Source organism: Williamsia sterculiae (assembly GCF_900156495.1).
GTDB classification, from domain to species: domain Bacteria; phylum Actinomycetota; class Actinomycetes; order Mycobacteriales; family Mycobacteriaceae; genus Williamsia_B; species Williamsia_B sterculiae.
The window spans coordinates 343,901-400,776 of record NZ_FTNT01000001.1 but is presented as its reverse complement, the minus strand read 5'-3'; the positions used below and the strand labels follow the sequence as shown (position 1 = coordinate 400,776).

Below are 56,876 nucleotides of genomic sequence, written 5' to 3'. Positions count from 1 at the left end.
CGACGTCCGGCCGCGACCGCACCATAGTGCGACGCAGGGTCGATCTGCACGAACAGTCCGTGCGCCGCGGCGACGGGGATACCGCTCGCACCCGGCTCGACGGCGATCCCGTCCGGTCCCGGTTCGACGATCCAGGCGTGCGCCTCGGTGAACACCTTGCGCCGCTGTACCCCGAGCGCGGTCGCCCGCAGGTACAGATCCACACCGAGCGGGACCGGAGCCGCGAAATCGACCTGCAGATGCCCGGTCACGCAAAACCGACCGCACATCGTGGGGACATGCCCCATCACCTCGTCGAACGCCGAGGCCAGCACCCCGCCGTGAATCGTTCCCGGCCCACCCTCGAAACGCGGTCGGACCCGCATCCGCGCGGTCACCGCGACCCCGTCGCCCGCGAACAGTTCCAGGTGCAACCCGTGCGGTGCGTCGGGCCCACAGCCGTAACAGTCTCGGCCGTGACCGGGTAGCCGCTGCCCGGGTGCGGGGGCGGCTGCCGCGCGGTCAGCGGGATCGAGGTCGGCGGGCACCGGGAAGAAGGCGGTCACGCCCCGATAACCTACTCACCGGAGCCGCAAGGCAGAGAGGGGGCCGACGATGGCCGACGGTCCCGCGTCCGACCTGCTGCGCAGCACGATCGCCCGGGTGGCACCCGGCACCGGCCTGCGTGACGGTCTGCAGCGCATCCTGCGCGGACGCACCGGTGCGCTGATCGTGCTGGGATACGACAGCGACGTCGAGCGGATCTGCGACGGCGGTTTCCACCTCGACGTCGACTTCGCGCCCACCCGGCTGCGCGAATTGTCGAAGATGGACGGCGCGGTGGTGTTGTCCACGGACGGCGGTCGGATCGTCCGGGCCAACGTCCAGCTCGTCCCGGACCACGCCATCCCCACCGAGGAGTCCGGAACGCGGCACCGCGCCGCCGAACGCACGGCCATCCAGACCGGGCATCCGGTCATCTCGGTGAGCGCGTCGATGTCGATCGTCAGCGCCTACGTCGACGGGGTGCGCTACGTGGTGGACGACTCCGACGCGATCATGTCCCGCGCCAACCTCGCCGTGGCCACCCTCGAGCGGTACCGCACCCGACTCGACGAGGTCAACGTCGCCTTGTCGCGGGCCGAGATCGAGGACTACGTTATCGTGCGCGACGCGATGGTCGCCGCTCAGCGACTGGAGATGGTGCGCCGGGTGTCCGCGGAGATCGCCCAGTACGTCCTCGAGTTGGGTGTCAACGGCAGACAGGTCGCCCTGCAGCTGGAGGAGCTGATCGGTGACAACGACTCCCAGCGCGAGCTCATCGTGCGCGACTACTTCGCCAGTCCGGAGCCCGCGACCACCGACGAGGTGCGTACCGCGCTCGAGGCGATCGAGGCGTTGTCGGACAACGATCTGCTCGACACCACCGCACTCGCGGGTGCCTTCGGTTACCCCAGCACCGTGGAGGCCCAGGACCTGACCGTCAGTCCGCGCGGCTACCGTCTGCTCGCACGGATCTCGAGGCTGCAGTTCGCCCACATCGACCGACTGGTGCGAGGTTTCGGCACGCTGCAGGCGTTGTTGGCGACGAGTGCCGCCGACCTGCAAGCCGTGGAGGGCATCGGCAGCATCTGGGCTCGGCACATCCGCGAGGGCCTGTCCCGATTGGCGGAGAGCAGCATCGAACGCTTCGACTGACGGTCGTCCCCGACGAGGCGTCGCCGTTGCCCCAAGAGTGGCGTTGGCCGTCAGTGCAGACCAGGACTGTGCAATTGCGCATGCCTCGGTCGACACGCAGGCGTCGCAGGACTGGCACGTTCACGCTTCACGGCACCTGATCGCCCTCCACTTCCTGATGTAGGAGATCGGTGGGACTCGTTGTGCGTTCTCGGCGAATGCCGTTGTCGGACAGGGCGTGTACGCTGGTGGTAGCAACGAGATGATGTGGGCTTGTGCCGACGCGGGGTCCTGTAACCATCGACCGGAAGTGCCTGTCTCGTGTTCACCTACACCGATGCTCCCGCCGATGATGAGTTGTTGATGTCATCACCGTCGGCGGATCTGGTGGCCGCGGGCCGGGACGCCCAACGGTTGGAGCGCCAGGCCAATGCGCGGACGGTGCTGGCCGCCTACCGGGTCGGGGTGGCCCGGTTCGACGACATCCTGTACCACCCGCAAGGTTTGAACCCGAGGGTGGGTGATCACGCCCAGAAGGCCGCGGTCGGGGAAATCTCCTTGCAGTTCGGGGTGTCGAAGACGATGGCCGGGACCTGGTTCGCCCTCGGTGGGATGCTCGACCACCTCCCGCTGATCCGGTTGGCGTATCTGCGGGGTGAGTTCTCTTACCGGCGGGCGCAGCTGATCGCCACCACGTTGACCGGGGTGAGCACCTCCGACCTCGAGGACGCCCAACAGCAGGCGATCGCGTTGGCGTCCTGGCCGGTGACCGACCCCACGTTGCGTGACCAGCTCGACGAACTGTTGATCACCTTGGACCCCGGCAAGGCCGCCACCGATCGGGACGAGTTCACCTGCAACCAGGATGTGCGGATCAGCAAGGACCGGCACGGGCACTCCAGCATCGACGGGTGTGTGCCCGCCGCCCAGGGTGAACATTTGCGTACCCGTATCCGGTCGTTGATCACCACCCGCCTATGTGCCCGCGATCCCCGCACCACCGGCCAGCAGCGGGTCGCCGCCCTGGCCGACCTGCAGGGCATGACCACCCTGACCTGCCACTGCGGGCGCTACGACTGCGACCGCGGCACCAGCACACCACCGGAACCCACGCACCCGGTCGTCATCACCATCACCAGCGGCCCTGGCGCCACCCCACGACTTCGTGGGTACGCGGCAATCGACCCCGCACTCGCCGACGAACTCACCGAACAGGCCCAGGCACCCCGGTCGGGGCACCAGCCCCGGACGGCGACCGCAGCGACGGCACTGGTACGGGCACCACCCGCGAGATCGTCCCCGTGAACCCGCCCCGCACCCCGGACACCACCACCACCGATCCACCGCCGTCGGCGTACCGCTACCAACCCACCGCGGCCCTGCGCGCGCAGATCCTGGCCACCGACCGCTACTGCCGGTTCCCTTTCTGCGGGACCCCCGCCGACGACTGCGAACTCGACCACATCACCCCGTTCAACCACACCGACCCCACCCAGGGCGGACTCACCGTCGCCGACGACCTGATGCCGATCTGCACCCCCGACCACCACCGAAAACACCACGGCCACTGGATACCGACCATGGACCACCGCCGACACGTCACCTGGACCAACCGCGACACCGGACAACAGATCGTCACCCGACCATGACCACCCGCCGACAACTACCGGGATGCGCCGCAACGCGTCGCCGGCTACGACAAACTACGCGCCGGGGTTGGTCGCTGCCTGCACCACGTTGAAGGTGATCGGCGCGCTCTCCTTCTCACCGATCTTGCCGACCGCCTGGTACGACCCGGGACCCACCGGTTTGCGGGGGTTGGTGCAACCGGGGTTGCTGGTGTTCGCCGACCAGGTGATGGTGTCCTTGAACTGTTGCGCCGGTTTGAGTACCTGGTTGTTCACCTCGCTGATCGGCGCACAGTCGGTGGCCGACCAGATGTAGTACGACTTGTCGAGGGTGCGGACGACCACGTTCTGCATGTCCTTGCCCACGTCGCGGGTGCACTCCGCCAGCCCGGCATTGGTGACCACCAGGGTGAACACCGGCTGGTCACCGACCGCGTAGGTGGGCTTGTCGGTGTACAGCACCACGGAGATGTTCTGATCCGGGCAGAGGCCGCTGGCCGGCACGGGAGCCGGGGTCACCGCGGCGCCGTTACCGCCACCACCGCTGCCTGCCTGGCCGGTCTGACCGGGGACCGCGCTGGCCGATGCGGCGGTGGAGCCACCCGGCGAGCCGCCGTAACCGCCCTCGCCGTAACCACCCGACGACGACGGCGGCGCGCTGGCGGAGGGCAGGGGTGCGACCGAGGTCTGGTCCGACGAGGCGTTTGCGTTCTTCGGGCTGCTTCCGCCGCTGGTGGCGAGCAGGATGATGCCGACGACCACGGCGACGACGACCACCAGGACGCCGACCGCGAGCGCGCGACGTCGCCAGTAGATCTCGGGCGGCAGCGGGCCCTGCGGTTCCAACACATTTCAACGCTAATGTCCGGAACCGTTCCCGCGGCCGACCCTGGTCGGCGTGTCGGGCTTTCGGCGGTTACGTCCGGGAAGTCAACGCGTGGTCGGCGTCGGGCTGGTCACCCACCTCACCGACGACCTCGCGCAGCCAGACCCTGCCGTCGGAGAGGTCGTAGGTCAACCCGACGATGCCGAGGTCTCCGCTGCGAACCTTCTCGGCGATGATCTGGCTACGCTCCACCAGCACTCTCGCGGTCTCCTGCATGTGCCTGGCCTCGAACTCGTCGACGCGGGTGAGGCCCTCACCACGGCCGAGCAGAATGCTCGGGGTCACCCGCTCCACCACGTCTCGGATGTGACCGCCGGGGATCTCCAGGTTGTCGAGCGCGTTGATGGTCGCACTCACCGCTCCGCAGCTGTCGTGCCCGAGTACCGCGATGAGCGGCACACCGAGCACCGCGACGGCGAAGTCGATGGAGCCGAGCACGGCGGCATCGATGGTCTGACCGGCCGTGCGCACCACGAACAGGTCACCGAGCCCCTGATCGAAGATGATCTCGGCGGCGACTCGGGAGTCCGAACACCCGAAGAGCACCGCCTTGGGGTGCTGGCCACCGGCGAGCCGGGCCCGGTCGGCGATACCCTGGGACGGATGCCGTGCCTCGTCCGCGACGAATCTGTCATTGCCCTCGCGCAGATCGCGCCATGCCGCTTCCGGCGAAATGTGTGCCATGTCTGACATTCTGCCTGCCGTCGGTCTGATCGGATGGTTCGACGTCCACGAACGGGAGTTGCCGTGGCGCGAACCGGGTGTGACCGCCTGGCAGATCCTGATGAGCGAGATCATGCTGCAGCAGACCCCCGTGGTGCGCGTGCGACCCATCTGGGAGGAATGGGTGCGGCGCTGGCCGGTGCCGTCGGCGATGGCCGCGGAGTCGACCGGTGAGGTGCTGCGCGCCTGGGGGAAGCTCGGTTATCCGCGGCGTGCGATGCGCCTGCACGAGTGCTCGCGGGTGCTCGCCGAACGGTTCGACGACGTGGTGCCGTCGGATGTGGAGACGCTGCTGACCCTCCCCGGCATCGGCGAGTACACGGCGCGCGCGGTCGCGTGTTTCGCCTACGGACAGCGGGTGCCGGTGGTCGACATCAACGTGCGACGGGTGATCGCGCGGGCTGTGCACGGGCGCGCCGAGGCCGGTTCCCCCGGCCGATCCGATCTACGGGACGCCGAGGCGTTGCTACCCACCGACCCGGTCCGGGCCTGTCGGTACTCGGCCGCGTTGATGGAACTCGGAGCGTTGGTGTGTACCGCCCGGTCACCCCGCTGCGCCGACTGTCCGGTGAGCGGGACGTGCGGGTGGCAACGACGGGGTCGTCCCGCCCACGACGGTCCGGCCCGCAAGGTGCAGAAGTTCGCGGGTACCGACCGCCAGGTCCGCGGGCTGCTGATGGACGTGCTGCGCGGCAGCGATGACCCGGTCGACCGGTCCCGGCTCGACCAGGTGTGGACAACCGACACGGTGCAGCGTGACCGCGCACTGGGGTCTCTGCTGATGGACGGGTTGGTCGAGCAGACCCGCGACGGCCGCTTCTGCCTGGCCGGCGAAGCCGGCTGACGAGAACGACCGAGCCGGCCCCTAGAGCCACTCACAGGCCGGACAGGAATGCCTCCACCGCGCCTCGGTAGACGTCCGGGGTGTGGTCGTGGGCGAGGTGCCCGGCCCCGTCGATGCGCAGGTACTGCGCATGGTCGTTGAGCGACGCCATCCGCCGCATCTGTCCCGCGGGAGTCACGCCGTGTTCGGCGTGCAGCAGCAGGGTGGGTGCGGTGACAGCCTGCCACTGCGACCAGAAGTCGCGGCGGCACCACTCGTCGGCGACGGCTGCCCAGACCTCGAGGTCACCGTGCAGACGTCCGTCGTCGAACGCCTCCCAGAAGTAGCGGCCCGCGACCGCACCCATCATCGCCTCCACCTCCGCACGGTCGGCGAACCGCTCCGGCCAGCTCCCGAACCACGGCTGCCAGTCACCGGTGTCACGTCCGCGGAAGTCGGGTGCCATGTCCTCGACCACCACCGCGGACACCAGTTCGGGGTACTGCGCGGCGGCGCACCAGGCGTGCAGCCCGCCCATCGAGTGCCCGATCAGCACCGCGGGTCCGCGGTCGATCCAGGTGAGGATCTCGGCCAGGTCGGCGACGAACCGTTCGGTGCTGACGGCGGCATCGGTGCTGACGGGGGCATCTGGGGCGGCGAGGACGGTGTCGTTGCCGGCGTACCCCAGGGCGCCGTGCCACGCCGCGTCGTAGGTGAACACTCGACCGTGGCGACGCAGCCACGGGATCTGCCGCCGCCAGGTGCGGCCGCGGCCCATCAGCCCGTGCAGCAACACGATGACGCCGTCGCGCTCGCCCCCGTGGTCGAGCAGTCCCGTATCGGCGTTCACGACGAGCACCCTAACCAGCGTGAGCCCCGAATCCCGGAAGGTGCGGGTTAGGCTTGACTCATGACTGTTGTGAAGATCAACGCGATCTCCGTTCCGGAGGGTGCCGGGCCGGAACTCGAGAAGCGTTTCGCCCACCGCGCGCACTCGGTCGACGGGTCCCAGGGATTCCTGGGCTTCCAGTTGTTGCGCCCGGTCAAGGGGGACGACCGGTATTTCGTGGTGACACAGTGGGAGACCGAGGAGGACTTCCAGGCCTGGGTCTCCGGACCGGCCAAGAAGGCTCACTCGGGTGAACGGGCCAAGCCGGTGGCCAGCGGAGCCGATCTGCTGGAGTTCGAGGTCGTGCTCGACGCCAGGCCCCAGTCCTGAGACGGCGGTCCATCAGAACCCCGCCCTGACATGTCCGCCTCTCCCCCGACGGTCACGCCGATGTTCCCGCTCAGTGTGGTCCTGCTCCCCGGAGAGCTGCTGCCGCTGCAGATCTTCGAGCCGCGGTACCGGCAGATGCTGGCCGATTGTCTGGACCAACCGGAGGACGACGGTGAGGACATCGACCCCCGATCCCCGTACACCGGAAGAGGTTTCGGTGTCACGTTGATCGAACGTGGTCAGGAGACCGGCGGTGGTGAGGACCGGGCGCCGATCGGCACCTACGCCCGCATCGTCGCGCACCGATCCCGACCCGATGGGCGGGCGGTGCTGCAGTCGCTGGGCACACGACGGTTCCACGTGGCCGAATGGTTGGCCGACGACCCCTACCCACGGGCGATCCTCGAACCGCTACCCGACACGTCCGACGTGGAGCCGGGACCAAGCGAGTACTCCAGGATCGGTGACGACATCGCCGCTTTGTTCGCGATGATCGAGGCCACCGGGCAAACGGTGCCCGCCTTCGACGAAGGCCCATCGGAGCCGGACCCTGCCGATCATGACCGCGCATACCGCTGGGCGGCGCAACTCCCCCTGGGACAGGCCGACCGGTACGACCTGCTGTCGGCACGATCACCCACCGATCGACTCGATGTACTCGCCGACGCCGTGGCCGGGGTGACCGCGGTGGTGCGTTTCCGACTGCAGACGGACTGATCCTCAGCCGGCGCCCTTCGATGGCGCGAGTTCCTTGCGGACCGAGTCGTCGTTGTAGACGTCGATGTTCTCGATGGTCCAGCGACCACCCGACTTGCGCATGGAGTACTGCAGTCGGCTGGGCTCCACCTGGACGAGTTGGTTGCCCTGCCGGGTCACCGACTGGTTCATGAAGATCAACACCTGCGCGGTATCCGCGGTGTTCGTCACCACCCCCGCCTCCTGGATGGAGACGTCGGAGACCACCTGCTGCTTCTTGACCTGTGCGGCGAGATCCGACTGGGTGATGATGTCGTCGTACTGGCTACGGGCCGGACCGGCGACGATGCTCTTGGTCTGACCGATGTGGGCGTCGATGTCGTCCGGTTTGTACCCGAACATGGTCGTGGCGTAGCCCTTCGCCGCCGCCAGGGATGCGTTGCGGGAATCCTCCACCGCACGCGCGTCGCGATAACGCAGCCCGTACACCGTGGCCACCGCCGCCACGGCGACGAGGAGGAGCGCGATCGGCACCGTCACGAGCACCGTCCGCCCGGACACCCCGGCGGCCAGGCCCCGCCTGGACTCCCGGGCCGTCAGGCCCCGCTTCGACCCCCGGGCCGTCAGGCCCCGCTTCGACACGGCAGCCATCAGGTCACCCACTGCAGGTCGGTGAGCTTCAACTGGCCGTTGATCCGGCCGATCTGGGCCTTCCATCGGAAGGTCTGCACCTGGGTCTGAGCCGAGGGCGGCTGATTGTTCTGGCCCGGCTGACCATTCTGGGGTGGGGTGGTCATCTGCCACCCCGACACCAGGATGACGCTGGCCGAGTCGTCGTCCGACGCGGTCACCGCGTCGGACAGCACCGTGCCCTTGGTGGACACGTTCTGCGACTTGATCAGGTCCACTGTCTGTTGGATGGGGTCCTGCAGTTGCTGCATCGCCTTGCCGCTGGTCTGAGTCTGATACGTCTGGATCGCGCGGTCGACGTTGCCGGGATCGAGCGAGGTCAGGGTCACGATCATCTGCCTCGCGAAGGCGGCGTACTGAGCGCGCTGCGCCGCCCGGTCGTCCGCACGACGGGTCCCGACGACGAACATCACCGCGACGACGATCAGCCCGACCAGTACGGCCAGCGCGACCATCGTCATCGCGATCCGACGCCACCGCCGCGGACGGCGTTCGCCGGTGACCGTCGGCCGCTGCTTGCGGCGTTCGCGATACGACACCGCGACCGGCGTGCTCGGCTCCGCGGCCTCCGACGGTGCGCTCGGCTCGGTGGGCCTCGATGTTGCCGGCGGCGCAGGCACGTCCACCGTCGTCACCGCCGACGCGACCGGGTCGGAACCCGCGGGTGGTCCGGCCGGTCGTCGCACGCGGCGGCGCGCCGTCCTCACCGACCCACCGTCGTGGTGATCAGACTCTGCCATGTGCCATCACCTCCTCCGGATGCGCGGCCGTCACTCCCGAGGCCCGCGTTGTAGGTCTTGCCGTCCGGACCGATGTACTCACCTGTGCGCGGATCGTACTCCGCGGCATACACGGCGGGACTGCCGTCGTATGACGACGGCGTCGCTCTCGTGGTGGTGCCGGTCGTGGGTGCGGGTGAGTTCTGTGTGGGAAGTCCCGGCACCCCTGGGAGTCCCTGCGGGAACGGCACGTTCTGCCCCTGCGAGACGTAGCCGCTGCGGCATTCCGCGGGGGTGGGGGCCCGTCGACCGGGCACCTCCATACACGGGAAGTTCCGCGACCCGCGAACGGCGACATTCGAGTCCTGCGGCACCCGGCACAACAGGCCCGGAGGTAGGTCGCGCGGTGTCTGCTCGGATGCGGGCCGACGCTGCGAGAAGGGAAGGAACCCGACGGTGCAGGTGCCGGGATCCTGGAACCCGAGGGAGAAGTCGACGTTGGCTCCGTTGCGATTGTCCTCGGTGTTGAGGGCGGTGATCAATGCCGCCATCAAGCGCGGGTACAGCACGATCACCTGTTGCAGGTTGGGGTGGTAGATCGCCAGGGTCCGGGCGGTGGTGCCCAGATTGTCGAACAGCAGCGGCAGGCTCTGGTTCATCGACGCGAACAGGTTCTCCGATTGGTTCGCCACCCCCGGCCCCTTGTCGAGGACGTCGACGAGTTCGGGATCGTTTGCCCGCAACTGATTGGTGAACGTGGCGACATTCGATGTCCATGAGCGGATCTGGTCGGCGGTGGTGCTCTGTGTCCGCAACAACGGCGCCGCCTGCTCGATCAGGTCAACCGTCCGGTCCGAGTTGTTGTTGGCCTCGTCGACGAACAGTGACAGCGAGTCGAGGAGTCTCTGGAGATCCGGTGCGGAACCGTTGAAAGCCTGGAACGACTCGTCGAGCACCTGCCGCAACTTGGTGTCGGACACCCGATCCAGCAGCCTATCGGCCTGGTCGAGCAAGCTGGAGATCTCGGTGGGCACCTGGCCGTCGTGGATGGTCGACCCGTCCCGGAGGTTGCCACCCTGCGCGCCTGCCGAAGTGCCGGTGCGCGGGGCGAATTCGACGTACTGTTCGCCGATGGCCGAAACGCTGCGGACCGTGGCCTGCGACGACGCCGGGATCTTCGTGTCGCTGTCGACGGACAGGGTTGCACGGACCCCCGTCGCCGTCAGCGTCACCGACTGCACCTTGCCCACGTCCACACCGCGGTAGGCGACGTTGGCATTGCGATACAGACCACCGGTGCTGGGCAGGTCGACGTAGACCGCGTAACGGCCGATTCCGAGGAACGCCGGCAGTTGCACGTAGAACAGGGCCATCGCCACCATCGAGATGACGGTCACCACCGCGAAGATGATGAGTTGGATCCGCACGAATCGGGTGATCCGCATCTAATGTCCCCCGATCGGCCCGGTGAACGGGTCGGTGTTGCGTTTGGCGGCACCGGCCGGTTGTCCCATCACGGCCTCGGGTCCGTAGAAGGTACTGCCGCCGCCGACGCTGGCGAGCACCCCGCGGTCGAGCCGACCGAAGGTGAGATCCAGGTTGATGGTGCCGTTGACGTAGTCGCCCCGCACGATCTGCGGAATGGCGTTCTCCGCGAACGGGAACGTCAGCAGGATGTTCAGCGACTGGGTGAGTGCCGGCCCCGCACCCTGCAGTTGGTCGAGCACCGGCGACAGGTTGGCCACCACCGCGCGGATGTCCTGACCGTTGGCTCGGAGGATGTCGTCGGTGGTACGGCTGAGCCTGCCCACCGCGTCCAGCGCGCCGGTCAGGTTGGGTCGTTGGTCGACCAGCAACTGCAGGATCTGCGGGCCGTCGCGGAGCGCGCGGTCGATCGTCGGCTTCTGTTCGTTGATCGTGTCGGTCAGCCGGTCGAGCCCTTCGATGGCGGAGACGATGTGGTCGCGCTGCCGGTTCAGGTCGCCGACGAGGGTGTTCAGCCGCGGGATCAGATCGTGCACCACCTGCGCACGACCGTCGAGGGTGGAGTTCAGTTCTCTGACGATGTCACCGATCTGGGCGAGCCCACCGCCGTTGAGCACCACCGACAGCGAGCTGAGCACCTGTTCGGTGGTGGGGTAGGTGCACTGGGTCACCTGTTGGGCGACGTTGATGTCGGCGACCGGCGCGGCGCTCGGGTCGTCGGGCACGTTCGGTTGATCGGGGCAGGCGGCCAGCGGGATGGTCGATCCCGGCGGGATGGTGCCCGGTTGCGCGGGATCAGGTGGGACCACCTCGAGATGCATCGACCCCAGAACGCTCGTCATCGCGACCATCACATGCGAGCCGCGAGGAATCGTGATCCCGGGGTTCAGGCGCAGCGTGACCTCGGCCTTCCAGTTACGCACCTCGATGGCGCCCACACTGCCGACGGTGGCGTCGGACAACAACACCGGGGCGTTCTCCACCAGGTTGGCGGCACTGGGGATGATGGCCTTGATCGATGTCGAGCCCTTGGCGGTGCCCTGCGCACCGGGGACCGGTAACGAGTTGAGGCCTTGGAAGCCGCAGCCGGTCAGGGAGATCGCGACGATCGCCATAACGACGACCAGGGCCGGGCGGGTGCGGGTCATCCCTGCCCCCCGAACGGCACCAGCAGCCGACCCAGCCCGGGGTTGGCTGCGAACTGCGATCTGGTCGCGGCGTCCTTGTCCACCACACCTTGCCGAGCGCGGGCGCGCACATCGGGATCCTGGTACTGGATCTGACCGGGACGGGCGTTGATCCCGGTCACCGGATTCAACAGCACCGGAGGGTAGTTCACCGCGATCGACGACAGTACGGGGGTGAGCACGTCCACGCAGTGCTCCACGTCGGCCGCGGTGTTGCCCGGTCGGTCGTCACCGGACATGGTCCCGCACAGCATGTCGATGAGGTTGCCGCCCATCCCGAGCCCGAAGATGCCCGACAGTGATCCGGTCAGCGGGTTGTAGATGTTGTAGAAGTTCGACAGCTGCGTCGGCGCGGAGTGCAGCAGACCGCGGATCTGTTCGTCCTTCTGCGCCAGGATCGAGGTGGCCTGCGACAACCGCTGTACGGACTCGGTCAGCGTGTGGGCGTTGGTGTCGATGAACGACTTGACGTCCGAGAGCGCCGAATCCAGGTTCTTCAGAGCACCGTCGAGGTTACTGCTGTTGTCGGCGAGCACTTGACTGACCGACGCGATCCGGCCGTTGAACGCGACGAGTTGGTCATGGCTCTGTGAGAGCGCGTCCGTCAGCTTCTGCAGGTTGCGGATGGTGCCGAACAGGTCGTCACGGCCGTTCGACAGCGTGGACACCACATCGGAGAGCTGGTGCAACGAATCCCGGATTGCGCCACCGTTGCCGTCCAGGTTCGCCGCCGCGGTGTCGACGGTGCGGCTCACCGAACCCGGGTCGGCGCCCTGCGGCCCGACGGCCTCGGTGAGCCGGGTCAGCTGCTTCTTGATGTCGTCCCACTCGATGGGGACCGCGGTGCGGTCCATGGGAATGTCGGCACCGGCGGCCAGGGTGGGGCCGCCGGCGTAGACCGGTGAGAGTTGGACGAACCGTCCGGAGACCAGGCTCTGGGCCACGATGATGGCCGACGCGTTCGCCGGGATACGCGTGCCCCGGTCGACCTCCATGTCCACCTTGACCCCACCGGGTCGGGCGGTCACCGCGGTCACCTTTCCGATGTCGACGCCGAGCACCCGTACCGCGTCACCGCTGTAGAGACCGGTGACAGAGCTGAAGTATCCGGAGTAGGTGCGGTGGGTGGCCTTCTGGAATCCCAGGTATCCGGCCACGGCGAGCGCCACCACCAGGAGGAGGGCGATCGCGATCTGCCACGTCCGACGTCCGACACCACCCACGATCGACATCACGGGCCCTCCGCGGTCGGGTAGGACGGTGGCGGCGCCGCGGTCGACGAGTTCGGGTCGTGTGCGGCGTCGGGACGGGTACCGAGGACCCCCGGCTGTTGGTTGAACGCGTAGGTGAAGGCGCGGTACGCCTCGGGGTACTTGCGCTGCATGATCTTCAGGAACGTCGAGGTGTAGTCCCCGAAGGTGGGGATACCGACCAGCGACGAGAAGTACGGACCACTCGACACCGCCTCACCCAGGACGTTCGCGTAGGGCCCCAGCCGGTCCAGGGTCGACTTCAGATTGTCCGAGTTGTCCTGCAGGATCGCCACCACCCGGTTCAGTTTCTGCAACACCGGGGTGAGCTGAGCGTTGTTGTCGGCGATGAAGCCGCTGATCTGTGCGGCCACGTCGCGGGTGCCGGTGATGAGCTGGGCGATGGCGTACCGGCGCAGTTGGAGTTCGCCGAGAAGCGACGATGCGTCGTCGACCAGCGTGTCGATCTGCCCACTCCGGTCGGCGAGCACCTTGGACACCGATCCCGCGCGTTGCAGCAGCTGTCGCAGTGCGGTGTCCCGGTCGGCCACCGCCTTGGACAGCCGTGCCACCCCGTCGACCGCACCGCGCACCTGCGGCGGCGTGCCCGCGAACGAGTCCGACAAAGTGTTCAGCGCCGTGTTCAATTGTCCGGTGTCGGTGTCGGCCACGGTGTCGGTGGCACCCTGCAGCGCATCGATCAGCGAATACGGTGCCACGGTGTTGTGATTCGGGATCGTCGCGCCGGGCCGCAGCCGATCGCCGGGACGGGGAACCAACGTCAGGTTGCGGCGACCGAGGACGGTGGCCGTCTTGATGACGGCCTGTGAATCGTCACCGAGTTGCACGGAATCAGCCAGGGTGAAGTCGACCTCCGCCTTGGTCCCGGTATCCGTGGCGGCCAGGTGGATGGCGCGTACTGTGCCCACCTCCACCCCGGACACGATGACCTTGTCACCCTTGGCCAGACCACCGGCATCGTCGAAGAGAGCCGAGTAGACGCCCCCGTCCGACAGGTAGGGCAGCTTGTCCATCTGCATCGCGACGAGGACCACCAGGGTCGTGACGATGACACCGATGACACCGGTGGAGGCGCGGCTGCGACGGAGATCGCGATCCTGATTCATCGGGGTCGGCACCTGCCCCCGGGGTTCTGGGTGGGCCCGCTGTCGTCGACGGGCCTCCAGATGAGATCCTGGCCGTTCGGTCCGGTGAAGAAAATGTTCACCTGGCAGAGCCAGATCTGCAGCCACGCACCGTAACTCCCGAGGTTGCTGAGTTTGCGGAAGTCCTCCGGCAACCGGGTGAGCAGGCCACGCACATACGGCTCACCCTTGAGTACCTCGTCGGAGACCTTGCCGGTGTCGGTGACGGTGCTCCGGATGTCCGGACGGGTCTGCACCAGCAACCCGGCCAGATCGGTGGTCAGCTGCGAGGTGTTCGTCAGCGCCGAGCCGACGGTGCCGCGTTGCCGGGACAAACCGGTGATGAGCTGTTGCAACCGGTCGACGGACTGATCGAGTCCCCTGCTGTCGGCCTGGAACGTACCGAGCGTGGCGTTGAGGTTGTCGATGACGTCGCCGATGAGCCGATCGCGGTCGGCGAGCGTGTCGGTGAACTGGGCCGTGTTCTGCAGCAACTGGGTCAGCGCGGGTCCCTGTCCCTGGAACACCTCGATCAGCGACGCCGACAGCTCGTTGACCTGCTGGGCGTCGAGGGTCTTGAACAGCGGCTTGAACCCGCCGAGCAGTTTGTCGAGGTCGAGGGCGGGTTCGGTCTGTGTCACCGGGATGGTCGACTTGGCCGGCAGGGTCCGGCTCGGGTCACCGGCGCCCTCCTGCAGTTCCAGATAGCGATCACCGGTGAGGTTCTCGTAGCGGATGAGCGCATGCACCGACGTCGGAAGCGGGAAGGTGCTGTCCACGTCGAAACCGATCTGGGCCTGGTTGTCGGCGGTGAGACCGACCCCGGTCACCTGACCCACGTCGACCCCGGCGATGCGGACCCGGTTGCCCTCCTTGAGTTGGGAGGCGTCGGTGAACCTGGCGGTGTACGGCGTTGTCGACCCGGACCGGTATTGGCTGAAAACCACCACCAGGCCGACGAAGATCAACACCATGATGACCGCGAAGATGCCGAGTTTGATCGCGGTGGCGCGGAACACGCGTGCTCTGCGATTGGTGAAGCGGGCTGCACCTCGGGGATCAGCCACTCGAAGGCCCCCCGAACATCAGTTGGAACAATTTCTGGGGGTTCGCCTTCGGGGTGGTGCGTGGTTGATACGGCGCCGCGGCGTCGTCTCCGACATAGAAGGGGACGTGTTCGGTCGAGCTGGGATCCGAGAGGCCGGCCTCACAGGTGGGTGGGCCGTCGACGTTGTTGCGGGGCAGGTCGTCGGGGTAGCGGTACGGCTCCTTACCGGGGAGCACACCGGCGTTGAGTTGCAGACTGCCCGACTGCAGCCCGAACACCCCGGCCGCCTTGTTGGACGCGCTGGCGGTGGCCCGCAGGAAGCAGCCGAGACCGGGCGCCTGATAACCGAGCAGGCGTGCGGTGGGGTTCAGGTCGGTCAGGGCCGCGATGATCGTGTCCTTTTTCGGCCCGATGATCCCGTTGACGGTGTTCGACAGCCCGGTGACGTTGACCAGCAGGGCGTCGAGGTCGGAGGCGTTGTCGCGCAGGGTGTTGCCGACGACCGTGAGGTTGTCCACGGCACGCAGCAGATCGGGGGCGGCGTCGGCATAGGTGTTCGCCACCGTCGCACCCGCCTCGATGTCGGCGTCCAGCGCATCGAGGTGTGGGTTCGTCTTCTGCAGCACGGCCGACAGGTCCGACAATCCCTGACCGATCTGCTCACCGCGTCCGCGCAGGGCGGAGTCGACAGCACCCAGGGTGGCGTTCAGCTGATCGGGGTGTACAGCGGCGAGAACGTCGACCAGACGCTGGTACAACGTGTTCAACTCCACCACCACGCGATCGGCACCGATGGTGGCCCCCGCTCTCAGCGACTGCGCCGACGGGGTTCCGGGCACCATCAGGTCGACGGCCTTGGCACCGAACACCGTGTTGGACCGGATGAAGGCCGTCACGTTGGCGGGTATCCGGGCGAGTTGGCCGGAGTCCATGTTCAACGCGAGCCGCACCTGGGGATGCCCGGCTCGGTTGATCGCGGTGACGGACTCGACCCGACCGACCACCACACCGCGCAACCGCACCTTGGCGTCAGGACCCATCACCAGTCCCGCACGGTCCGCGGTCAGGGTGACCGGCACGGTGGATCGGAAGGCGCCGAGGAATTGGAACGCCGCCACCGCGATGACCGCGACCATCATGGCCACCATCGCGACGGCGGCCGATTTCTTGGCCGCACCGGAGCGTTCGGAAGCCGCCACGTCAGCCCGAGAGGTTGAAGTTGCCGTCGACGCCGTAGATCGCCAACGAGAGCAGCAGGGTGATCACCACCACGACCACCAACGACGACCGGACCGCGTTGCCCACGGCGATGCCGACACCGACGGGACCGCCGGATGCGTTGTATCCGTGATAGGTGTGGATCAACATGACCGCCACCGCCATCGCGATCGCCTGGACGAACGACCAGAGGATGTCGGAGGGGATCAGGAAGGTCGAGAAGTAGTGGTCGTACACGCCCGACGACTGGCCGTAGAACAGGGTGGTGGCGAATCGGCTGGCCAGGAAGCTGGCCAGCGAGGCCAGTGCGTAGAGCGGGATGATGGCGATGAGTCCGGCGACGATGCGGGTCCCGACCAGGAACGGGATGGACGCGATGGCCATCGCCTCCAGAGCGTCGATCTCCTCGCTCACCCGCATCGCGCCGAGTTGCGCTGTCGCGCCGGCGCCGATGGTGGCGGCCAGTGCGATACCGGAGATGACCGGCACGGCGATGCGGACGTTGATGAACGCGGAGAAGAACCCGGTCAGCGCCTCCACGCCGATGTTCGACAGTGAGCTGTAGCCCTGTACGGCGATGGTGCCGCCGGTGAAGAGGGTGAGGAACCCGACGACGACCACGGTGCCGCCGATCATCGCGAGAGCACCGGTACCCATGCTGATCTCGGCGATCAGTCGGATGGTCTCGCGTTTGTAGGCCCGCACCGCTCGCGGGAGGCTGAGCAGCGAGTCCCAGTAGAAGAAGGCCTGGTCGCCGAGAGCGTCCCATTCGTGACCGGCTCGGGTGAAGAGCGTCTTGTTCGGACGCTTGCCGGCCTCCGGGGCGCTCATCCGGACGTCGCTTTCAGACCGACGGCGGTGACCACCACGTTGACCACGAAGAGGGCCATGAAGGAGTAGACGACGGTCTCGTTGACGGCGTCGCCGACACCTTTGGCGCCGCCCTTGACATTGAGACCGCGATAGCAACCGACCAGTCCGGCGAAGAGTCCGAAGAGCGCGGCCTTGACCATGGAGATGACCAATTCGCCCAGACCGGTGAGCAGGGTGAGGTTGGCGATGAACGCGCCAGGGTTCACATCCTGCAGATAGACGGAGAACACGAACCCACCGCCCAGACCGATGGTGCACACCAGACTGTTGAGCAGGATCGCGACGCCCGTCGAGGCAACGACGCGGGGAACGACGAGTCGGTGGACCGGGTCGATGCCCAGGACTTCGAGGGCGTCGATCTCCTCGCGGATGGTACGGGCGCCGAGGTCGGCACAGATCGCGGTGGCCCCGGCGCCGGCCACGATGAGCACGGTCACGATCGGACCGATCTGGGTGATGGTGCCGAGCGCGGCGCCCGCGCCCGACAGGTCTTGTGCACCGATCTCGCGCAAGAGAATGTTCAGGGTGAAGCTGACGAGCACGGTGAACGGGATGGCCACCAGCACGGTGGGCACCATCGACACCCGGGCGATGGCCCAGGACTGTTCCACGGTCTCGCGGAATTCGAAAGGTCGCCGGAACATCTCGCGTGCGGTGCTGACACCGAGTCCGACGAAGTCGCCGACCCCCTCGAAAGAGGTGGCAAGCTTTCGGTTCAACCGACGCTCCTCACCCGATGCCCATCTGCGTCCCCGTGGTCGCGAATCCTCCCCGACGGCGGGGTTGTCGCAGCTCAGGCGGTTTACCGACCTGGGACGGACACAGTCATGAGACAAGCGTCCAACTCGGAACTTATCACGTGTCCAACTCCGATCGCGGTTCCGCCGGGTGCGGTGGTCAGAACGGTGGCGGGTCGTGCGGCCGCCTGCCGCCCGAAAACTGCGGGAAGTCCGATTTCCCGCAGTGTCGGTCACTTCCTGGTCATCCATCAGCAGCGGAACGCCAATTCTGCGGGAGATCGGATCTCCCGCAGTTGTCGCGAGCGTCGACACCGGTCAGCCAGCCGATACCAACAAGGGCCCACGTCGAGGCGATTTACCGCCCGCTCGACGTGATCTACGGCCCAGCCGACGTCAACGAAGGCCCGCTCGACGTGAACAAGGGCCCAGCCGACGTGAACGAGGGCCCGGGTCGACGGATTGGGCACACTCGGCGATCCGCAGCATCGTATCTCTCACCTCAACCCCTGCGCGACCAGCCGTGCCACCTCGGCGACCAGGTCACCGTAACCGTTGGAGTTCGGATCATCTGTCCCACTACGGGTCTGCACCACGAGCAGGATACGGCGACCACCAGGACCGAGTAACAGACCACCGTCGTCGGTGGTGCCGAACTCGCCGGAACCGGTCTTGTCCGCTGTCGTCCACCCGGCAGGCAGTTGCGCGCGGAACCGCTGTGCCGACGTCGCGCTCCCGCGCATCCAGCCCACAAGGGTGTCACGGTCCTGCTGCTGTAGCCCGTCTCCCGCGAGCAGCGACCGGAAACCCGTCGCAACCGCACGCGGGGTGGTGGTGTCGCGAACGTCGCCCGGCACCGCGTCGTTCAACGCGGTCTCCCAGCGCTCCAGATCGGTGTCGGTGTCCCCCACCGACCGCGCGAGAGCATTCACCGCGGCCGGACCACCGAGTTGCCGCAGCATCAGGTTGCCCGCGGTGTTGTCACTGTGTTGCAGAGCGGCCTGGGCGATCTCCGCCATCGTCAATGTGCCGTTCACGTGAGCACTGGTGACGGGCGCGTTGCTGACGATGTCGGCTCGCGTGATGCGGACGGGCGTCTGCAACGACAGCTTCCCGGCCCGGGCGTCGCGCAGGATCGCGGCCGCGGCATACACCTTGAACATCGACAGGATCGGGAACCTGTTGCCCGAGTGGACGTCCGCGGTGACCCCCGACGCCAGGTCCACCGCGTGGACACCGATGTCCGCTCGCACCCGCGCGGCCGCGGTGACGATCTGCGCCTCCAACCGGCCGTTCGACGTACTCGTCGCAGTCGACACCGGTGGTTGCGCACCACCCGAGTCACCGCACGCGACCACCGAGCCGAGTGCCACCGAGATCACCAGAGAAGACAGCCATCGCTTCCACACCGACCCACCCTGTCACGACCGCCGCTCGCCGACCGTGATCTGCATCCCGGCTGGGTCAAAACCACGCGCCGGAACTCGCACGGGCCGACAATGGCGGGAGATCGGGCGCAGAGCGTCTGCTCCCGAGCCGACGGAGGTGCACGTGAACTACATGCCCATCACCGAATCGATGTTCCTCATCGCGGAATCCCGGGAACATCCGATGCACGTCGGTGGTCTGCAACTGTTCACCCCACCCGACGGAGCCGGACCCGACTACGTGCGCAGCATCGTCCAACGTCTCCGAGACCAGGACGAGGTCAGCACCCGCTTCCGATCGCGTCCCGCCGACCCGGTGGGCATCCTTGGCAATCTGTGGTGGACCCAGGACAAGGACATCGACTTCGAGTACCACGTCCGGCATTCCGCGCTTCCGCAACCGGGCCGCATCCGTGAGTTGCTGCAGCTGACCTCGCGGTGGCACGGCACCCTGCTCGATCGCCACCACCCCATGTGGGAGGGCCACGTGGTGGAGGGACTCGAAGACGGGCGCTTCGCGCTCTACACCAAGATGCATCACTCGTTGCTCGACGGCGTGTCCGCGCTCAAGACGCTGGAACGCAGCCTCAGCACCGACCCCGACAACGACGACCTCCGCGCCCCGTGGACCCCCAACCGATCCGGGAAGAAGCGCGCATCCGGCGGATCGTCACTCAACCCGCTGTCGCTGGCGTCCGGTGCCCTGTCGATCGGCGGCGACGCCCTGGGTCTGCTGCCGGCGTCGGCGAAAGTGGCCGTGCAGGCCTTCCGCGACCACTCGTACACGGTGCCGTTCGAGGCACCGCGGACCATTCTGAACGGACCCATCGGCGGCGCCCGTCGCTTCGTGGCCCAGAGCTGGGAACTGGAACGGATCAAGTCGGTGGGCGCGAAGGTCGGCGCGACGATGAACGACGTGGTTCTGGCCATGTGCGGTGGGGCGCTACGGGACTACCTGCTCGAACTCGACGCCCTGCCCGACCAGTCGCTCACCACCATGGTCCCGGTGTCGCTGCGCAGAGACGACGACGAGGTGGGCGGCAACCGGGTGGGCGCGATCATCGCCTCCCTGGCCACCGACATCGAAGACCCGCTCGATCGCCTGATCGCCGTCCGTCAGTCCGTCCAGTCCGCCAAACGGGTGATGAGCGATCTGTCCCCCACCCAGATTCTCGCGTTGTCCGCACTGAACATCTCGGGTCTGGCCTTCTCACCCATCCCCGGCTTCGTCAGCGTCACCCGACCACCGTTCAACGTGATCATCTCCAACGTCCCGGGTCCGCGGACCCCGCTGTACTGGAACGGGTCCCGACTCGACGGCGTCTACCCCGCATCGATCGTCCTCGACGGTCAAGCGCTCAACATCACCCTCGTCAGCAACAACGACCAAGTCGACTTCGGCATCATCGGCTGCCGACAGTCGCTACCGAGCCTGCAACGCCTGATCCATCACCTGGAGGACTCGTTGGGCGAGATGGAGAAAGCCGCGAGCTGATCCCGCGAGACCCCGGTCACAGTGCATTAGGATCGCTCGTATGACCGATCTGGACCGCGCCGCGGTACGCCGCGAGATCACCGACGCCCTGGAAACCGCCCTGGAACGCCGCCACGAGGTGCTCGACACCATCGTCGAGTCCGCCGACCGCGCCGAGGCGGTGACCGCGGTCGCCCAGTTGCTGGGCAAGTCACAGCTCGGCGCACAGGCCGTGCTGGGCATGTCGTTGGCGCAGCTGACCAAGGACGAACGACGCCAGAACGCCGTCGAGCTCGAGGACCTGAACCACCGTCTCACCTTCACCCTCAACGAGCGGCCGGCGTCCACCGCCGAAAGCCTTGTGCTGCGGGACTTCTCCGCCGACACCGATGCCGACATCTTCGCGGCGCGGACCGAGGAACTGGGCGTGGCCGGTGACGGGTCGGGCACCCCGGCCACTCCGCTCGACGCGGAGCTGCGGTCGGCCGTCGAACGCCTGCGGGCCGAGGAAGCCGCGTGGCTGGTCGCCCTCGACGGGGGCACCAAGGTGGGGCTGGTGTTCGGTGAACTGCACGACGGCGAGGTCGACGTGCGGGTGTGGGTCCACCCCGACCACCGCAAGCAGGGTTATGCCACCGCCGCACTGCGCAAGTCACGCGGCGAGCTGGCCGCGAACTTCCCCGGTGTGCCGCTGGTGGTGCGCGCCCCCGGTCTCTGACCCCTGGCCCGACCCCGCGACTCAGTGTCTGCGGGGCAGCGAGAACCGCGCCACGATCCGGCGGATCCGGCCGGAGTCATCGAATTCGAAGGTCTCGGTGACCCGGCTGGCCAACCGCAACACCCGCGGGCGCAGACATACCCGGAACTCCGCGTGCACCACGCCGTCGACGACATCGGTTCGGACGTCATCGACGGCGTGGATCACCCGGAACTGCGGGCCGCGTTCGAGTCCGCGGGCGATGTGCACACCGCCGCGTCCGGTGCGCACGCCCAACTCCACGCGCACGCAGTCGCGCGCGAGCGGCACATCGTCGGCCCGATGGGTGGCCAACGCGGCGATGTAGCACCGCGCCGCGCCGACCGGTCCGTCGTCGTTCAGCGCCGTTTGGCCAGCCGCCGCTTGGCGCGGTCGTTGAGTTTCCGGAACCCGGCGAGCTGACCGTTGGTCAACCGGGTGTCGGTCCTGGTGAACGGCGCGGACATCAACCGCGACAGCGTGAGCGGGGCGGTGGACAGGAACACCGCACGGTCGTGACTGAACGTCTCGAACCCGAACTTGCCGTGGTAGTTGCCCATACCGCTCCGGCCGATACCACCGAAGGGCAGGTCACCGGTGAGCAGGTGCAGCGCGAAGTCGTTGCCGCACACCGCACCACTGCGAGTGGAGTCCTGCAGCCGATGGAAGCGCTCGTTGTCGTCGCCGTACCAGTACAGGGCCAACGGATGACCGTGGGCGTTGATGTGCCCGATCGCCTCGGAGAGCTCCCGGTACGGGTACACGGTGAGCACCGGGCCGAAGACCTCGTCCTCCTCGATCTTCATCCCGGCCTTGACCCCGGTCAGCAGGGTCGGGGCGATCTTGCGCTCCGCGGCGTTCGGGAGCGACTCACCGGCCGGGACCACCTGTCGGGCGGTCGCGCCGAGCTGCTCCGCGTCCTCGATCAGCCCGACGATCCGCTGGTAATTCTTCTCGTTGACCGTCGAGGTGAACTGGGGGTTGTCGACGATCGTCGGGTAGTTCGTGCGCCACCGCTCGATCACCGTGTCGGTGAACTCGGTGAGCTTGTCCTCCGGTACGAACACGTAATCCGGGCACAGGCAGACCTGCCCGCCGTTGATCATGCGGGTGTCGGCCACCCGGTTCGCGGCCTCACGGACATCGGTGTCGGTGTCCACGACCACCGGGTTCTTGCCACCGAGTTCGAGGGTGACCGGCACCAGGTTCTTGGCGGCCTCACCGGCCACCGATGCCCCCACCTCCGGCGAACCGGTGAAGAACATGTGGTCGACCTTGAGCTTGGCGAAGTCCGACCCCGACCCGTGCGCGGAGGTCGCCACCGCGAATTCCTCGAGGGAGAAGTAATCGGGGGCGTACCGGGCCAGCACCTCGGTGGTACGCCGGGTGACCGACGACGGGCGCATCAACACCCGGTTACCCGCGGCGAATGCCGCACCGGCGGGCACGATGGTCAGCTGCAGCGGGAAATTCCACGGCCCCATCACCCCGACAACACCCTTCGGGTCGTGACGGATCCACTGTTTGACGCCGAGTCGGGCCAGCGCGCCGACCTTCTGGGTCCGCATCCAGGCGGCGACATGCCTCCGCTGATGCACCAGGTCGTACATGCAACCGGAGATGTCGGTCGCCACCGAGAGCTCGCGCGGACGCGTGCCGAAGTCGGCGTTGAGCGCGACGGTCAACTCGTCGGAGTGGTCGAGGATCAGCGATGCCAGTCGGTTGATCCGATCGATCCGGGTGTCGGCATCGGGGATGCCGTCGCGGAGGAAGGCGGCCTGCTGCAGTTCGAGCAGGTCCTGGAGCGAATGCGTGTCCGCCGTTCCGGCGGCCACCGCATCGGTGGAGCCCGCACCCACGTCGGCTGGTTTGGTCATGGAGCACCTTCCTCGGAATGAACCCCGTGATACGAAGTCACGGATTTGTCGCACCCACCAGTATGCGTCAGCTCACATCGATTGCACCAGAGCGCCTCGGTGGTACCCGACAGCCCTCTCAGCGGAAGGCCTCGTCGCGTTCGAGCAGCGCCCGGGCTCGTGCGAGCCGCGGTTTGTCGGCACCGTCGACCACCACGCCGGGGCGGGTGAGCTTACGGATAACCCCGGTGGCCCACTCCACCTCGTCGTCGTCGGGTCGGAGCTGCTGGTTGATGATCGGTGCCTGAGCGGTACGCAGACACAGCTTGCCGGTCATCCCCATCCCGGTCGCCGTGACGATGTCCGCGGCCAGGTCGGCGATGGAGGCGCCGATGGTGGGGCCGTCGATCGGTCCGGGCAGGCCTGCCGCCCGGCTGGCGATGACCAAGCGCGATCGCGGGTACGCCAGCGCCATCGGATCGCCGCCGATTCCGGTGTCCCGACGGAAATCGCCGATGCCGAACGCCAGCCTCGTCACCCCCTCGGTGTGCGACAGGGACGAAGCGTTCTCCATCCCCGTCGCGCTCTCGATCAACGCGATGACCGGCACCGGCAACCGTTCACGGGTCAGCTCCACATCGGCGCGGTGTGAGGACTTGGCCAGCACGACCCCCGCAGACCGGGCAGATCGGCCAGCGCGTCGATATCGGCCGACCACTCACCGGTCCCGCGGGAGCTGATCCGAACCCATGCCGGATGGTCCCGCAGCCAGGCCGTGGTGCGCGCCCGACCGGCGGTCTTGACCGAGTCCGGCAACCCGTCCTCGAGGTCGACGATGAGCGCGTCCGCGTCCGAGGCGTCGGCCGCGGCGAGTCCGTCGTCGGTCAGGGGCGCGACCAACAGCCAGGAGCGGGCCAGTCCGGGGTCCGGGCGGGAATCAACCATGCCACGCAGCGTAATTGCTCCGCCACCCCACGCACGGGGGTCAGTCGACCACCTCACGCGACAACGTCCGGGTGGCCTGCGACTGCGTGTACAACGCGTCCGGGCCCACCGACCACACTCCTGTGGCGCTCCACAGCCGGGCACCGGTGGCGACGTCGTACACCGCGATGCCGTCGTCGGTGACCGGTTTACCCCGGGTGCGCACAGCGGGGGGATCCACCGCGAGAGTCGTCGCGTCTGCGCCGATCAACGGTGCGCCACCGGTCGGAACGCTGCCCACCGGCGTACCCGCCCGGAGGTCGAACACCTGGTCGTCGGCGGCACCGCCGGGCCGCAGCAGCAGGCGCCCGCCGAGACAGGCGGTGGTGGGGGCGGAGGCACCGATGTCGCGTTGCCAGCTGAGCGCTCCCGATCCGGCGTCGGCGACCGCGACTGCTCCGGGACGGCCGCGGCTGCCCGGGCGCAGCAGTGGCACCCGATCACAATCCGGGCTGCCGAGCTGCGCGGGCGAGAGGGTGCTGCCGTCGACGAACGCTGCGGTGGAGGTCCCCGTGATCGCTCCGTCAGGACGGTGGAACGTCATCCGGTAGTCGTCACCGGTGACCGTGGAGACCGTGAAGCCGTGAGCGTTCACGCCGATCCGGCTCACCGTCCGACCCGGGTCCCGGCCCAGTTCGGTGGTGGTGTCGCCGACGGTGGCACCGTCGGACAGTCGGTACACCCGGTCGGGTCCCGACACCGATCGAGTCGCGACCAGGCCGGGTGTCTGCGCGACCGTGTAGTCCAGGGCGCGCGGGGTGGGTCCCGAGGTCCAACGCAACCGGCCGTCGGCGCCGACCGCACTGAGGATGAGTCCGGACGGGTCGCCGCGACCGACGATCACCCCATCTCGTGCGGTGCGCACGGTCGCGGGGCCCGTCCCCGGCAGCGGTACGGTGGCGATCGTCGCACCGGTGCCTGCGCTCAGCACGGTCACCGACGCGGACCCGCTCGCCGACTGCGCCAGACACATCGCCGCACCCCACAGGCTCAGCACACATCGCCGACCGTCGGGCACGGCTGCGGTCTGTGGCCACCGGGCGATACCGGTCCGCGGATCCAGGATCTGCACGCGTAACGCACGGTCGTCGCCGACGGCGGTGACCACGACCTGGGTGCGGGACGAGTCGGCGTAGGCCACGTCGGACACTCCGACGGCGGGGAAGGCAGCGCCGCCGCCCACGCGCCACAGCTCATGCGGCCGGTCCGACATCGCGGCCCCGAGCGGGCCGCCCACGGGCCACGGTGAGCGTCCGTCGCCGCGGGCGGTACCGGTGACGGAGCGATCGGCGGTGACCAGGACGATCACGGTCGCGACGACGACCGCCAGCACCGCACCCACGATCACCGTTGTGCGGACCGGGATCCCGGAGGTCCGGGCGGTGTCTGCAACGCCAAGGCTGAAGCGTTCCCGCCTACGGTCACCGATCACGTGCGGGTTCCGCGATCAGCACGGTTGTTGATGTGGACGACGACACCGACCGAGCAGGTCAGTGAGCCGCGTTGTAGGCCTCGACGACGTCGCCGGCGATGCGCCCGCGCGCGGACACCGGATGGCCGTTCTTGCGCGCCCATTCGCGGATCGCGGCGGTCTGTTCACGGTCCACCGCAGCCCGTGGCGCGAGGCCTTTGGTCTTCTTACGACCACCCACCCGACGCGCGTGGGCAACCCAGCCGTCGATGTCATCACGCAACTTGCTGGCGTTCTTCGTGGAGAGGTCGATCTCGTAGCTGACGCCATCGATCGCGAATTCCACGGTCTCGTCGGCGGGTTTGCTGTCGTCGACGTCGTCCACGAGCTTCACGGTTACTTTCTTGGCCATCACTTGCCCCACTTCATCGTCGCTGCGCCATTGCTCCCAGCAATGTGTCCAATTCTCCTACGGCATGCTCACCCATGTCCACACTCAACTCAGGAATATTCACCTTTGTGAACTGCGCGTGTGGCCCACTGTAGACGGTGGGAGAAGAACGGACCATTACCTGGTCGGCCTGTCGTCGATGTTCAGCGGTTCGGCTTCACCATCGGAAAGAGTATGGTTTCGCGAATTCCGTGGCCGGTCAACGCCATCAGCAATCGGTCGATACCCATTCCGGTGCCGGTGGTCGGCGGCATTCCCTGTTCCATCGCGGCGAGGAATTCCTCGTCGAGGACCATGGCCTCGTCGTCACCGGCGGCGGCGAGTCGAGCCTGGTCGACGAACCGTTCGCGCTGGATGACCGGATCGACCAACTCCGAGTAACCGGTGGCCAGCTCGAATCCACGCACGTAGAGATCCCACTTCTCCACCACACCCGGGACGCTGCGGTGGGCTCGCACCAGGGGTGAGGTCTCGATCGGAAAGTCGCGGACGAACATCGGTGCGTTCAACGACGGTCCGACGGTGTGTTCCCAGAGTTCTTCCACCAGTTTCCCGTGTCCGTAACCCTTACCCTCGGGTACGTCGAGATCCACTCGCGACGCGAGATCGCGGAGTTCGGGAACAGAAGTGGACGGAGTGATCTCCACACCCACCGCAGCCGACAGCGACGGGTACATCTCGAGAGATTCCCAGACTCCGCCGAGATCGTATTCCGAACCGTCCGGCATGATCGGTTGCAGCGTTCCCAGCGCATTCTGCGCCACTTCCTGCACCAATTCTCGGATCATTCGCGCGGAATCGTCGTAGGTGCCGTAAGCCTCGTAGGTCTCCAACATCGCGAATTCGGGCGAATGGGTCGAGTCCACCCCTTCGTTGCGGAAGTTGCGATTGATCTCGAACACTTTTTCCAGGCCACCGACCACCGCGCGCTTCAGGAACAACTCGGGTGCGATACGCAGGTAGAGGTCGATGTCGAGCGCGTTGGAATGGGTGACGAACGGCCGTGCCGCCGCGCCACCGTGCAGGGTCTGCAGCATCGGCGTCTCGATCTCGGTGAAGCCGCGACGATCCAGCGCGGTGCGCAACTCGCGCACCACCGCCGAACGGGTGCGGGCCATCGCTCTGGCCTCCGGCCGGACGATGAGATCGACGTGGCGTCTGCGGACCCGGGATTCCTCGCTCAGCTCCTTGTGCGCCACCGGCAGCGGGCGGATGGCCTTCGACGCCATCGACCATCCGTCGGCCATCACGCTGAGCTCGCCGGTTCGTGAGGTGATCACCTCACCGTGGACGGCGACGATGTCGCCGAGGTCGACATCCGCCTTCCAGGCGGCCAGCCAGTCGTCGCCGACCCCGGCGAGGCTGACCATCACCTGCAGCTGGGTGCCGTCACCCTCCTGCAGCGACGCGAAGCACAGGCGACCCTTGTTGCGTAGGAAGATGACCCGGCCGACGACCCCGACGAGGCTACCGGTGGCGGTGTCGGCAGGCAGGTCGGGATGGGCCGCGCGGATCTCGGACAAGGTATGCGTCCGCGTCACCTCGACCGGGTAGGCGTCCTGACCCGCCGCGAGCAGCCGGTCGCGCTTCTCCCGTCGGATCCGGATCTGCTCGGGTGCCGAGTCGTCGGTTGTCGCAGGTACCGCGGCGTCAGGTGTGTCGGTCACGGATACACAGCCTATCGGTCGACCACTGGGCAATCGGTGAGCCCGTGTGGCACACTCTCCTGCGTGATCCACGCGAGCTGTCCGGAGTGTTGTCGGGCCTGAGGCCCATCTTCTCGACGACCCCTGCTCGCGGCGCGCCGGTCTCACGACCGTCCCGCGCCACATCCATCACATCCCGAGGTATCCGATGAGCACAGCTCTCGCTTCCGACATCTCTGTCCCCACCGTTCACGGCCCCGAAGCCCCGGTGGTGGCCACCGGACTACCGTCCCGGATCTCCGTCTCGGCCGAACAACTCGTGGCCGTGGCGGCGAGCGGCACGATCGTGGTCGACATTCGTGACCAGCGACAACGGGACACGGGCGGGGTGCTGCCGGGTGCACTGGCGCTCGACGAATCCACCCTGCTCTCGCGGTTGACACCGGGCGGTGACGCGTCCTTGCGTATCGCGACGTCCGCGGCGCGATGGGTACTGGTCTCCGAGGACGGGCACACCGCCGAGTGGTTGGCCTGGCAACTACAGGCTCGCGGCGTGCACGGTGCGATCTTCGTGGCCGGCGGGCATCGGGCCATCCGTCGGGTCCGACCGGTGTTGGCACCCTCGGCTCAGAGTCGTCGCGACCTCGAGGTGCTGGCCGCGCACTGACCGGTCCGGATTGCCCGACAATCCGGCCGAGTCGTCCCCGGACCGGTCCGGGTCGCCTCCGACCGGGTCAGCGTTTCCGCGCGCGCCCGGACTGTCGCTGCCGTTCGTCGACCAGCCGCAACCCATCGAGCACCAGGTACGGCTGATGGGCGGTGATGGTCGTGCACTCGTCGATCACGAGCGGCGCGAGATAACCGGTGGCGACCACGGTGACCTCGCCGGTGTCGAAGCCGGCGACCTCCCGACGCACGCGCGACACCAGTCCGTCGACCTGACCGGCAAAACCGTACAGAATGCCGGACTGCAGTGACTCGACCGTGTTCTTGCCCACCACACCCCTCGGCGGCAGCAGCTCCACCTTGCGCAGGGTGACCGTCCGCAGCGAGAGTGCCTCCACCGCGATGTCGATACCCGGGGCGATGGCCCCGCCCAGGAACTCTCCCGTCTCGGAGACCACGTCGACCAGAGTGGTGGTACCGAAGTCGACGATGATGCACCTGGTCCCGAAGATCTCGTGCGCGGCCAGTGCGTTCGCCACCCGGTCGGTACCGACCTCCTTGGGGTTGTCCACCAGCAGCGGGACCCCCGACCGCACACCGGGTTCCAGCAACAGTTGGCGCGCACCGGCGAAGTACTGCGGGATCATCACCCGCAGTTCGCGCAGCAGCGACGGCACCGTGGACAATGCGACCACGCCGGTCACCTGCTCGATGTCGGCACCGAGTAATCCGCGGATGGTCAGCGCCAGCTCGTCGGCCGTGGTCCGCGGCTCGGTGCGGATTCGCCAGTCGCGCACCAGGGTCGCGTTGTCCCCCATTCCGGCGAACACGCCGAGATGGATGTTGGTGTTGCCGACCGCCAGCGCCAGCAGCATCAGCGACGCGACTCGGCCGGGACGGTTCGGGGGTCGACCAGGCCGTACCCGTCCGGCACCGCGGCCGGGTCGGCACCGGCGTCGACGATCCGGTTGGTCCGGTCGACGAACACCACGTGCGGGTCATAGTCGGCCACTTCGCGTTCGTCGAGGATGCCGTAGGCGATGATGATGACGAGGTCACCCGGATGGATCAGGTGCGCGGCCGCTCCGTTGACGCCGATCATCCCGCTACCCGGTGCTCCGGCGATCGCATAGGTCTCCAGGCGGGCCCCGTTGTCGATGTCGACGATGGTGACCTGCTCCCCCTCACGTAGGTCGGCGGCCGCCAGCAGGTCGCTGTCGATGGTCACCGAACCCACGTAGTGCAGGTCGGCGTGAGTCACCGTCGCGCGGTGGATCTTCGAGGTCATCATGGTGCGAAACATCAGTTCTCTCCAGGTCGGGATGGGGTTTCGGGATCGCGACCGGCGAAGCCGGTGCCGATCGCGATGCCCACGTTGTCGATGAGCCGGGTGCCACCGATGCGGGCGGCGATGAGCAGGCGACCGTCGCCGGTATCGGGTGGTGGACCGAGCTGTCGGGAACGCAGGTCCAGGTAGTCGACCTCGATCTCGGGCCGCGCGGCGAGCACCGCTCGCGCGGCGCCCAGGATGGCCTCGGCGCCGTGGGCCGCCGCGTGCGTGCCCGCGACCAGCGCCGCCGACAATGTCGTGGCCAGCTCCCGTTCGGCCGCGTCCAGATAGCGGTTGCGCGACGAGAGCGCCAGTCCGTCGGGTTCCCGTACCGTCGGCACCCCGACGATCTGCGGCGCCATGTCGAGGTCGGTGACCATCTCTCGGATCAGCACCAGCTGTTGGTAGTCCTTCTCGCCGAAGTAGGCGACGTCGGGTTCGGCGATCGTGAGCAGCTTGTTCACCACGGTCAACACACCACCGAAATGCCCTGGCCGCGAGGCGCCCTCGAGTTCGGCGGCCAACACCCCCGGTTGCACGGTGGTGCGCGGGCCTGCTGGGTACATCGTCGCCGCGGTGGGTGCGAAGACCAGTTCCACCCCCAGGTCACGCAGCAGTTCGACGTCGCTGTCCAGGGTGCGCGGGTAGGCGTCCAGATCCTCGCCGGGCCCGAACTGCAACGGGTTCACGAACACCGACACGATCACCACCGTGTTGCCGGGTGACTTCGCCGTCTCGACCAGTTCGGCGTGTCCGGCGTGCAGCGCACCCATCGTCGGGACCAGCGCGACCTGACGTCCGGTGCGGCGCAACGCCCGGCTGACGCGACGCACCTGCGACGGGTCGTGCAGCACGGTCAGTTCGCCCGGGGTGAACAGCCTTCCGCGTGCATCCGCGTGGTCCCGATCTTGCGTCGAGAGACCGTCGGTCATGGGGCGTCCTCCTCGAGCAGGGCGATCAGGTCGGCGGGTGGGTCGGGGGTGTGGTGCGCGGCGCGCAACGACATCGCCCGGTACCCACGGGTCAGATCGGGGTCCACCTCCGCCAGCGCACGCAGGTGCGCGGCGACCGCGGCGGTGTCGCCGCGGGCCACCGGCCCGGTCAGCGCCGCAGATCCGCTCTCCAGGGTGTTCTGCAACGCCGCGGTGAGCAGCGGCGCCAACATGCGTTCGGCCAGACCCCCCGGTCGATCGTCCACCGGTTCCTGGCCGGGCAGCTCCTGACCCGCGATGGCCGCCCGCAGCGCCGCCACCGCGTCGGACACCAGCGCGACCAGGTGATTGGCACCGTGCGCCAACGCCGCGTGGTACAGCGGTCGCGCTTCCTCCCTGATACGGACGGGTTCGCCACCCATCTCCAGCACCAGGGCCGAGGCGACGGCGTATCCGATCTCGTCGGCGGCAGTGACGCCGAAACATGCCGTCCGCAGGCGGGTGGTGTCCTCGCGCCCCCCGGTGAACGTCATGGCCGGGTGGATGGCCAGCGGCGTCGCACCCCGAGCGGCGAGGGGGGCCAGAACGCCCACCCCGTGGGCGCCCGCGGTGTGCGCGACGATGGTCCCCGGCCGGACGGCTCCCACCAGGTCGTCGATCACGCCGACGAGTACGGCATCGGGCACGGCGAGGATCAGCAGTTCACTGCGTGCGGCCACCCGATCGGGGGTGAGCACCTCGGAGTCGGGGAGGCGTTCGTCGGCTCGGCGCAACGACGCAGGCGACCGCGCCGCCACCGACCCCACCACGTGGTCGACCTGCTCCAGAGCGGCGCCGATGGCGGTTCCGACACGCCCCGCGGAGACGATGCCGACGGTCAACCGGGCAGGGGCGGGCCAGTTGCCTGCGGCATTCGGCAGCTCCGTGTACCCGGACCCGGTCACCGGTGACCTCCGTTCGTTCCAGTCCCGTGGCGGTCGGATCGACGGCAGCCGGATCCGGGAGGATCCGTTCAGCGGGTACCAGACGTGTCCCAGCGAGGATAGGCGGCGCGATCGGCAACGCCCACAGGGGGCCGGTCAGCCCTCGCGGCGCCGACGGTGCCGGGACTGGTCGCCGACCGAGGCGGGCTGCCAACGCTGCAGGAGTTCGGCCACCGACCGGCCCTCGGCGTGCGCCCCGTCACCGTCGGCATCCTCCTCGAGGTATTCGTCGGTGGCGGCAGTCCCGGTCGTGTTGTCGGTGGTCGTGTCCTCGGTGGTCATGGTCCCGGGTGCGGCGGTACCGGTCGAGACGACCTCCGGAGCCGGTTCGTCGCGACCCGCGCCGGTGAACGGCCAATACCGACCGGCGTTCCCTCCGGCCTCGTGTGCACCGGCGCGCCGATGGGCGGCGCCTTCCGCCGCGGCTCGGCCCGACGTCGGATCCACAACCTCGGCGTCGCCGCCGGTGTCCTCGATGTACGTGGCCTCTGCGTAGGTGGATTCGGCGTAGGTCTCGTCGGCGACGGTCTGCACCTCGATGGGCTCCGCGTCGGTGGCGAGCTTCGCGTCGAGCGCACCGCGATCCCACTGATCGGTGGGCCGCTCGTCGTGGTCGTGTCCATCCTCGGGACTCACCTCGTCGGTGACCACAGGGATGACCTCGGTGAGGTCACGTGGGTCGGCCGTGGGCATCGACCCGCTCGGCGGCGCGGTGCTGTCGGCGAAGTCCTGGTCGGCCCGGACCGAGTCGCCGGCGTCGAGATCGGAGAGGTCGAGGTCCGAGAGGTCCAGATCCACCCGGGTCGGGTCCCCGTATCCGAAGCCCCCGGACGCGGCGTACCCGGACTCGATCGACCCGTAGGCGGGGTTGCGCTCGCCCGCCAACGCGGTGCGCTGTTCGGGCAGGTCCCCGATGAGCATCTGCAAACTGGCGCGCAGGCTCTCCACCTGCGCCTTGAGTTCGCCGATGTCCTCGGAGGCCTCGGCTCGGACCTCTCGACGGATCTGGTTCTCCACGTCGAGTTCGTACTGCCGACGGGCGTTGATCTCCCGCTCGAGCTGCAGTTCGTACACCAGCTTGAGGTCGCGTGCCTTGGACTCCGCCGAGTCGGCCTGGCGGCGGAATTTGGTCACCAGGATCGCGCCGATCACGGCGGCCCAGAGCGCGGCGATCACCGCGAGACTGCCCAGCAGGTTCATCTCGGAGGTGAAGGCCATGATCACGCTCGCGGCGATGGCCAGGACCAGCAGCAACCCGAGCAGCCATTGACCTGGACCGCGGCGCGTTCGGCGAGTTCCCGTCGAGCGGGCCTTGGGGGTGCTCATAGCGGTCAACTTACCTGCGCGCTCGTGCGCCGGGGCACTCCCGTCGCCGGAGAGTCTCGGATCGGTTGTTCGACCCGGTATCGCGAGGTCAGCTGCCCAGTGCGTCGTCCGTCGGGTCGTCAGGTGTGCGACAGCAGTATTCGAGCCACAGTGCGGCAGCACCCAACACCACCGACCCGATCAACCCGACAATGGCGGCGGGCCGGTCGTGGGCGGCCGCGGCCACCCCGGTCTGGGTGAGCAGATAGATGAGGATGCCCAACCACACGCCGAGGGCTATCGCCGCCAGCAGCGCCGACGCCTTGGCCAGTGCCAACACCCGCGCAGCGGTCAACGGATGTAGCTGTCCCGGGGCGGCGCCGATCTGCCGGTCCGACACCCGCGCGCGCACCACGAAGGCGACCAGGAGCTCCAGCGCGGCGAGCACGTAGAGCACGATCCCGGCCAGCAGCGGCAGGGACGGCAGCGCGCCGTAATTGACCCGTACCAGCAGCCAGGCGATCAGGGTGACCACGGCGGCGATCCCCAGCAGGTCGCGGACCCGGGTGGGCCCCAGTCCGCTCTCCTCGTCGTCGCCACCCCGCCGGGGCGGACCCGGCCGCGGCCCCTTGGCGGTCACGTCCCCGTCCCCGACACATCCGGGGTCGGCAGTGCCAGCGTGCGGTCGGTGGGACGAACCCCGTCGACCTCCGCCCGGTCCAGACGCTCGACCAGAGCGATCACCGACGTCGCGCCAGCTGCAGTCCACAACGTCGCCTGCGGCTCGGCGTCGAGCCACGGGATCAGCACGAACGCCCGCTCGGCGGCCCGGGGGTGCGGCAGCGTCAGCACCGGGTCGTCGGAGACCACGGCCCGACCGTCATCGTCCTCGACGGCGACGACATCCACGTCCAGGGTGCGTGGACCCCACCGCACCTCACGCGTCCGGTCGGCCGCCGCCTCCAGCTCGTGACCGCGACGCAGCCAACCATCTGCATCGACGTCCGGGTCGTCGACCACCAGCACCGCGTTGAAGAAATCCTCTTGCGCGACCCCACCCCAGGGGGCGGTGGCGAAGACCGCCGAGACGGATTGGACCGCTGGTGCCAGGCCGTCACACACCGACTGCAGATGGGCGAGTCGGTCGCCGACGTTGGAACCGATGGACAGCACGGCGCGGCTCATCGGGCCCCCACCACCGGGGGGCCGGAGGCGCGGGTCCGCGACCGTCGGGCCACCACCGCGACGTCGGCGAAGGTCAGCGGGATCGGCGCCGAAGGCTTGTGCAACGTCACCTCGCAGGCGGTGACCCGGGAGTCGGTCATGATGTCGTCGGCGATCTCCGCGCTCACCGACTCGATGAGGTCGCGCGGCGCGCCGGCGACGATGTCGTGGGCGCGTCGGGCCAACTCGCCGTAGTCGACGGTGTCGGCCAGGTCGTCGCTGGCGGCCGCGGCCGAGAGATCCAGCCACACGGTCAGGTCGACGACGAACTCCTGGCCGTCGCGGCGTTCGTGATCGAAGACGCCGTGGTTGCCGCGCACCTGCAGCCCGCGCAGCTCGATCCGGTCGCTCACCGGTCACCTCCTACCGCCGGGTCGGCGTCCTGCGATCCCCTGTCGTTCCATGCCCGGGCCACCGCGACGGCGTCGTGGGTGGCGGCGACGTCGTGCACCCGAACCCCCCACGCGCCGTGTGCCACCGCGAGCGCGGAGACCGCGGCGGTGGCGAACTCGCGTCCGGCGGGTGGCCGGGGTTCACCGTCGGGGCCGGCCAGCAGCGTGCCCAGGAATCGTTTCCGGGACGCACCGATCAGCACCGGGAATCCGAGGGCCAGCAACGTGGGCAGGTCGCGCAGCAGTTGCCAGTTGTGTTCCCCGGTCTTCGCGAACCCCAGTCCCGGGTCGAGGATCAGGTCTGCGGTGTCGACCCCCGCGGCGACCGCGACATCGACCTGCGCCAACAGTTCGGTGCTCACCTCGGCGACCACGTCGCGGTACGTCGGAGCGGTGTGCGTCCCGTGGGTGAACTCGCCATCGCCGGCAGTGCCGCGGGCGAGGGGGCGCCAGTGCATGAGGATCCAGGGCACCCGATGCGCGGCGACCACCGCGGCCATCTCGGTGTCCGCGCGCCCACCGGACACGTCGTTGACGATGTCGGCACCCGCGTCGATGGCGGCCTCGGCCACCGAGGCGCGCATCGTGTCCACCGACACCGAGACCCCTTCGGCAGTCAACCCCGCGATCACCGGGCGCACCCGCGCCGCCTCGAGATCGGGGTCGACGCGCACGGCCCCCGGCCGCGTGGACTCGCCACCCACGTCGATGATGTCCGCACCGTCGCGTACCAGCGACAACCCGTGCGCGATCGCCGCGTCGACGTCGAGGTACCGGCCGCCGTCGGAGAAGGAGTCGGCAGTGACGTTCACGATCCCCATCACCACCGGTGGGCGGACCGCGGTGCGCACGGCGCTGCTACTTGGTCCGGGAGATGAGATCCAGGGCCTCCCCACGGGACACGGCGCTGGTCTTGAACAACCCGCGGACCGCCGACGTGGTGGTGGTCGCACCGGGTTTGCGGATGCCGCGCATGGCCATGCACAGGTGCTCGGCTTCGATGACCACGATGACGCCGCGCGGTTCCAGCCTGCGCACGATCGCGTCGGCGATCTGACTGGTCAGCCGTTCCTGCACCTGCGGACGTTTGGCGTACAGGTCCACCACCCGGGCCAACTTGGACAACCCGGTCACCTGGCCGGACTCACCGGGGATGTAACCCACGTGGGCGACGCCGTGGAACGACACCAGGTGATGTTCGCAGGTCGAATACATGGGGATGTCCTTGACCAGGACCAGTTCGTCGTGACCGACGTCGAAAGTCGTGGCCAGCACCTCGTCGGGATCGACGAACAGTCCGGCGAACATCTCCTCGTAGGCGCGGGCGACGCGGGCCGGGGTGTCGCGCAGTCCGTCGCGGCCCGGGTCCTCCCCCAACGCGATGAGCAGCTCCCGAACCGCCGCTTCGGCACGCGGCCGGTCGAATGCGGTCGGACCTGTTCCGTCCGTTGCGTCGGTCACGTCGGGACCGTTCCCGTCGGGTCTGGTCCTCTCCGAGCCGGCGTGCACGGTGTCGTGCCCCGGTCGCGAGCCATGATCGGTGACAGTCATGGGGTGCGCCTTTTCTCGTAGGTCACAGCTTCTTCCGGCACATCATCATCTCGGCCGCAATTCTTCCGCTGGTCGGACGACGGCCCTACTGCTGGTCGTTGTCGCGGGGCGGCCAGCCGGGCGCCGACCATCCGGGAGGGGTGCCGTAGTCGGGACGGGTGCCACCGGACTCACCGGTACCCGGCGCCGGGTAACCGGGGTTGCCGTTACGGGGTGGCTGCGGTGCCGGTTGATGTCCGGGGTCGCCGTAACCGGGCGCCCCGCTGCCCGGACCGTACCCGGGAGTTCCACCGGGTTGACCCTGGTTGCCGGGCTGCGGGTGTCGGTACCCGCCGGGCTGCGGAGGCTGATACCCCGGCTGACCGTACGAACCCGGTTGCCCCCCGGGGTAGCCGTATCCGCCGTTCTGTCCGGGAGTTCCGCCACCGTGATATCCGGGGTAGCCGTTGCCGTTCGACCCCGGCTGCCCGTACTGGCCGTTGGGACCGTATTGGCCGTTGGGGACCGGCTGACCGTTCGCGCCGGCGGGCACGGTCTCCTTCTCGAGGCTCGGCGCCTCGATCTCCGGCGGCCACGGTTCGCCCCGTTCGGCTGCCCGCTCACGCGGCGTCTTCACCGGCGGCTTGTCACTGGGGGTGCGATCACCGAAGTCGTTGAAGGTGGTGATACGCGGCCGTTTCTCCACGGCGGAGAAGATGGCCTCGAGGTCCTTGCGGACCAACGTCTCTCGCTCCAGCAACTGGGTGGCCAGCTCGTCGAGGACGTCACGGTATTCGTTGAGGATGGCCCAGGCCTCGGTGTGCGCGGCCTCGATCAGCCTGCGAACCTCCTCATCGATCTCGCCCGCGACCTCGACGCTGTAGTCGGCCTGCGCCCCCATGGAACGGCCCAGGAACGGATCGCCCTGCTCCTGGCCGTACCGCACCGCACCCAGCTTCGCGCTCATGCCGTACTCGGTGACCATGGCGCGGGCGATCTTGGTGGCCTGATCGATGTCGGAGGACGCACCGGTGGTCGGCTCGTGGAACACCAGTTCCTCCGCCGCGCGTCCACCCATGGCCATCACCAGTCGCGCGATCATCTCCGACCGGGTCATCAGGTCCTTGTCCTGCTCCGGCACCGCCAGGGCGTGTCCCCCCGTGCGACCACGGGCCAGGATCGTCACCTTGTAGATCGGGTCGAGGTCGGGCATCGCCCACGCGGCGAGCGTGTGCCCGCCCTCGTGGTATGCCACGATCTTCTTCTCCTCCTCGGAGATGATGCGGCTCTTGCGGCGGGGACCGCCGATCACGCGGTCCACGGCCTCCTCCAAGGCCTCACCGGTGATGACCGTCTTGTTCTCGCGCGCGGTCAGCAGGGCGGCCTCGTTGACCACGTTGGCCAGATCGGCGCCCGACATACCCGGGGTGCGCTTGGCCAGTCCGTCGAGCTCGGCGTCGGGTGCGATCGGCTTACCTGCCGCGTGCACCTTGAGGATGGCCTTGCGCCCCGCCATGTCGGGGTTGCTCACGGGGATCTGCCGGTCGAAACGGCCGGGACGCAGCAGGGCGGGGTCGAGGATGTCGGGTCGGTTGGTCGCCGCGATGAGGATGATGCCGGTGCGGTCGGAGAAGCCGTCCATCTCGACGAGCAACTGGTTCAGCGTCTGCTCGCGCTCGTCGTGACCGCCGCCGAGACCCGCACCGCGCTGACGGCCGACGGCGTCGATCTCGTCGACGAAGATGATGCAGGGGGCGTTGTTCTTGGCCTGCTCGAACAGGTCGCGCACGCGTGAGGCGCCCACACCCACGAACATCTCGACGAAGTCCGAACCGGAGATCGTGAAGAACGGAACCCCGGCCTCACCGGCGACAGCGCGGGCGAGCAGCGTCTTACCGGTACCCGGCGGCCCGTAGAGCAGCACACCCCGCGGGATCTTCGCTCCGAGCGCCTGATATCGCGCCGGATACTGCAGGAAGTCCTTGATCTCGTAGAGCTCCTCGACCGCTTCGTCGGCGCCGGCGACGTCGGCGAAGGTGGTCTTGGGCATGTCCTTGGTGAGCTGTTTGGCCTTGGACTTGCCGAAGCCCATGACGCCGCCCTTGCCACCGCCCTGCATGCGGTTCATCACGAAGAAGAACAGCCCGAACAGCAGGATCATCGGCAGGATGAAGATGAGCATCTGCCACAGGACGGACTCCTGGGTGATGTTGGTCTGATACGGCGCACCGGTGGACTTCACGGCGTCGAAGACCTGCTCGCTGGCCGCGGCCGGGAACTTCGATGAGATCTTGGTGGAGCCGTCGACCGTGTTCTTCAGCTCGATCCGCAGGCGTTGCTCACGGTCGTCGAACTGCACGTTCTTCACGTTCTTGGCGTTGAGCTGACTCAGCGCCACCGAGGTGTCGACGTCCTTGTATTCGCGATTGCCGTCGCGGAGCACACTCCAGCCCCAGATCGCCAGCACGATCACGGCGACGATGGCGAGGTTTCGGAAGACAGTCTTACGGTTCATTCGCGTCCCGGCGCAAGCCGGCCCACCCTTCACAATTCGATGACACCTGGCCTATCAGGCTACCTGTCAACGTCGGGACGCACTCAGCCGTTCCCGTACCGCCCTGACCTGGGCGGTCACTCTTCGGGTGTGGCGGTCAATCCTGGTACACACTGCGTCGCAGCCTGCCGATGTAGGGCAGGTCGCGATAGCGCTCGGCGTAGTCGAGGCCGTACCCGACCACGAACTCGTTGGGGATGTCGAATCCCACGTCGGCGACCTCCACCACGTTGCGGACCGCGTCGGGTTTGCGCAGCAGCGTGCACACCTCGAGGCTGCGCGGATGGCGGGTACGCAGGTTCTTCATCAGCCAGGACAGTGTCAACCCGGAGTCGATGATGTCCTCGACGATGACCACGTCGCGGTCGGCGATGTCGCGGTCGAGATCCTTGAGGATGCGTACCACCCCCGACGACGAGGTCGCCGAGCCGTAGGAGCTGACGGCCATGAACTCCATCTGACACGGGATGGGGAGCGCTCTGGCGAAGTCGGTCATGAACATCATCGCGCCCTTGAGAACGCCGATGAGCAGGAGGTCGTCCTCGGCGGCGGGATAACGGGTGGCCACCGCAGCGGCGAGTTCGGCGGTCCGATCCCTGATCTGCCGTTCGCTGATCACCACGGCCTCGATGTCGTCGCCGTACGAGTTCTTGTGCGTCGCGCCCGCCGGGGTCGTCTCCACGGTGTCCTCGCCCACTCGCCACGCCCTTTCGCCGGTGCCCCCGATGCCGTACCGGTACAGCTTGACATGTCGACCGGTCGGGCCGGAGGGCGACGGGTCGAGCGATCAGACGACCCATTCCCCGATGAATCGGACTCATTGCACCGATTTTGGTGTTTTTGGTTCGATGACGATTTAATGTCGGGACGGACACGGCTCGAATTCAACCGGGGCATGAATTCGGACCGAGTCTTCCGGTAAACCGTTTCACAGTCGGCTCATCGGGTGCCCGAATTGCAGTTTCATGAATGTCGGTCCCCATGTTCACGTCTACTTCGAGAAAGATCATGCGTACATGAAGATCCGTACAGTTCTGGTGGCGGCTGCGATGGCGACCCTGACCGCCGTGGGCCTCACCACCGGCACCGCCCAGGCGGCCCCCGCTCCGAGCCAGATCGGTTACACAGCAAAGGTTTCGGGCGGGAGCGTGATCTTCCGTACCGATGCCGGTTCGCTGCGCGACACCAACGGCGGGTTGCAGGTGGTCGACGGCAAGGGCAGCGTGCTGACCACGATTCCGCTGACCATCGCCTTGAATGGCACGCCGGTACCTGTTTCCGCATCGGTGAATGGTCGAACCGCCACCATAACGCCCGATCGCACCGTCGCCGCCACCGCGCGACAGAATGCCGCGGCCGGCAAAGTCCTGGCCGAGAAGTTCACGTCGAAGCGCGATCGCGACGACAAGGCATTGGCCCGTCTCGGCAGTTATGTGAGCACGGCGGTCTCGATCGGCGCGCTGGTGGGCACCATCATCGGTGCCGCGGCGGGTTGCGTGGTGGGCGGCGTCATCTTCCCGGCGATCGGTTGTATCCCGGGTGTCATCACCGGTGCGGGATTCGGCGGCATCGCCGGCACCATCATCGCCGGGGGACCGACCCTGATCGGTGCGGTGACGCAGTACTTCAACACCGTCAACTCACCGTTCGACCCCAAGAAGGACTACTGATCCGCTGAGGACGACACAGCGACGGCGCCCACCCGTGTGGTGGGCGCCGTCGGTGCGTCCGGGGCGAGTTCGAGGTGTGCCGTGTCAGCGGCGGTGACGCTCGATCACCAGGCGGTCGTCGACCCTGGCGACCACCCGACGCACGTCCCGGTCGCCACCGATGGCCACCGCGCCCTGGCCGTGCCAGTCGACCAGCAGGTCGTCCACGGCCCTGATCACCGGTTCGGTGGGGGTGGTACCGAGCCGGTGCAGCCAGTCGCGCAGCACTCGGGTCCGGACGGGAGCGGGCAGACTCCGCACCACCGTCACCCCCACCCGCTCACCCGTCACCGCGTGCTCACGGGCCAATTCGTCGAGGAGGTCGTTGTCGGCCCGCAACTCACGCGCGGTGCGGGCCAGCGCGGGCGCCACCCCGCCGCCCAGCACCTCCTCGAGCAGCGGCAACACCTCCGCGCGTAAGCGGACCCGGGTGAAGGCGCGGTCGCTGTTGTGGGGGTCGTGATGTGGTGCCAGCCCCAGCTCCGCACAGGCTCGAGCGGTGAGTTCGCGACGCACGCCCAGCAGCGGACGGCCCCACGGGTCCCGCCACGGCCGCATCCCCGCGATGGACCGAGCGCCCGATCCGCGCGCCAATCCGAGCAACACCGTCTCGGCCTGGTCGTCCAGGGTGTGCGCGATCAGGACGGGCAGCCCGTCGCGGGCGCCGTCCAGGGCCTCGTACCGCGCGACGCGGGCAGCGGCTTCCCGGCCCCCGCCGGTGCCGACCGACACCCGTAGCACGCGTGTCCGCAGACCGAACTGCTGCGCCTGCTGCGCCGCACGCTCAGCGACGTCACCAGACCCCGGTTGGAGGCCGTGGTCGACGATCAGCGCACCGATGGCGACGCCGGTGCGAGCGGCCGCGGCGGTCAATGCCAGCGAGTCGGCACCGCCGGACAGCGCCACCCAGGCACCGTCGGGCAGCGGGTGGACGAAGGCACGCACCGCACGCTCGAGAACCGACAGAGCGCCGTCGGGGCGACGACCGTTCAGAGCACCCGGTCGATCCACAGCCGTGGCTCATCGATCTCGGCGGGTCGCGGCAGCGTCTCCGGCGACGTCCAGACTGCGTTGAACCGCGCCATGCCGACCGTGGCGACCACCTCGTCCACGAACGCCTTGCCGCGGATGTACTGCGCGAGTTTGGCGTCCATACCGATCAGGGCGCGCATGATGCGCTGCAGCGGGTTCTGCGGCCGGTTGCGGCGCTTGTCGAAGGCCTCGCGGATCCGTCCGACGGTGGGTACCAGACCGGGTCCCACTCCGTCCATCACATGGTCGGCATGCCCTTCGAGGAGGGTGCCGAGCATCATCATCCGGGAGAACGCCTCATACTGTTCCGGCGTCTGCAGCAGCTGCATCGCACCCAGGACGCCGCTCTCCCGTTTGCGACCGCTACGCAGCGACTCGGTGATCCGCCGCAGCGCCTCGGCCCCGGACTCTCCGGTGTCGGTGGTGAGCAGCGCGACGTTGTCGAGCATGTGGTCGCGTAACCACGGGTTGGCCGAGAACTGCACCCGGTGGGTCACCTCGTGCAGGCACACCCACAGCCGGAAATCGCTGGGCACCGCGCCGATGGCCCGTTCCACGGCGATGACGTTGGGGGTGACCAACATCAGCACGCCGTCGGCGCCGCTCTGCCGGTCGGGGGTGAACGGGTCGTACTGACCGAGGATGGCACCGGACAAGAAGGCCAACAATCCGCCTGCCTGCAGACCGCTGACGCGGCCGGTGATCGACGGCGACGGTTTCTCCTCGTCGGACAGCCCACCCCCCAGCATCGACGACATCGACTGCGCTGCCGCACTGATCCATTCCTTGCGATCGAGCACCTCCGCGGCGGGCACGGGCAGGCCGTCGGCGAGTCCGGTGACCTCACGGACCGGTGCCTCGGCACGCCTGGCGGCGTCGAACAGTTCCTCGCGCGCCTGGTTCAGCGTGTAGCCGGTGGTGCGCGGTCCGGGTCGCGCGATCCGTCGTCCCACGGTCGCGGCGACCGACCAGTCGATGCGCGCACCCACCGGCACCTCGTCGGTCCCGCTGTCGCTGTCGGCGCTCATCGTCGTTCCCCCATCACGGGTGTCCCCATCATCGGCATCCACACTCCCGCAACGCGGTCGCGACCGTGTCCAGCGCCGGTCGGGCCTGGTCGGGCGAGGTGCCGTTGGACATCAGGGCGAAGGTGAGCACGCGGGCATCTCGCGTCTGTACGATGCCCGCCAGCGTACTGACACCGGTGAGGGTGCCTGTCTTCGCGCGCACCCAACCGGCCCCGGAGTCCGCACCCCCGGTGGTGAACCGGTCCGACAACGTGCCCGTCGCACCGGCCACCGGCAGCGTGTCCAGCAAGGGCCGCAGTCGTGGCGTGGTGTTCCCCGCCGCCGCGGTGAGCAGTCCGTCCAACAGTTGCGCGGTCAGTCGGTCGTCCACCGACAGCCCGTTGGTGTCCTTCAGGCTGACCCCGGCGACACTCTGTCCGTTGTCGGCCAGCGTCTTGTGTACCGCCTGCACCGCACCGTCGAGGGACGCGGTACCCCCCTGCGCCCGGGACAGCTCGATGCCCAGCGTCTCGGCGAGCACGTCGTCGGAGAGATTCATCATGTCCACCAGGCGGGTGGAGAGCGGGGCCGAGCGCACCGACGCGACCACCTGGGCTCCCGCGGGAGCGGTCGCCTCGCGCACGGTGTCGGTGGGCAGCCCCAGGTCGGCGGCGAGCGCTCGCCCCGCGGCGGTGGCCGGGGTGTCCGTCCGTGGCGAGTACAGCGCCAACGGATCGAGGCGACCCGAATCGGCCATCAGCGACTGCACCGGCGCGATGCTGCCACCCGCGATGTCGTCGGTCTCCCAGGTCTTGGCCATCGACGGTCCGGTGAACTGGCTGGTGTCCACCGACACCGACGTCGGGTCGATACCCGCGGCGCGGATCTGCTTCGCCAGATCGGCGATCCGGGGGGCGTCGGTGAACAGGGTCGGTGCGCCGAGGGGCTGGGCCGACAGGGTGGGGTCGCCCGCGCCGACCAGGATCACCTCGTTGCCGGTTCCCCGGACCACCGTGGTGGTCAGGCGGTGGTCGGCGGGCATACCGAGCATCGAGGCCGATGCGGTGAGCAACTTGGTTGTCGACGCCGGGACCATCGGCCGCGCCGGATCCGACGACCACAGCACGTTCCCGGTGACGGCGTCGGTGACCTGCCCGGTCAGTCGCCCGAGGGCCGTCGCAGCGGCGGGCTTGGCCAGTGCGGCGCGCACCCCGTCGGCGGTCGGTTCCGGCGCGGTCGCCGCGACCGGGGTGACCCGTGGGCTCGGGGTGACCTGGGGCACCGTCGACGGCACACCGGGCGGCAGGGCCACCGTGTCGGAGTCGTCCAGTTTCAGCGCGATCAGCGTGACCGCGGCCGCGATCACCAGCACCGCCACCAGCGACACCGCCGTCCACAGCACCGTCTTCGTGGTGGTCCGGCTCCTGCCCACTCGTCCTCCGGGTCGTCTCGGGGTCGGCTTTCACGCCGCTGGCCGCAGGCGCACCGTGCCACAGTATCGTTGACTCGATTCTCCCAGGCCCCGCCCGAGACCGTGGGGCATCAACGACGACGCAGGAGGACTGCACGTGGAGTTCGACGTCACCATCGAGATCCCCAAGGGCTCGCGCAACAAGTACGAGGTCGACCACGAGTCCGGCCGCGTCAAACTGGACCGTTACCTGTACACCGCCATGGGCTATCCCGCCGACTACGGCTTCCTGGAGAACACGTTGGGCGAGGACGGCGACCCCCTGGACTGCCTCGTGCTGCTGACCGAATCGGTCTTCCCGGGCGTGCTGGTGGAGGCCCGCGTGGTGGGCATGTACACCATGTCCGACGAGGCGGGCGGCGACGACAAGCTGCTCGCGGTCCCCGCCGGTGACACACGCTGGGATCACATCCAGGACATCGGCGACGTGTCCACGTTCGAGCTCGACGCGATCGCCCATTTCTTCGAGCACTACAAGGATCTCGAGCCCGGCAAGGAGGTCCAGCCGGGTGGTTGGGTCGGTCGCGCCGAGGCGGAGAAGACCGCACAGGAGTCGGTGGAGCGGCTGGCATCGCAGGGTCACTGAGCCGCTGCCCGAGCCGGGATTCGCACCAGTTTCTGCGGTGCGCATCTGCTGCAGTGGGCGCGAACTCGCGGAACTGGTGAGAACAGCCCGGGAGCGCATCGCTCCCGGGCTGTTCTGTGCTCGATCGACGAGCCTCGGACGGCTCACCGCCGCCCCGCGGATCAGACCGCGCCGGTGGGCTCCGCGACACTCGGCGCGTCGTCACCCGACGTCGGACGGGTGCGCAGTGGCAGCTCCGTCCAGGTCAGCACCCCGAGCAGCGCGATCAGCGCCACACCCGAGACCGACAGGAACACCACATCCATCGAGTCGGCGAACCCCTGCTTGATCGGGCCGGCCAACGCGTCCGGCAGTTTGCTGATCACCGAGGTGTCGTTGAGCACCGAACCCGTGCTCCCGCCCCCGGAGGTGAGCCCCTTGGCGAATCCGGCGACCTGCGGGTCGGAACTGGTCGCGGCCTGCTGCACCGACTGCCTGAACTCCGGCGTGGCCGACGCCGCGGTGAAGTTGTCGGAGATCTTGGGCCCCATCAGGCTGAACAGCACGGAGAAGAAGACCGCGACCCCCAACGTCCCGCCGATCTGGCGGAAGAAGGTGGCCGAGCTGGTCGACACACCCATGTCCTTCATCGGCAGCACGTTCTGCATGGCCAGCGTCATCGGCTGCAGCAGGTTGCCCAGGCCGAACCCGACGATGAGCGCGTAGACCATCACCACGTAGATCGGGGTGGCCGGGCTGACGTAGTGCAACGCGAAGGCACCCACCGTCATCATCACCGCGCCGATGATGGTGAAGATCTTGTAGCGTCCGTGACGCGAGATCAGCTGACCGGAGAAGATCGAACCGGTCATCAGCCCCAACACCATCGGCAGCATCTGCAGACCGGCGATGGTGGGACTGGAACCGCGGATGACCTGGAAGTACTGCGGCAGCATCGAGATACCGCCGAACATCACCATGCCGACCACCATCGAGATGACGATGCCCTGGGCGAACACACGGTTCTTGAACACCCGCAACGGGATGATGGCCGACTCGCCCATGTAGTTCTCGACGGTGACGAACAGACCGATGCCGATCACGCCGACCACGTAGCAGACGATGGCGGAGACACTGCCCCAACCCCATTCGCGACCCTGTTCGGCGACGATGAGCAGCGGAACCACCGCCACCGACAATGCGATGGCACCCCACCAATCGATGCGGCCCTTGGTGCCCTTGCGCTGCTCGTAGTTCAGCACGCGGAACACCACGGCGAGCGCGATGAGGCCGATCGGCACGTTGACCAGGAACACCCAACGCCAGCCGCTGACGAACAGGATGCTGTCCTGACCGGCGAACAGGCCACCGAGCACGGGTCCGAGCACGCTGGAGGTGCCGAACACGGCCAGGAAGTACCCCTGGTACTTCGCGCGCTCCCGTGGGGGCACGATGTCGCCGATGATGGTGAGTGCCAACGACATCAGACCGCCGGCACCGAGACCCTGGAGGGCGCGGAAAGAGGCTAGTTCGTACATCGATGTGGCGGTGCTGCACAACAGTGACCCGACCACGAAGATCGAGATGGCAAGCATGAAGAACGGCTTGCGGCCGTACATGTCGGAGAGCTTGCCGTAGAGCGGGGTGACGATGGTCGCAGTGATCAGGTACGCGGTGGTCACCCAGGCCTGCAACGAGTAGCCGTTGAGGTCGTCGGCAATGGTGCGGATCGCCGTCGAGACGATCGTCTGATCCAGTGCGGCCAGGAACATCCCGATCATCAGGCCGCCCATGATGGTGAGGATCTGCCGGTGCGTCAGCGAGGCGCCGGTGAAGGCACCCCCTTCGGCTCGGCTGGTGGTTGTCGATTTGTCGCTCATCGTGCCGTCTCTTCCAGATCTGCGGAATCGTCGAGGTCGGCCCCGTCCCGGCCTGCGGGCTGAAGGCCGTGGGGGGCGGATTCCGTGGGGTTGTTCTCCATGTGGTCGTTCAGGTCGCGTTCTGCACTCTCGGCGAAGCGGCGCAGCAGGGCGGTGAACGTCGCCACCTCGTCGTCGGTCCAGTCGACGAGGGTCTGCTCGATCCAGGCCAATCGACCCTCGCGGAGCTTGCTGACCTTGGCCCGGCCCTCGTCGGTCAGGACGAGGACGGTGGCGCGGCCGTCGCGTGGGTCGGCCTCCCGCCGGACCAGTCCGAGGTCGACCAGGTTGGCGATGTGCCTGCTGACGGTCGACGGGTCGGTGTGTAGTGCCTCGGCCAGTTCACCGGATCGTGCCGGGTGGTCCGCGAGGCGGAACAGGAACCGGAACGCCGCGGTCTCCAGCAACCCGTGCCGGGTGGGCACCTTGGTGCCGGAGAAGCGGTCGCGCATGCGGTTGTACCCGGCCATCGCGGCGAGCAGTTCTTCCGTCTTGCCCGAACGGGTGCCTGCCGGACGATCCCGGCCGGATCGGTGGGGTTCGGCATCGGACATCTGCACCGCCTCCTTCCACACGAGTCCGACACGACCGTGCGTGTCGTCGTCCATCACTTTCTGTGCGCAACTGATTGCTGTAGACAATTGCTTGCGCTCTACAAGAATGTTCCTTTCGGCACCGGTTGGCAAGTCCGGGAGCGATCGGCGCCCCGCGCGGTGGGTAACGTACGGGCGGTGAACCCTCCTTCTCCGCAGATCAACGGCCGTTCCGGAACCCGCCCGCACTTCACATCGATGCCCGACCTGGCGCTCCGCGATCTCGGTGCGGCGGTGGTGTGGTCCAACGACGACCTGTTCGCGGAGGCGCAGAACCTGATCAAGACGCGGCCCGCCGAGTTCCAGCCGGCCACATTCGGGCACAAGGGTCAGGTGTACGACGGGTGGGAGACCCGTCGGCGGCGGCAGGACGGCATCGATCAGGCCATCGTCCGACTCGGCGTACCGGGTGTGATCTACGGCGTGGTGGTCGACACGGCGTGGTTCGTCGGGAACTATCCGCCGGCGATCTCCGTGGAGGCGACCGCGGTCTCCGGGTATCCGTCGGTGGAACAACTACTGGACGCTGCCGAGTGGACCACCATCGTCGAGCGCAGCGAGGTCAACGGCGACACGCAGAACCCGTTCCGGGTGGACGCGAAGGAGCGTTTCACCCACGTCCGGTTGTCCATCCATCCCGACGGCGGGGTCGCCCGCTTCCGGGTGCACGGACGCGGGGTGCCCGATCCGGCGTTCCTCACGCACTCGGGTATCGACCTGGCGGCACTCGAGAACGGCGGGTTGATCACCGCGTGCTCCAACATGTTCTACAGCTCACCCAACAACCTGCTGATGCCCGGGCGAGCCCGCAACATGGGTGAGGGATGGGAGACCTCGCGCAGGCGGGACCGCGGCAACGACTGGGTTCAGGTGCGGACCGCGGGTGAGGGACGGGTCCGGTTGGTCGAGCTCGACACGAGTTGGTTCCTCGGCAACGCGCCCGGGGCTGCGTCGATCCGCGGCCGCGACACCGCCGACGGCGAATGGTTCGAGATCCTGCCGGGGACCTCGTTGCAGCCCGACACCCGGCACCGGTTCGTGGTGGAGTGCGAACGCCCGATCACCGAGGCGCGGATGGACGTCTTCCCCGACGGTGGGATGGCCCGGCTACGCCTGTACGGCGATCTCACCGAGGCCGCGGTCGCCGAGATCGAACAGCGGTGGGAGTCGGGCGAGGCCTGACGGGCCGCGTTGCCGGGGATGGCGTCAGGCCGCGCCGGCCGCGGCCATCCGCTGGTGGAGCAGCGGAACCACGTCGTCGGCGATCCGGGCGACGGTCGGGTCGCCGTCGATCGGGTGGACGATCACCGCGTCGGCGACTCCGGCCGTATAGAGATCCAGGACCAACGTGAGCAGTCCGTTCACCGTGCCCACGTAGCGCAGGGTGTCGGAACCATCAAGCGATTCGCCGAGCCGCAGCAGTTCTGCCCGCGCGGTCGCGGCGTCGTCGGCGACGAGAGCGTCCACCTCGATGGCGACCAGCAGCCGTCCGGGGTCGTCGGACTGCTCACGCAGCACGGCACGGGCTCGGATGCCGTCTCGCAGACCCGGCTCGCGGACGCGGACCACCTCGGTGTCCACGGCGACGTCACGGTCCCATCGCAGCGGACCGGATGCGCCGAGGCGCTCGACCGCGACCACCAGGTCGGGACGGGCGGCGAGTCCTGTGTTGTTCACGCTCCCGGTCATCTCTGCTCCCCCGTCACTTCGACTCCTCTGCCATCTCGACCTCTCCGTCGATCTGTCTACCGCGCCTCCGCGCGAGGCGATCTGTGTGCCGCGCCTCCGCGCGAGGCGTGCCGTCTACAGTTCGGCCAACGCCGTCAGTAGTCGGTCGATGTCCTCGGACCGGCTGCCCAATCCGAGGCTGACCCGCACCGCGCCGTCGGGGTGTCCCAGCCGGGACAACAGCGGGTGGGCGCAGAACCTTCCGTCACGTACCCCGATGCCGTGCCCGTCGGACAGGTGCTCGGCCACCGCGCGCGGGGTCCACCCGTCCACGGTGAACGCCGCGATCCCGACGTGATCGTGGCTGTCGGACCAGATCCGTAACGGCCGAACCCCGGGCAGACGACCCAGACCGGCGTCCAACCGTGCCAGCAGCGACTGCTCGTGGCGGCGGATCCGCTCGGGCCCCCACTCGATCAGTGCGTCACACGCGGCGGCGACGGCCAGCGCACCCAGTACGTTCGGGCTGCCCGCCTCGTGCCGCGCGGGGCCGTGGTGCCATCGGGTGTCCACATCGTCGTCGGCGATCTCGCGGGGCACGTCGGCGCTGGCACCCCCACCGGCGAGGTAGGGCTCGGCCCCGTCGAGCCAGTCGGTGCGTCCGACGAGTACCCCGGCACCGAACGGTGCGTAGAGCTTGTGGCCGGAGAAGGCCAGGTAGTCGATGCCGTGGTCGGCGATGGTCACCGCCCGGTGCGGGGCGAGTTGCGCGGCGTCGACGAACAGTCGAGCCCCGTGCCGGTGCGCGATGGTGGCCAGCGTCGGGAGCGGCAGCACCTCACCGGTGACATTCGACGCCCCGGTGATCGCCAACAGGGCGGCCGGTCGGGCCGCCAATTCCCGGTCCAACGCGGTGAGGGTCGCGGCGACGGTCTGCGCACACTCCACGATCCGCGCGCCGGTCCGCTTCCAGGGCAGGAGATTCGCGTGATGCTCCACGTCGAGGACCACGGTGTCGCCGGGCACACAGGTGGCCAGCAGGTTGATCGAGTCGGTGGTGTTGCGGGTGAAGACGACGGTGTCGTCGTCGCGCGCGCCGACGAACCGGGCAACGGATCGGCGGGCGTCCTCGTAGGCGGCGGTCGTCTCCTGTGAGAGCTGTCCGGCGCCGCGATGAACGCTGGCGTACCGCGGCAGCGCCGCGGTGATCTCGTCGACCACGGTCTGTAGGGCAGGTGCGCTGGCGGCGTAGTCGAGGTTGGCGTATCGCACCCGGCCGGATGCGCAGGCGACCCGCGCGTCGGAGCCGGCGACCGCGGCCAGCGGTGCGATGGGTGCGGTCGGGATGGTGGTGCCGAAGCATGCGGTGGACCGGGGCAGGATCGTCGTCATGGTGATTCCTCGGGTCATGGACCCGCCCCACGGGGAGAGTCCGCGCTTGCCCTGCTCCGGGTGGAGAAGGACCTGGTCGTCACCCGGAGCACCCCACCGCGGAAGGAGGGTTGCCGACCAGCAAGCCGGGGCTTTGCGCTGGTACTCATGACCTGGCGCCCAGATTGCCGGGCGGTGTCGAGTCCTGTCAAGTGCGTGTCGTGCCATGGCGTGTGGATTGTCCCGTGCGGGCCCGATGCGTGGGCAGACTTGCGATCACGGTGATTCATCGGACCACGGGTAGGTTGAATCCGTGACCTTTCTGCTCTCCGGAACGCATGGCACGGTTCGTGCCGGCGAGGTCGCCCACGCCTTCGACGACGCCCGAGACGCGACCCACGCGGTGCGGGAGTCGGGTCCGGAGGGCGGTGTGGTCGGCGCGATCTCGTTCGCTCCCGGGTCACCGGACGCGCTCTGGCAGGTTGGATCGTTGGCCCGGACGGACGAACCATTGATCGGGACCGGGCCATTGTCCCGACGCTGGGAGGTCGCCGAGTGGGTGCCGGCGGCGGCCACTCATCGGAGCCGTGTCGAGCGCGTGGTGGAACGGATCCGGTCGGGTGAGGCCGACAAGGTGGTGTTGGCACGCGCGGTCGAGCTGGTGGCCGACCGACCGGTGGAGATCGACGCGGTGGCGGCCGCGCTGGCCGGGACCAACACCGATCACAACGCCTTCGCCACCGATCTGTCCGCGGCGGGCGCCGACCAGACCGGCCGATGGTTGGTCGGCGCCAGTCCGGAGTTGCTGGTACGCAAGGTGGGTGATCGGGTGTACTGCCGACCGTTTGCGGGTTCTGCTGCTCGACAACCTGATCCGGATGGCGATGCGGCGGCGGCCGAGGGTTTGGCGCGATCGGTGAAGGACCAGCGGGAGCATCGGTTCGTCGTCGAGTACCTCGCGTCGGTGCTGACGCCGCTCTGCACTCGCCTGGACTATCCCCGCACCCCGGAGCTGCGGTGCACGGGTGAGATCTGGCATCTGGCAACGCCCTTCGTCGGGACGCTGCGAGATCCGTCGATCACCGCACTGGACCTCGCGTTGGCACTACATCCCACGCCGGCGATCTGCGGAACACCGACTCGGGCGGCCGCGGCGATCATCGCGGAGGTCGAGGAGCCCCGGGGGTTCTACGCAGGCACCGTCGGTTGGTGCGATGCACAGGGCGACGGTGAGTGGATGGTCGCCATCCGGTGCGCCGAACTGCGCGCGGATCGCCGCACCGCCCGCGCCTGGGCGGGCGGAGGCATCGTTGCCGAGTCCGATCCCGACGCCGAGGTGGACGAGACGACAGCGAAGTTCGCCACGGTCATGCGGGCGCTTGGTGGCCTGGGGGTTTCGGTCGGCGGCTGACGGTCAGAGTGGGGTGCGGATCCACTTTCGAAAAACGCACTGCGGCAGGGTCATCGGCGCGACATTCGTGAAGGGACACGTGGTCGGACCACGCGTTCGCCGGCCGACTCACCGCCGTCAAGGCCTCCACCTAGAGGCCTCACGACGCCCATGGACGGGGGCGGAGTCTGCAACTCGCTGTCGCAGTGGCGCTGCTAATCGACGACGTGTCAGGTTGGCTGCGGACGACGGGCTGAGGATCGCCCCTGAGTCGGTTCCACTGGTTCGCCGGAGTGTCGCTCGTCATCGTAGGTCGTCCGCCGGACCTCACATGCCTGGCCGGTCGCGCCCACCGAGTTAGAGATGCTGCAGCACAGGTACTCCGGCACGGATCTCATGGTCACCGGGTCGAACACGTGTACGACAGGAGGAAGGAAGAATCTGATGGGATCGCCGCGGAACCGCACGACCCACACAGACGTCCAACAGACAGAGACGACGAGGGACTGACTTCAGCAACCAAACCCGTGAGAGGTGTTGTGATGGAACAGATGCTCGTTCCCGCTGCGCGACCGGTTGGGTGACCCACCATGCACTCGGGGATTCTCACCGAGCTCGGCGACCAGCTCGTCGATGAGCTCGGATCCGGAAGTCCGGTCATCGCTGATGCGGATACCGACATTGTCGACGCGATCCGTGGTGCGGTGCGGTTGCGGGCGGTCACCGATCATGTGTTGGCGGTGCTCGCGGCGCAGGCCGAGCATGTGGGGGTGGCGAAGCGGTCCGGCATGACGGTGCGGGAATTGTTGGTGGCCAACGGAATGGCCCCGGTTGCGGCGGATCGGTGTCTGCGGGTGGGGCGGGCATTGAGCGAGTTGCCGTCACTGTATCGGTACAGCAGTAACGGGTTCCTGTCCGGTGAACACGTCGACGCGGTGGTGCGTGGGGTCGCCCACGTGAGCACGCGTACCAAGCAGCCGGTCGGCTCGGAGGCGATCACGGAAGTGCAGACCACGTTGGTCGGTCAGGCGATCTCCGGTGCCAGTCCCGCGGAGTTGATGAGGCTGGCGCGTGCAGTGGCGATCGCCGCCGCGCCCGATGACGACACCATCACGTCCGCCGCTGAGGACGCCACCCTGAACGAGATGGGTTGGCGTCAGGGTGACGACGGACGCCTGCAGGGCAGCTTCGACCTCGATGTCCTCACCGGCGAACGGTTGATCTGCGCGGTCGACACCGCATCACGACCACGACCCCTACCCGACGGCACACCCGACCCACGACCCGCGGGCAGACGTCGCGCCGACGCCTTCGGGCAACTCCTGGACTGCGCCGTCCGCGCCACCGCCGACGACGCGGCCGTGAGAGCACCCAGAACCGAAGTCGTGGTCACCGTGCCGATCGCGGAACGGAACACGGTGCGCCTGGGGTGGTTGGGGTCCATCTCCGATCGGGCGGCCCTGCTGGCCGGGTGTGATGCCGGGATCACCCAGGTCGACCTCGACCAGCACGGGGTACCCACCGCGGTATCGGCCACCAAGAGACTGTTCACCGGGGCGCTCCGCAAAGCCATCATCGTGCGTGACCAGTGCTGCGTGAAATGCGGTGCACCCGCCTCCTGGACCGACTGCCACCACATCATCCACCACGCCGACGGCGGCCCGACCATCCTCGACAACGGATGCCTACTCTGCCGCTCCTGCCACACCGCCGTGCACCACCAGGGGTGGGAGGTGTTCCTCGGCCACGACCGACACCCCTGGCTCATCCCACCCGCAACCCTCGACCCAAGGCGACAACCCCTGCCCGCCTACAACCGACGAACCATGCGACTCGACCCACAAGAAGCCGGCGCTGCCGCCTGACGTCCAACCACCCGGCGCCCGTATCCCGCGGACGCACATGTTCTTTGAGAACTTCATAGCGTGCGGGTTCAGTCTCCCGCCGGGAGCCGCCTGAGCATCTCGGCTCGGATCGGCGGGCGGGTTGCACACACCGAGCAGAACAGCGCCTCGCGGACCAGTCGGTCCGCGTCGGAGCCGACCAGCACGGAGCGACTGCCGACGGCCACACCTACCGAGGACGCGAGCCGCATGGCCAGTTCGTTGGCGTGCGCCCGGTAGCGATAGAGCTGGTCGGCGTCGTCGAGGGCGGCGTCCAACCGCTCTCGCAGGTCCGCCACCGCGCGCTGACCGGCGGCCAGCGCCTCGGCGGCGTTCTCGTCGTCTGTTGCCGCGAGCGAGCGCAATGCGGAGCGGCAGACCCCCAGCGGTAGTGCGGCATTCATCCGGATGGTGAGGTTTGCGCCGGCCGGTCGGTGGCTGCCCGGGACCGTGTCCACCACGGCTTCCGGACTGGCCTCGACGTCGTCGAACTGTAGGCTGACCGTGTTGCTCGCTTGCGCGGCAACCAGGTTCAGTGGTGTGGCGTCGATCCCGGCCACCGCCCCCGGGTCTCGTAACACCACGAAATGCGAGGCGTCCGCATCCTCGTCGTATGCCCACACCCCCAACACGCCGATCATGCCCCACCCGGTGACCAGTGCGGCCCGGCCCGACAACCGGAAACCTCCGTCCGAACCGGGATGCGCCCGCAACGTGCGTCCGTGCGACGCCAGTCCCGCATAGCTGACGCCGGCCATCTCCTCCCCTGATGTCAGCAACGGCAGCAACTCGTCCCGCAGTTCGGCATTGTCGCCGCGGAGCAGACCCAGCACCACTCCGTGATGCTGCGCCCAGACGAAACCGGTGGCCAGACAACCGGAGATCACCGCCTCGCCCACCTCGGGCATGCGCCGGATGTCACCACCCGCGGCCACCCCGAAGAGTCCGGCCGCGGCCATGGCCGCGAAGTTCTCGCGCGGGATGACTCCGGTGGCGTCCACCTCGGGCGCGGCGGGGATCAGGACTTCGTCCACCAGTCGTTCGACGCTGGTCAGGATCGCGGTCACGGACTTCACCCTACGCAACGACGATCAGGTGATCATCCGGACGAACTCTGCCGACTCCGCAACCACCCGTACACAAACCAGAGGATGGCCAGACAACCCGTGGCGATGGCCGTGTAGAGCAATATCTTCGCCCCCAACGTCGCACCGACCAGGTAGCCGAGCATGCCGACGGTGACCACCCACGCCACCCCGCCGACCACATTGGCGGTGAGGTACCGCACCACGTTCATCTTGCTCATGCCCGCGACGAACGGGATCAGCGTGCGCACGTATCCGATCCACCGCGCGGTCACCACGGCCACGAACCCACCGGTGTCGACCGCGGCCTCGACGCGGCCCCAGCGCTCCGCGCCGATCCGAGCACCCAAGCGGGAGTGGGTTATCCGCCCACCCGACCACCGGCCCACCCAGTATCCGGTCGAATCCCCGGCGATGGCCGCGATACACGCACCGGTCAACAGCCAGCCGACGTTCGTGGGACCGACGGCTGCCGCGACTCCGCCGGCCACCAACAGCGTTTCCCCCGGCAGCACCAGACCGAGCAACACCGACGCCTCGCCGAACACCACTCCCCAGACCACCAGGTACACCGCCCATGCGGGTGTGGACTCGATGATGTGGACGAGCCAGTCGACGATCCCGTTCACGCGCGGTGCACGCTCGCTACAGCGCCTGGTCGAGATCGTTGATCAGGTCGTTCACACCCTCGAGCCCCACCGACAGGCGGACCACCGAGTCGCTGAGACCGATGGCCGCACGTCCGTCCGGACCCATCGCCCGGTGGGTGGTGGTGGCCGGGTGGGTGATCAACGACTTGCTGTCACCCAGGTTGTTGGAGATGTCGATGACGTTCAGTGCGTCGAGAACCTCGAACGCACGTGCCTTTCCGCTGACCCCGTTCCGATCGTTCAACTCGAACGTGACCACCGTCCCTCCACCGGACATCTGCGACACGGCGAGTTCGTACTGCGGATGCGACGTCAGGAACGGGTACTTCACCCAGCGCACGCGGTCGTCGGCCTCGAGAAACTCGGCGATCCGCAGCGCGGACGCGACCGACGCGTTGACCCGCAGGCTCAGCGTCTCCAGACCCTTGAGCAGCGTCCAGGCGTTGAACGGGCTCAGCGCCGGGCCGGTGTGGCGCATCAGCGTCTGCACGGGACCGTCGATGTACTCCTCGTCCCCGAGGATCGCACCGCCCATCACCCGGCCCTGACCGTCGATGTGCTTGGTACCCGAGTACACGATCACGTCGGCGCCCAGTTCCAGTCCCTTCTGCAGGAGCGGGGTGGCGAACACGTTGTCCAGCACCACTTTCGCCCCGGCCCGGTGCGCGAGCTCGGAGACCGCGCGCACGTCCACCAGGGACTGCATCGGATTGGATGGCGTCTCGAAGAACACCGCGTCGGTGGGTTCGGAGAGCGCATGACGCCATTGCTCGAGATCCTCGCCGTCGACGAACACGGTCTGCACTCCCCAGCGCGGCAGGATCTCGTTGCAGACCACGAAGCAGGACCCGAACAGGCTACGGGCCGCGACCAACCGGTCACCTGCCTTCAGCAGCGCACCCAGTGCCACGAAAACCGCGGCCATCCCGCTGGCCGCGGTGAAGCAGGCATCGGCGCCTTCGAGCAATCGCAGGCGCTCGCCGAACATGGCAACCGTGGGGTTGCCGTACCGGGAGTAGACGAATCTCTCGTCCTCTCCGGTGAATGCCCGCTCGGCCGCGGCGGCCGAGGAGTACACGTACCCCGAGGTGAGGAACAGACCCTCCGACGTCTCCTCGAATCGCGAGCGCTCGAGGCCGCCACGGACGGCGAGGGTCTCCGGCGACATCCCCTCCGGCAGGATCACGACTGCCGCCAGGGCAGACCGAGGGCCTTCCACCCGGTGGTGCCGCGATGACCGTCGGCGTCGAGCCCACCCTCGAACCCCTCGAGGATGTTGTAGGAGGCCTTGCCCACGCCCGCGGCGGTGGCGGCCTCGGCGGCGCCGATGGACCGATTACCCGACCGACAGAGGAACAGGATCTGTTGATCGTCGCGGATGCCCGCGGCCCGCAGATCGTCGACGAATCCGTTGTTGCGAGCCCCGTCGGGAAAACTGACCCACTCGATGAACAGCGCGGATTTACCGATCTCGTCGACGACCGGGACACCCACGTACGACCATTCGGCCTGGGTGCGGCAATCGACGAGGACGGCGTCGGGATCGGTGGACAGCACGTCCCACGCCTGCCGAGGTGAGATGTCGCCTGCGTACGTCACGTGTTCCAGGTTTCCACATCGCCGGCCGGTGCCGCTCACCGACCGCGTCC

The 56,876-nt window shown here is 68.1% G+C and carries 60 protein-coding genes and 1 riboswitch (2 of these 61 running past the window's edge); of the genes, 14 read left to right on the top strand and 46 right to left on the bottom strand.

Annotated features, from left to right (window positions below; all coding sequences use genetic code 11):
• Positions 1–545: the 5' portion of a PaaI family thioesterase gene (locus BW971_RS01725; protein WP_234974177.1), read on the bottom strand. It extends 22 nt beyond the left edge of the window; the window shows 545 of its 567 coding nt (coding positions 1–545); the start codon lies at positions 543–545; its stop codon lies beyond the left edge, outside the window.
• A gap of 49 nt (positions 546–594) precedes the next feature.
• On the opposite strand from BW971_RS01725, the gene disA reads away from it, so the two are divergent.
• The 3 genes from disA (at position 595) to BW971_RS21815 (ending at position 3,305) form a co-directional block, all read left to right on the top strand.
• Positions 595–1,677 carry a DNA integrity scanning diadenylate cyclase DisA gene (gene disA / locus BW971_RS01720; protein WP_076475915.1) on the top strand — a complete coding sequence of 361 codons (1,083 nt, stop codon included), beginning with the start codon at positions 595–597 and terminating at the stop codon, positions 1,675–1,677.
• Positions 1,678–1,977: 300 nt separating this feature from the next.
• Positions 1,978–2,961: a 13E12 repeat family protein gene (locus tag BW971_RS01715; protein ID WP_076475914.1), complete on the top strand. Its 984-nt coding sequence runs from the start codon at positions 1,978–1,980 to the stop codon at positions 2,959–2,961.
• Entirely contained in the window at positions 2,958–3,305 is a 348-nt protein-coding gene (locus tag BW971_RS21815) for an HNH endonuclease signature motif containing protein (protein ID WP_076475913.1), read from the top strand. Before BW971_RS01715 ends, BW971_RS21815 begins: the two co-directional genes overlap by 4 nt.
• 54 nt (positions 3,306–3,359) lie before the next feature.
• Here BW971_RS21815 and BW971_RS01705 read toward each other — a convergent pair whose 3' ends face one another.
• Together BW971_RS01705 and BW971_RS01700 are read right to left on the bottom strand one after the other, a co-directional pair.
• Positions 3,360–4,133 (bottom strand): hypothetical protein, encoded by a 774-nt coding sequence (locus tag BW971_RS01705; RefSeq protein WP_076475911.1) that lies wholly within the window; start codon positions 4,131–4,133, stop codon positions 3,360–3,362.
• Positions 4,134–4,200: 67 nt separating this feature from the next.
• Positions 4,201–4,854: a carbonic anhydrase gene (locus BW971_RS01700; protein WP_076475909.1), complete on the bottom strand. Its 654-nt coding sequence runs from the start codon at positions 4,852–4,854 to the stop codon at positions 4,201–4,203.
• Between BW971_RS01700 and BW971_RS01695 the strand changes: the two genes are divergently transcribed.
• Positions 4,853–5,737 carry an HhH-GPD family protein gene (locus tag BW971_RS01695; protein ID WP_076475907.1) on the top strand — a complete coding sequence of 295 codons (885 nt, stop codon included), beginning with the start codon at positions 4,853–4,855 and terminating at the stop codon, positions 5,735–5,737. The genes BW971_RS01700 and BW971_RS01695 overlap by 2 nt on opposite strands.
• A 31-nt stretch (positions 5,738–5,768) precedes the next feature.
• On the opposite strand, the gene BW971_RS01690 is transcribed toward BW971_RS01695, so the two are convergent.
• The gene (locus BW971_RS01690; RefSeq protein WP_083709166.1) at positions 5,769–6,575 is read right to left on the bottom strand and encodes an alpha/beta fold hydrolase; all 807 of its coding nucleotides are present in this window, start codon (positions 6,573–6,575) and stop codon (positions 5,769–5,771) included.
• A 51-nt stretch (positions 6,576–6,626) separates the two neighbouring features.
• On the opposite strand from BW971_RS01690, the gene BW971_RS01685 reads away from it, so the two are divergent.
• Both BW971_RS01685 and BW971_RS01680 read left to right on the top strand, forming a co-directional pair.
• Positions 6,627–6,935, top strand: coding sequence for an antibiotic biosynthesis monooxygenase family protein (locus BW971_RS01685; RefSeq protein WP_076476347.1), 309 nt, complete (start codon positions 6,627–6,629; stop codon positions 6,933–6,935).
• 30 nt (positions 6,936–6,965) lie between these two features.
• Positions 6,966–7,652: an LON peptidase substrate-binding domain-containing protein gene (locus BW971_RS01680; protein WP_083709165.1), complete on the top strand. Its 687-nt coding sequence runs from the start codon at positions 6,966–6,968 to the stop codon at positions 7,650–7,652.
• Between the two features lie 3 nt (positions 7,653–7,655).
• Here BW971_RS01680 and BW971_RS01675 read toward each other — a convergent pair whose 3' ends face one another.
• The 11 genes from BW971_RS01675 to bla form a co-directional block, all read right to left on the bottom strand.
• Positions 7,656–8,282, bottom strand: a complete 627-nt coding sequence (locus BW971_RS01675) for a hypothetical protein (protein ID WP_143690154.1) — start codon at positions 8,280–8,282, stop codon at positions 7,656–7,658.
• On the bottom strand, positions 8,282–9,061 hold the full coding sequence (locus BW971_RS01670) for a hypothetical protein (protein WP_143690153.1): 780 nt from the start codon (positions 9,059–9,061) through the stop codon (positions 8,282–8,284). Before BW971_RS01670 ends, BW971_RS01675 begins: the two co-directional genes overlap by 1 nt.
• Positions 9,025–10,485, bottom strand: a complete 1,461-nt coding sequence (locus BW971_RS01665) for an MCE family protein (RefSeq protein WP_076475899.1) — start codon at positions 10,483–10,485, stop codon at positions 9,025–9,027. The genes BW971_RS01670 and BW971_RS01665 overlap by 37 nt, the downstream gene beginning before the upstream one ends.
• Positions 10,486–11,673, bottom strand: a complete 1,188-nt coding sequence (locus tag BW971_RS01660) for an MCE family protein (RefSeq protein WP_076475897.1) — start codon at positions 11,671–11,673, stop codon at positions 10,486–10,488.
• Positions 11,670–12,944, bottom strand: a complete 1,275-nt coding sequence (locus BW971_RS01655; RefSeq protein WP_076475895.1) for an MCE family protein — start codon at positions 12,942–12,944, stop codon at positions 11,670–11,672. The genes BW971_RS01660 and BW971_RS01655 overlap by 4 nt, the downstream gene beginning before the upstream one ends.
• Positions 12,944–14,089 carry an MCE family protein gene (locus BW971_RS01650; RefSeq protein ID WP_076476345.1) on the bottom strand — a complete coding sequence of 382 codons (1,146 nt, stop codon included), beginning with the start codon at positions 14,087–14,089 and terminating at the stop codon, positions 12,944–12,946. Before BW971_RS01650 ends, BW971_RS01655 begins: the two co-directional genes overlap by 1 nt.
• Positions 14,086–15,174, bottom strand: a complete 1,089-nt coding sequence (locus BW971_RS01645; RefSeq protein ID WP_076475893.1) for an MCE family protein — start codon at positions 15,172–15,174, stop codon at positions 14,086–14,088. The genes BW971_RS01650 and BW971_RS01645 overlap by 4 nt, the downstream gene beginning before the upstream one ends.
• A complete protein-coding gene (locus BW971_RS01640; RefSeq protein WP_076476343.1) occupies positions 15,167–16,303 on the bottom strand; it encodes an MCE family protein in 1,137 nt (378 codons plus the stop codon). The genes BW971_RS01645 and BW971_RS01640 overlap by 8 nt, the downstream gene beginning before the upstream one ends.
• 52 nt (positions 16,304–16,355) lie before the next feature.
• A complete protein-coding gene (locus BW971_RS01635; protein WP_076475891.1) occupies positions 16,356–17,204 on the bottom strand; it encodes an MlaE family ABC transporter permease in 849 nt (282 codons plus the stop codon).
• Positions 17,201–17,965 carry an MlaE family ABC transporter permease gene (locus BW971_RS01630; RefSeq protein WP_076475889.1) on the bottom strand — a complete coding sequence of 255 codons (765 nt, stop codon included), beginning with the start codon at positions 17,963–17,965 and terminating at the stop codon, positions 17,201–17,203. Before BW971_RS01630 ends, BW971_RS01635 begins: the two co-directional genes overlap by 4 nt.
• Positions 17,966–18,480: 515 nt before the next feature.
• Positions 18,481–19,392: a class A beta-lactamase gene (bla, locus tag BW971_RS01625; RefSeq protein WP_083709163.1), complete on the bottom strand. Its 912-nt coding sequence runs from the start codon at positions 19,390–19,392 to the stop codon at positions 18,481–18,483.
• A gap of 151 nt (positions 19,393–19,543) precedes the next feature.
• Between bla and BW971_RS01620 the strand changes: the two genes are divergently transcribed.
• Positions 19,544–20,905, top strand: coding sequence for a WS/DGAT/MGAT family O-acyltransferase (locus BW971_RS01620; protein ID WP_076476339.1), 1,362 nt, complete (start codon positions 19,544–19,546; stop codon positions 20,903–20,905).
• A 40-nt stretch (positions 20,906–20,945) separates the two neighbouring features.
• Positions 20,946–21,602, top strand: coding sequence for a GNAT family N-acetyltransferase (locus BW971_RS01615; protein WP_076475887.1), 657 nt, complete (start codon positions 20,946–20,948; stop codon positions 21,600–21,602).
• A gap of 21 nt (positions 21,603–21,623) precedes the next feature.
• On the opposite strand, the gene BW971_RS01610 is transcribed toward BW971_RS01615, so the two are convergent.
• The 7 genes from BW971_RS01610 to lysS all read right to left on the bottom strand — a co-directional run bounded on the left by BW971_RS01610 (position 21,624) and on the right by lysS (position 27,989).
• Positions 21,624–21,935, bottom strand: a complete 312-nt coding sequence (locus BW971_RS01610; RefSeq protein ID WP_234974172.1) for a DUF8021 domain-containing protein — start codon at positions 21,933–21,935, stop codon at positions 21,624–21,626.
• A 44-nt stretch (positions 21,936–21,979) separates the two neighbouring features.
• Positions 21,980–23,497 (bottom strand): aldehyde dehydrogenase family protein, encoded by a 1,518-nt coding sequence (locus BW971_RS01605; RefSeq protein ID WP_076475884.1) that lies wholly within the window; start codon positions 23,495–23,497, stop codon positions 21,980–21,982.
• A 118-nt stretch (positions 23,498–23,615) separates the two neighbouring features.
• Positions 23,616–24,113 (bottom strand): aldolase/citrate lyase family protein, encoded by a 498-nt coding sequence (locus tag BW971_RS21810; RefSeq protein ID WP_234974170.1) that lies wholly within the window; start codon positions 24,111–24,113, stop codon positions 23,616–23,618.
• Positions 24,104–24,421: a hypothetical protein gene (locus BW971_RS21805; RefSeq protein ID WP_234974167.1), complete on the bottom strand. Its 318-nt coding sequence runs from the start codon at positions 24,419–24,421 to the stop codon at positions 24,104–24,106. Before BW971_RS21805 ends, BW971_RS21810 begins: the two co-directional genes overlap by 10 nt.
• A 40-nt stretch (positions 24,422–24,461) precedes the next feature.
• Positions 24,462–25,802, bottom strand: coding sequence for a hypothetical protein (locus BW971_RS01595; RefSeq protein ID WP_143690152.1), 1,341 nt, complete (start codon positions 25,800–25,802; stop codon positions 24,462–24,464).
• A 148-nt stretch (positions 25,803–25,950) separates the two neighbouring features.
• Entirely contained in the window at positions 25,951–26,283 is a 333-nt protein-coding gene (locus BW971_RS01590) for a histone-like nucleoid-structuring protein Lsr2 (RefSeq protein ID WP_076475880.1), read from the bottom strand.
• 182 nt (positions 26,284–26,465) lie between these two features.
• Complete coding sequence (gene lysS, locus BW971_RS01585; RefSeq protein ID WP_076475879.1) at positions 26,466–27,989, bottom strand: lysine--tRNA ligase; 1,524 nt, start codon at positions 27,987–27,989, stop codon at positions 26,466–26,468.
• 187 nt (positions 27,990–28,176) lie between these two features.
• Here lysS and BW971_RS01580 point away from each other — a divergent pair, with 187 nt between their 5' ends.
• The gene (locus tag BW971_RS01580) at positions 28,177–28,635 is read left to right on the top strand and encodes a rhodanese-like domain-containing protein (RefSeq protein ID WP_076475877.1); all 459 of its coding nucleotides are present in this window, start codon (positions 28,177–28,179) and stop codon (positions 28,633–28,635) included.
• A gap of 67 nt (positions 28,636–28,702) precedes the next feature.
• On the opposite strand, the gene BW971_RS01575 is transcribed toward BW971_RS01580, so the two are convergent.
• The 12 genes from BW971_RS01575 to hpt form a co-directional block, all read right to left on the bottom strand.
• Positions 28,703–29,509, bottom strand: coding sequence for a type III pantothenate kinase (locus tag BW971_RS01575; RefSeq protein ID WP_076475875.1), 807 nt, complete (start codon positions 29,507–29,509; stop codon positions 28,703–28,705).
• On the bottom strand, positions 29,509–29,937 hold the full coding sequence (gene panD, locus BW971_RS01570; RefSeq protein ID WP_076475873.1) for an aspartate 1-decarboxylase: 429 nt from the start codon (positions 29,935–29,937) through the stop codon (positions 29,509–29,511). The genes BW971_RS01575 and panD overlap by 1 nt, the downstream gene beginning before the upstream one ends.
• A complete protein-coding gene (gene panC, locus BW971_RS01565; protein ID WP_083709162.1) occupies positions 29,937–30,896 on the bottom strand; it encodes a pantoate--beta-alanine ligase in 960 nt (319 codons plus the stop codon). Before panC ends, panD begins: the two co-directional genes overlap by 1 nt.
• Positions 30,893–31,840, bottom strand: coding sequence for a Rossmann-like and DUF2520 domain-containing protein (locus BW971_RS01560; protein WP_234974166.1), 948 nt, complete (start codon positions 31,838–31,840; stop codon positions 30,893–30,895). Before BW971_RS01560 ends, panC begins: the two co-directional genes overlap by 4 nt.
• A gap of 135 nt (positions 31,841–31,975) precedes the next feature.
• A complete protein-coding gene (locus tag BW971_RS01555) occupies positions 31,976–33,205 on the bottom strand; it encodes a DUF6779 domain-containing protein (RefSeq protein ID WP_076475872.1) in 1,230 nt (409 codons plus the stop codon).
• An 88-nt stretch (positions 33,206–33,293) separates the two neighbouring features.
• Complete coding sequence (locus BW971_RS01550; RefSeq protein ID WP_076475870.1) at positions 33,294–33,824, bottom strand: DUF3180 domain-containing protein; 531 nt, start codon at positions 33,822–33,824, stop codon at positions 33,294–33,296.
• Positions 33,821–34,369, bottom strand: coding sequence for a 2-amino-4-hydroxy-6-hydroxymethyldihydropteridine diphosphokinase (gene folK / locus BW971_RS01545; RefSeq protein ID WP_076475868.1), 549 nt, complete (start codon positions 34,367–34,369; stop codon positions 33,821–33,823). The genes BW971_RS01550 and folK overlap by 4 nt, the downstream gene beginning before the upstream one ends.
• Positions 34,366–34,761, bottom strand: a complete 396-nt coding sequence (gene folB / locus BW971_RS01540) for a dihydroneopterin aldolase (RefSeq protein WP_076475866.1) — start codon at positions 34,759–34,761, stop codon at positions 34,366–34,368. The genes folK and folB overlap by 4 nt, the downstream gene beginning before the upstream one ends.
• Positions 34,758–35,621, bottom strand: a complete 864-nt coding sequence (gene folP, locus BW971_RS01535; protein WP_076476333.1) for a dihydropteroate synthase — start codon at positions 35,619–35,621, stop codon at positions 34,758–34,760. Before folP ends, folB begins: the two co-directional genes overlap by 4 nt.
• A 37-nt stretch (positions 35,622–35,658) precedes the next feature.
• Positions 35,659–36,351, bottom strand: a complete 693-nt coding sequence (folE, locus tag BW971_RS01530) for a GTP cyclohydrolase I FolE (RefSeq protein WP_407701179.1) — start codon at positions 36,349–36,351, stop codon at positions 35,659–35,661.
• A gap of 85 nt (positions 36,352–36,436) precedes the next feature.
• Positions 36,437–38,845: an ATP-dependent zinc metalloprotease FtsH gene (gene ftsH / locus BW971_RS01525; protein ID WP_076475864.1), complete on the bottom strand. Its 2,409-nt coding sequence runs from the start codon at positions 38,843–38,845 to the stop codon at positions 36,437–36,439.
• A gap of 136 nt (positions 38,846–38,981) precedes the next feature.
• A complete protein-coding gene (hpt, locus tag BW971_RS01520) occupies positions 38,982–39,581 on the bottom strand; it encodes a hypoxanthine phosphoribosyltransferase (protein ID WP_234974156.1) in 600 nt (199 codons plus the stop codon).
• A 319-nt stretch (positions 39,582–39,900) separates the two neighbouring features.
• Here hpt and BW971_RS01515 point away from each other — a divergent pair, with 319 nt between their 5' ends.
• The gene (locus tag BW971_RS01515) at positions 39,901–40,554 is read left to right on the top strand and encodes a DUF8020 domain-containing protein (protein ID WP_076476328.1); all 654 of its coding nucleotides are present in this window, start codon (positions 39,901–39,903) and stop codon (positions 40,552–40,554) included.
• 84 nt (positions 40,555–40,638) lie between these two features.
• On the opposite strand, the gene tilS is transcribed toward BW971_RS01515, so the two are convergent.
• Genes tilS through dacB form a run of 3 tightly spaced genes read right to left on the bottom strand, consistent with a single transcriptional unit; the run spans position 40,639 to position 44,064 of the window.
• Positions 40,639–41,604 carry a tRNA lysidine(34) synthetase TilS gene (gene tilS / locus BW971_RS01510; RefSeq protein WP_407701178.1) on the bottom strand — a complete coding sequence of 322 codons (966 nt, stop codon included), beginning with the start codon at positions 41,602–41,604 and terminating at the stop codon, positions 40,639–40,641.
• Positions 41,583–42,653: a zinc-dependent metalloprotease gene (locus BW971_RS01505; protein WP_076476325.1), complete on the bottom strand. Its 1,071-nt coding sequence runs from the start codon at positions 42,651–42,653 to the stop codon at positions 41,583–41,585. Before BW971_RS01505 ends, tilS begins: the two co-directional genes overlap by 22 nt.
• Before the next feature lie 28 nt (positions 42,654–42,681).
• Positions 42,682–44,064, bottom strand: coding sequence for a D-alanyl-D-alanine carboxypeptidase/D-alanyl-D-alanine endopeptidase (gene dacB / locus BW971_RS01500; RefSeq protein WP_076475862.1), 1,383 nt, complete (start codon positions 44,062–44,064; stop codon positions 42,682–42,684).
• A gap of 136 nt (positions 44,065–44,200) precedes the next feature.
• Here dacB and BW971_RS01495 point away from each other — a divergent pair, with 136 nt between their 5' ends.
• A complete protein-coding gene (locus BW971_RS01495; RefSeq protein WP_076475860.1) occupies positions 44,201–44,689 on the top strand; it encodes an inorganic diphosphatase in 489 nt (162 codons plus the stop codon).
• Between the two features lie 161 nt (positions 44,690–44,850).
• On the opposite strand, the gene BW971_RS01490 is transcribed toward BW971_RS01495, so the two are convergent.
• Together BW971_RS01490 and BW971_RS01485 are read right to left on the bottom strand one after the other, a co-directional pair.
• Positions 44,851–46,548: an MDR family MFS transporter gene (locus tag BW971_RS01490; protein ID WP_076475858.1), complete on the bottom strand. Its 1,698-nt coding sequence runs from the start codon at positions 46,546–46,548 to the stop codon at positions 44,851–44,853.
• On the bottom strand, positions 46,545–47,141 hold the full coding sequence (locus tag BW971_RS01485) for a MarR family winged helix-turn-helix transcriptional regulator (RefSeq protein WP_083709205.1): 597 nt from the start codon (positions 47,139–47,141) through the stop codon (positions 46,545–46,547). The genes BW971_RS01490 and BW971_RS01485 overlap by 4 nt, the downstream gene beginning before the upstream one ends.
• 237 nt (positions 47,142–47,378) lie before the next feature.
• Between BW971_RS01485 and alc the strand changes: the two genes are divergently transcribed.
• Complete coding sequence (gene alc, locus BW971_RS01480) at positions 47,379–48,362, top strand: allantoicase (RefSeq protein ID WP_234974206.1); 984 nt, start codon at positions 47,379–47,381, stop codon at positions 48,360–48,362.
• 24 nt (positions 48,363–48,386) lie between these two features.
• Here alc and BW971_RS01475 read toward each other — a convergent pair whose 3' ends face one another.
• Together BW971_RS01475 and BW971_RS01470 are read right to left on the bottom strand one after the other, a co-directional pair.
• Complete coding sequence (locus BW971_RS01475) at positions 48,387–48,869, bottom strand: hypothetical protein (RefSeq protein WP_076475852.1); 483 nt, start codon at positions 48,867–48,869, stop codon at positions 48,387–48,389.
• 114 nt (positions 48,870–48,983) lie between these two features.
• A complete protein-coding gene (locus tag BW971_RS01470; RefSeq protein ID WP_076476323.1) occupies positions 48,984–50,240 on the bottom strand; it encodes an aminotransferase class V-fold PLP-dependent enzyme in 1,257 nt (418 codons plus the stop codon).
• A gap of 37 nt (positions 50,241–50,277) precedes the next feature.
• Positions 50,278–50,393: riboswitch (SAM riboswitch) on the bottom strand.
• A gap of 139 nt (positions 50,394–50,532) precedes the next feature.
• Here BW971_RS01470 and BW971_RS01465 point away from each other — a divergent pair.
• Complete coding sequence (locus BW971_RS01465; RefSeq protein WP_327200128.1) at positions 50,533–51,630, top strand: isochorismate synthase; 1,098 nt, start codon at positions 50,533–50,535, stop codon at positions 51,628–51,630.
• Between the two features lie 569 nt (positions 51,631–52,199).
• The gene (locus BW971_RS01460) at positions 52,200–53,474 is read left to right on the top strand and encodes an HNH endonuclease (protein ID WP_076475850.1); all 1,275 of its coding nucleotides are present in this window, start codon (positions 52,200–52,202) and stop codon (positions 53,472–53,474) included.
• A 68-nt stretch (positions 53,475–53,542) separates the two neighbouring features.
• Here the strand turns inward: BW971_RS01460 and BW971_RS01455 are convergent, their stop codons facing one another.
• The 5 genes in view from BW971_RS01455 to BW971_RS01435 are tightly spaced (at most 35 nt apart) and all read right to left on the bottom strand, a layout consistent with a single transcriptional unit that may run on beyond the window.
• Entirely contained in the window at positions 53,543–54,559 is a 1,017-nt protein-coding gene (locus tag BW971_RS01455) for an acyl-CoA dehydrogenase family protein (protein ID WP_076476320.1), read from the bottom strand.
• A 32-nt stretch (positions 54,560–54,591) separates the two neighbouring features.
• Complete coding sequence (locus BW971_RS01450) at positions 54,592–55,206, bottom strand: DedA family protein (RefSeq protein ID WP_076475848.1); 615 nt, start codon at positions 55,204–55,206, stop codon at positions 54,592–54,594.
• A 16-nt stretch (positions 55,207–55,222) separates the two neighbouring features.
• On the bottom strand, positions 55,223–56,395 hold the full coding sequence (locus BW971_RS01445; protein ID WP_234974205.1) for an O-succinylhomoserine sulfhydrylase: 1,173 nt from the start codon (positions 56,393–56,395) through the stop codon (positions 55,223–55,225).
• 14 nt (positions 56,396–56,409) lie between these two features.
• Complete coding sequence (locus BW971_RS01440; protein WP_076476318.1) at positions 56,410–56,826, bottom strand: rhodanese-like domain-containing protein; 417 nt, start codon at positions 56,824–56,826, stop codon at positions 56,410–56,412.
• A gap of 35 nt (positions 56,827–56,861) precedes the next feature.
• Positions 56,862–56,876 carry the 3' end of an Rv0361 family membrane protein gene (locus tag BW971_RS01435; protein WP_083709158.1) on the bottom strand. 462 nt of this gene lie beyond the right edge of the window, so only the last 15 of its 477 coding nucleotides appear in the window; its start codon lies beyond the right edge, outside the window — the gene reads right to left on this strand; the stop codon is at positions 56,862–56,864.

Coding starts and splice junctions, on each gene's coding strand:
- disA (WP_076475915.1), top strand. CDS start 595: ATGGCCGACGGTCCCGCGTCCGACCTGCTGCGCAGCACGATCGCCCGG.
- BW971_RS01695 (WP_076475907.1), top strand. CDS start 4,853: ATGTCTGACATTCTGCCTGCCGTCGGTCTGATCGGATGGTTCGACGTC.
- BW971_RS01700 (WP_076475909.1), bottom strand. CDS start 4,854: ATGGCACACATTTCGCCGGAAGCGGCATGGCGCGATCTGCGCGAGGGC.
- BW971_RS01685 (WP_076476347.1), top strand. CDS start 6,627: ATGACTGTTGTGAAGATCAACGCGATCTCCGTTCCGGAGGGTGCCGGG.
- BW971_RS01680 (WP_083709165.1), top strand. CDS start 6,966: ATGTCCGCCTCTCCCCCGACGGTCACGCCGATGTTCCCGCTCAGTGTG.
- BW971_RS01675 (WP_143690154.1), bottom strand. CDS start 8,282: ATGGCTGCCGTGTCGAAGCGGGGCCTGACGGCCCGGGGGTCGAAGCGG.
- BW971_RS01670 (WP_143690153.1), bottom strand. CDS start 9,061: ATGGCAGAGTCTGATCACCACGACGGTGGGTCGGTGAGGACGGCGCGC.
- BW971_RS01665 (WP_076475899.1), bottom strand. CDS start 10,485: ATGCGGATCACCCGATTCGTGCGGATCCAACTCATCATCTTCGCGGTG.
- BW971_RS01660 (WP_076475897.1), bottom strand. CDS start 11,673: ATGACCCGCACCCGCCCGGCCCTGGTCGTCGTTATGGCGATCGTCGCG.
- BW971_RS01655 (WP_076475895.1), bottom strand. CDS start 12,944: ATGTCGATCGTGGGTGGTGTCGGACGTCGGACGTGGCAGATCGCGATC.
- BW971_RS01650 (WP_076476345.1), bottom strand. CDS start 14,089: ATGAATCAGGATCGCGATCTCCGTCGCAGCCGCGCCTCCACCGGTGTC.
- BW971_RS01640 (WP_076476343.1), bottom strand. CDS start 16,303: ATGGTGGCCATGATGGTCGCGGTCATCGCGGTGGCGGCGTTCCAATTC.
- BW971_RS01635 (WP_076475891.1), bottom strand. CDS start 17,204: ATGAGCGCCCCGGAGGCCGGCAAGCGTCCGAACAAGACGCTCTTCACC.
- BW971_RS01620 (WP_076476339.1), top strand. CDS start 19,544: ATGCCCATCACCGAATCGATGTTCCTCATCGCGGAATCCCGGGAACAT.
- BW971_RS01615 (WP_076475887.1), top strand. CDS start 20,946: ATGACCGATCTGGACCGCGCCGCGGTACGCCGCGAGATCACCGACGCC.
- BW971_RS01605 (WP_076475884.1), bottom strand. CDS start 23,497: ATGACCAAACCAGCCGACGTGGGTGCGGGCTCCACCGATGCGGTGGCC.
- BW971_RS21805 (WP_234974167.1), bottom strand. CDS start 24,421: ATGGTTGATTCCCGCCCGGACCCCGGACTGGCCCGCTCCTGGCTGTTG.
- BW971_RS01590 (WP_076475880.1), bottom strand. CDS start 26,283: ATGGCCAAGAAAGTAACCGTGAAGCTCGTGGACGACGTCGACGACAGC.
- BW971_RS01580 (WP_076475877.1), top strand. CDS start 28,177: ATGAGCACAGCTCTCGCTTCCGACATCTCTGTCCCCACCGTTCACGGC.
- BW971_RS01575 (WP_076475875.1), bottom strand. CDS start 29,509: ATGCTGCTGGCGCTGGCGGTCGGCAACACCAACATCCATCTCGGCGTG.
- panD (WP_076475873.1), bottom strand. CDS start 29,937: ATGTTTCGCACCATGATGACCTCGAAGATCCACCGCGCGACGGTGACT.
- panC (WP_083709162.1), bottom strand. CDS start 30,896: ATGACCGACGGTCTCTCGACGCAAGATCGGGACCACGCGGATGCACGC.
- BW971_RS01555 (WP_076475872.1), bottom strand. CDS start 33,205: ATGAGCACCCCCAAGGCCCGCTCGACGGGAACTCGCCGAACGCGCCGC.
- folK (WP_076475868.1), bottom strand. CDS start 34,369: ATGAGCCGCGCCGTGCTGTCCATCGGTTCCAACGTCGGCGACCGACTC.
- folP (WP_076476333.1), bottom strand. CDS start 35,621: ATGGGGATCGTGAACGTCACTGCCGACTCCTTCTCCGACGGCGGCCGG.
- folE (WP_407701179.1), bottom strand. CDS start 36,351: ATGACTGTCACCGATCATGGCTCGCGACCGGGGCACGACACCGTGCAC.
- ftsH (WP_076475864.1), bottom strand. CDS start 38,845: ATGAACCGTAAGACTGTCTTCCGAAACCTCGCCATCGTCGCCGTGATC.
- BW971_RS01515 (WP_076476328.1), top strand. CDS start 39,901: ATGAAGATCCGTACAGTTCTGGTGGCGGCTGCGATGGCGACCCTGACC.
- BW971_RS01505 (WP_076476325.1), bottom strand. CDS start 42,653: ATGAGCGCCGACAGCGACAGCGGGACCGACGAGGTGCCGGTGGGTGCG.
- BW971_RS01490 (WP_076475858.1), bottom strand. CDS start 46,548: ATGAGCGACAAATCGACAACCACCAGCCGAGCCGAAGGGGGTGCCTTC.
- BW971_RS01485 (WP_083709205.1), bottom strand. CDS start 47,141: ATGTCCGATGCCGAACCCCACCGATCCGGCCGGGATCGTCCGGCAGGC.
- alc (WP_234974206.1), top strand. CDS start 47,379: ATGCCCGACCTGGCGCTCCGCGATCTCGGTGCGGCGGTGGTGTGGTCC.
- BW971_RS01475 (WP_076475852.1), bottom strand. CDS start 48,869: ATGACCGGGAGCGTGAACAACACAGGACTCGCCGCCCGTCCCGACCTG.
- BW971_RS01470 (WP_076476323.1), bottom strand. CDS start 50,240: ATGACGACGATCCTGCCCCGGTCCACCGCATGCTTCGGCACCACCATC.
- BW971_RS01460 (WP_076475850.1), top strand. CDS start 52,200: ATGCACTCGGGGATTCTCACCGAGCTCGGCGACCAGCTCGTCGATGAG.
- BW971_RS01445 (WP_234974205.1), bottom strand. CDS start 56,395: ATGTCGCCGGAGACCCTCGCCGTCCGTGGCGGCCTCGAGCGCTCGCGA.